The 50850-nt window shown below is 63.2% G+C and carries 81 protein-coding genes and 1 pseudogene (2 of these 82 running past the window's edge); 21 read left to right on the forward strand and 61 right to left on the reverse strand.

The features are described 5' to 3' along the window. The 18 genes and pseudogenes from WC683_02465 to WC683_02550 form a co-directional block, all read left to right on the forward strand. Positions 1-301: the 3' portion of a hypothetical protein gene (locus tag WC683_02465; GenBank protein MFA4971449.1), read on the forward strand. Its footprint begins 269 nt before the window's first position; only the last 301 of its 570 coding nucleotides appear in the window; its start codon lies off the left edge, out of view; it ends in the stop codon at positions 299-301. Continuing rightward, positions 298-660, forward strand: coding sequence for a hypothetical protein (locus WC683_02470; GenBank protein MFA4971450.1), 363 nt, complete (start codon positions 298-300; stop codon positions 658-660). The genes WC683_02465 and WC683_02470 overlap by 4 nt, the downstream gene beginning before the upstream one ends. Positions 661-818: 158 nt before the next feature. Next, positions 819-3251 (forward strand): hypothetical protein, encoded by a 2433-nt coding sequence (locus tag WC683_02475; GenBank protein ID MFA4971451.1) that lies wholly within the window; start codon positions 819-821, stop codon positions 3249-3251. 129 nt (positions 3252-3380) lie between these two features. Continuing rightward, on the forward strand, positions 3381-4145 hold the full coding sequence (locus WC683_02480) for a hypothetical protein (GenBank protein ID MFA4971452.1): 765 nt from the start codon (positions 3381-3383) through the stop codon (positions 4143-4145). A gap of 78 nt (positions 4146-4223) precedes the next feature. Then, positions 4224-5042: a hypothetical protein gene (locus tag WC683_02485; GenBank protein ID MFA4971453.1), complete on the forward strand. Its 819-nt coding sequence runs from the start codon at positions 4224-4226 to the stop codon at positions 5040-5042. Between the two features lie 102 nt (positions 5043-5144). Further along, the gene (locus WC683_02490) at positions 5145-6131 is read left to right on the forward strand and encodes a hypothetical protein (GenBank protein ID MFA4971454.1); all 987 of its coding nucleotides are present in this window, start codon (positions 5145-5147) and stop codon (positions 6129-6131) included. Position 6132: 1 nt separating this feature from the next. Next, positions 6133-6906, forward strand: coding sequence for a hypothetical protein (locus WC683_02495; protein MFA4971455.1), 774 nt, complete (start codon positions 6133-6135; stop codon positions 6904-6906). 97 nt (positions 6907-7003) lie between these two features. Then, on the forward strand, positions 7004-7951 hold the full coding sequence (locus tag WC683_02500; protein ID MFA4971456.1) for a hypothetical protein: 948 nt from the start codon (positions 7004-7006) through the stop codon (positions 7949-7951). Next, positions 7948-8373, forward strand: a complete 426-nt coding sequence (locus WC683_02505) for a glycine zipper 2TM domain-containing protein (protein ID MFA4971457.1) — start codon at positions 7948-7950, stop codon at positions 8371-8373. Before WC683_02500 ends, WC683_02505 begins: the two co-directional genes overlap by 4 nt. 14 nt (positions 8374-8387) lie before the next feature. Continuing rightward, positions 8388-9365: a hypothetical protein gene (locus WC683_02510; protein ID MFA4971458.1), complete on the forward strand. Its 978-nt coding sequence runs from the start codon at positions 8388-8390 to the stop codon at positions 9363-9365. After that, positions 9365-9565, forward strand: coding sequence for a hypothetical protein (locus tag WC683_02515; protein ID MFA4971459.1), 201 nt, complete (start codon positions 9365-9367; stop codon positions 9563-9565). The genes WC683_02510 and WC683_02515 overlap by 1 nt, the downstream gene beginning before the upstream one ends. Positions 9566-10074: 509 nt before the next feature. Then, a pseudogene (locus WC683_02520) lies at positions 10075-10248 on the forward strand (DnaJ domain-containing protein). A gap of 30 nt (positions 10249-10278) precedes the next feature. Beyond that, positions 10279-10674: a hypothetical protein gene (locus tag WC683_02525; GenBank protein ID MFA4971460.1), complete on the forward strand. Its 396-nt coding sequence runs from the start codon at positions 10279-10281 to the stop codon at positions 10672-10674. Between the two features lie 33 nt (positions 10675-10707). Continuing rightward, entirely contained in the window at positions 10708-11406 is a 699-nt protein-coding gene (locus WC683_02530; protein MFA4971461.1) for a hypothetical protein, read from the forward strand. After that, entirely contained in the window at positions 11406-12752 is a 1347-nt protein-coding gene (locus tag WC683_02535) for a hypothetical protein (protein MFA4971462.1), read from the forward strand. The genes WC683_02530 and WC683_02535 overlap by 1 nt, the downstream gene beginning before the upstream one ends. Continuing rightward, the gene (locus WC683_02540; GenBank protein MFA4971463.1) at positions 12749-13066 is read left to right on the forward strand and encodes a hypothetical protein; all 318 of its coding nucleotides are present in this window, start codon (positions 12749-12751) and stop codon (positions 13064-13066) included. The genes WC683_02535 and WC683_02540 overlap by 4 nt, the downstream gene beginning before the upstream one ends. Continuing rightward, positions 13063-14223: a glycosyltransferase family 4 protein gene (locus WC683_02545; GenBank protein ID MFA4971464.1), complete on the forward strand. Its 1161-nt coding sequence runs from the start codon at positions 13063-13065 to the stop codon at positions 14221-14223. The genes WC683_02540 and WC683_02545 overlap by 4 nt, the downstream gene beginning before the upstream one ends. After that, positions 14216-14557 carry a hypothetical protein gene (locus WC683_02550; protein MFA4971465.1) on the forward strand — a complete coding sequence of 114 codons (342 nt, stop codon included), beginning with the start codon at positions 14216-14218 and terminating at the stop codon, positions 14555-14557. Before WC683_02545 ends, WC683_02550 begins: the two co-directional genes overlap by 8 nt. Here the strand turns inward: WC683_02550 and WC683_02555 are convergent. Beyond that, on the reverse strand, positions 14517-15077 hold the full coding sequence (locus WC683_02555; GenBank protein MFA4971466.1) for a hypothetical protein: 561 nt from the start codon (positions 15075-15077) through the stop codon (positions 14517-14519). The two genes, WC683_02550 and WC683_02555, sit on opposite strands and share 41 nt — an antisense overlap. Between WC683_02555 and WC683_02560 the strand changes: the two genes are divergently transcribed. Continuing rightward, positions 15076-15288: a hypothetical protein gene (locus WC683_02560; protein ID MFA4971467.1), complete on the forward strand. Its 213-nt coding sequence runs from the start codon at positions 15076-15078 to the stop codon at positions 15286-15288. The genes WC683_02555 and WC683_02560 overlap by 2 nt on opposite strands. Before the next feature lie 5 nt (positions 15289-15293). On the opposite strand, the gene WC683_02565 is transcribed toward WC683_02560, so the two are convergent. From WC683_02565 to WC683_02840, 56 genes are all read right to left on the reverse strand, one after another. Beyond that, entirely contained in the window at positions 15294-19199 is a 3906-nt protein-coding gene (locus WC683_02565) for a site-specific integrase (GenBank protein ID MFA4971468.1), read from the reverse strand. Beyond that, the gene (locus tag WC683_02570) at positions 19192-19929 is read right to left on the reverse strand and encodes a hypothetical protein (protein ID MFA4971469.1); all 738 of its coding nucleotides are present in this window, start codon (positions 19927-19929) and stop codon (positions 19192-19194) included. The genes WC683_02565 and WC683_02570 overlap by 8 nt, the downstream gene beginning before the upstream one ends. Before the next feature lie 66 nt (positions 19930-19995). Then, the gene (locus WC683_02575; protein ID MFA4971470.1) at positions 19996-20235 is read right to left on the reverse strand and encodes a hypothetical protein; all 240 of its coding nucleotides are present in this window, start codon (positions 20233-20235) and stop codon (positions 19996-19998) included. Further along, the gene (locus tag WC683_02580; protein MFA4971471.1) at positions 20232-20819 is read right to left on the reverse strand and encodes a hypothetical protein; all 588 of its coding nucleotides are present in this window, start codon (positions 20817-20819) and stop codon (positions 20232-20234) included. Before WC683_02580 ends, WC683_02575 begins: the two co-directional genes overlap by 4 nt. Beyond that, positions 20816-21448: a hypothetical protein gene (locus tag WC683_02585; GenBank protein MFA4971472.1), complete on the reverse strand. Its 633-nt coding sequence runs from the start codon at positions 21446-21448 to the stop codon at positions 20816-20818. The genes WC683_02580 and WC683_02585 overlap by 4 nt, the downstream gene beginning before the upstream one ends. Before the next feature lie 12 nt (positions 21449-21460). Further along, the gene (locus tag WC683_02590) at positions 21461-21643 is read right to left on the reverse strand and encodes a hypothetical protein (GenBank protein MFA4971473.1); all 183 of its coding nucleotides are present in this window, start codon (positions 21641-21643) and stop codon (positions 21461-21463) included. Beyond that, entirely contained in the window at positions 21640-21804 is a 165-nt protein-coding gene (locus WC683_02595) for a hypothetical protein (GenBank protein ID MFA4971474.1), read from the reverse strand. The genes WC683_02590 and WC683_02595 overlap by 4 nt, the downstream gene beginning before the upstream one ends. After that, positions 21804-23900: a DEAD/DEAH box helicase gene (locus tag WC683_02600; GenBank protein ID MFA4971475.1), complete on the reverse strand. Its 2097-nt coding sequence runs from the start codon at positions 23898-23900 to the stop codon at positions 21804-21806. Before WC683_02600 ends, WC683_02595 begins: the two co-directional genes overlap by 1 nt. 2 nt (positions 23901-23902) lie before the next feature. Continuing rightward, positions 23903-24568, reverse strand: coding sequence for a hypothetical protein (locus tag WC683_02605; protein MFA4971476.1), 666 nt, complete (start codon positions 24566-24568; stop codon positions 23903-23905). Positions 24569-24582: 14 nt separating this feature from the next. Beyond that, complete coding sequence (locus WC683_02610) at positions 24583-25140, reverse strand: hypothetical protein (GenBank protein MFA4971477.1); 558 nt, start codon at positions 25138-25140, stop codon at positions 24583-24585. Next, positions 25137-25523: a hypothetical protein gene (locus WC683_02615; protein ID MFA4971478.1), complete on the reverse strand. Its 387-nt coding sequence runs from the start codon at positions 25521-25523 to the stop codon at positions 25137-25139. The genes WC683_02610 and WC683_02615 overlap by 4 nt, the downstream gene beginning before the upstream one ends. Continuing rightward, entirely contained in the window at positions 25520-26560 is a 1041-nt protein-coding gene (locus WC683_02620; GenBank protein MFA4971479.1) for a hypothetical protein, read from the reverse strand. Before WC683_02620 ends, WC683_02615 begins: the two co-directional genes overlap by 4 nt. After that, positions 26560-27276, reverse strand: a complete 717-nt coding sequence (locus tag WC683_02625; GenBank protein ID MFA4971480.1) for a hypothetical protein — start codon at positions 27274-27276, stop codon at positions 26560-26562. The genes WC683_02620 and WC683_02625 overlap by 1 nt, the downstream gene beginning before the upstream one ends. 10 nt (positions 27277-27286) lie before the next feature. Next, positions 27287-27541: a hypothetical protein gene (locus WC683_02630; protein MFA4971481.1), complete on the reverse strand. Its 255-nt coding sequence runs from the start codon at positions 27539-27541 to the stop codon at positions 27287-27289. Between the two features lie 62 nt (positions 27542-27603). Then, on the reverse strand, positions 27604-27867 hold the full coding sequence (locus tag WC683_02635; GenBank protein ID MFA4971482.1) for a hypothetical protein: 264 nt from the start codon (positions 27865-27867) through the stop codon (positions 27604-27606). 39 nt (positions 27868-27906) lie between these two features. Continuing rightward, positions 27907-28659, reverse strand: coding sequence for a hypothetical protein (locus tag WC683_02640; GenBank protein MFA4971483.1), 753 nt, complete (start codon positions 28657-28659; stop codon positions 27907-27909). Further along, positions 28656-29540 (reverse strand): ParB/RepB/Spo0J family partition protein, encoded by an 885-nt coding sequence (locus tag WC683_02645; protein ID MFA4971484.1) that lies wholly within the window; start codon positions 29538-29540, stop codon positions 28656-28658. The genes WC683_02640 and WC683_02645 overlap by 4 nt, the downstream gene beginning before the upstream one ends. A 32-nt stretch (positions 29541-29572) precedes the next feature. Continuing rightward, the gene (locus WC683_02650; GenBank protein MFA4971485.1) at positions 29573-30280 is read right to left on the reverse strand and encodes a DUF2786 domain-containing protein; all 708 of its coding nucleotides are present in this window, start codon (positions 30278-30280) and stop codon (positions 29573-29575) included. 4 nt (positions 30281-30284) lie between these two features. After that, positions 30285-30536, reverse strand: coding sequence for a hypothetical protein (locus WC683_02655; protein MFA4971486.1), 252 nt, complete (start codon positions 30534-30536; stop codon positions 30285-30287). A gap of 47 nt (positions 30537-30583) precedes the next feature. Beyond that, on the reverse strand, positions 30584-31060 hold the full coding sequence (locus WC683_02660; protein ID MFA4971487.1) for a hypothetical protein: 477 nt from the start codon (positions 31058-31060) through the stop codon (positions 30584-30586). After that, on the reverse strand, positions 31057-31353 hold the full coding sequence (locus WC683_02665; GenBank protein ID MFA4971488.1) for a hypothetical protein: 297 nt from the start codon (positions 31351-31353) through the stop codon (positions 31057-31059). The genes WC683_02660 and WC683_02665 overlap by 4 nt, the downstream gene beginning before the upstream one ends. A gap of 31 nt (positions 31354-31384) precedes the next feature. After that, on the reverse strand, positions 31385-31744 hold the full coding sequence (locus WC683_02670; protein ID MFA4971489.1) for a hypothetical protein: 360 nt from the start codon (positions 31742-31744) through the stop codon (positions 31385-31387). 2 nt (positions 31745-31746) lie between these two features. After that, positions 31747-32139 (reverse strand): hypothetical protein, encoded by a 393-nt coding sequence (locus WC683_02675; protein ID MFA4971490.1) that lies wholly within the window; start codon positions 32137-32139, stop codon positions 31747-31749. Continuing rightward, the gene (locus tag WC683_02680; protein MFA4971491.1) at positions 32139-32561 is read right to left on the reverse strand and encodes a hypothetical protein; all 423 of its coding nucleotides are present in this window, start codon (positions 32559-32561) and stop codon (positions 32139-32141) included. Before WC683_02680 ends, WC683_02675 begins: the two co-directional genes overlap by 1 nt. Positions 32562-32615: 54 nt before the next feature. Further along, the gene (locus tag WC683_02685; protein MFA4971492.1) at positions 32616-33092 is read right to left on the reverse strand and encodes a hypothetical protein; all 477 of its coding nucleotides are present in this window, start codon (positions 33090-33092) and stop codon (positions 32616-32618) included. A gap of 54 nt (positions 33093-33146) precedes the next feature. Continuing rightward, positions 33147-33452 carry a hypothetical protein gene (locus WC683_02690; GenBank protein MFA4971493.1) on the reverse strand — a complete coding sequence of 102 codons (306 nt, stop codon included), beginning with the start codon at positions 33450-33452 and terminating at the stop codon, positions 33147-33149. 9 nt (positions 33453-33461) lie between these two features. Next, positions 33462-33731: a hypothetical protein gene (locus tag WC683_02695; GenBank protein ID MFA4971494.1), complete on the reverse strand. Its 270-nt coding sequence runs from the start codon at positions 33729-33731 to the stop codon at positions 33462-33464. Positions 33732-33778: 47 nt separating this feature from the next. Continuing rightward, on the reverse strand, positions 33779-34195 hold the full coding sequence (locus tag WC683_02700) for a hypothetical protein (protein ID MFA4971495.1): 417 nt from the start codon (positions 34193-34195) through the stop codon (positions 33779-33781). A gap of 62 nt (positions 34196-34257) precedes the next feature. Beyond that, positions 34258-34566 carry a hypothetical protein gene (locus WC683_02705; protein ID MFA4971496.1) on the reverse strand — a complete coding sequence of 103 codons (309 nt, stop codon included), beginning with the start codon at positions 34564-34566 and terminating at the stop codon, positions 34258-34260. A 66-nt stretch (positions 34567-34632) separates the two neighbouring features. After that, positions 34633-35034: a hypothetical protein gene (locus tag WC683_02710; protein ID MFA4971497.1), complete on the reverse strand. Its 402-nt coding sequence runs from the start codon at positions 35032-35034 to the stop codon at positions 34633-34635. A 65-nt stretch (positions 35035-35099) separates the two neighbouring features. Further along, positions 35100-35306 (reverse strand): hypothetical protein, encoded by a 207-nt coding sequence (locus WC683_02715; protein MFA4971498.1) that lies wholly within the window; start codon positions 35304-35306, stop codon positions 35100-35102. 75 nt (positions 35307-35381) lie between these two features. Continuing rightward, positions 35382-35792, reverse strand: a complete 411-nt coding sequence (locus tag WC683_02720; GenBank protein MFA4971499.1) for a hypothetical protein — start codon at positions 35790-35792, stop codon at positions 35382-35384. 60 nt (positions 35793-35852) lie between these two features. Continuing rightward, positions 35853-36080 carry a hypothetical protein gene (locus tag WC683_02725; protein MFA4971500.1) on the reverse strand — a complete coding sequence of 76 codons (228 nt, stop codon included), beginning with the start codon at positions 36078-36080 and terminating at the stop codon, positions 35853-35855. A 62-nt stretch (positions 36081-36142) separates the two neighbouring features. Then, on the reverse strand, positions 36143-37006 hold the full coding sequence (locus tag WC683_02730) for a hypothetical protein (protein MFA4971501.1): 864 nt from the start codon (positions 37004-37006) through the stop codon (positions 36143-36145). An 80-nt stretch (positions 37007-37086) separates the two neighbouring features. Beyond that, positions 37087-37752, reverse strand: a complete 666-nt coding sequence (locus tag WC683_02735) for a hypothetical protein (GenBank protein ID MFA4971502.1) — start codon at positions 37750-37752, stop codon at positions 37087-37089. Positions 37753-37822: 70 nt separating this feature from the next. Continuing rightward, the gene (locus tag WC683_02740) at positions 37823-38332 is read right to left on the reverse strand and encodes a hypothetical protein (GenBank protein ID MFA4971503.1); all 510 of its coding nucleotides are present in this window, start codon (positions 38330-38332) and stop codon (positions 37823-37825) included. A 71-nt stretch (positions 38333-38403) separates the two neighbouring features. Beyond that, a complete protein-coding gene (locus tag WC683_02745) occupies positions 38404-38826 on the reverse strand; it encodes a hypothetical protein (GenBank protein MFA4971504.1) in 423 nt (140 codons plus the stop codon). 77 nt (positions 38827-38903) lie between these two features. Further along, positions 38904-39281 carry a hypothetical protein gene (locus WC683_02750; GenBank protein MFA4971505.1) on the reverse strand — a complete coding sequence of 126 codons (378 nt, stop codon included), beginning with the start codon at positions 39279-39281 and terminating at the stop codon, positions 38904-38906. A gap of 75 nt (positions 39282-39356) precedes the next feature. Further along, a complete protein-coding gene (locus tag WC683_02755) occupies positions 39357-39491 on the reverse strand; it encodes a hypothetical protein (GenBank protein MFA4971506.1) in 135 nt (44 codons plus the stop codon). 96 nt (positions 39492-39587) lie between these two features. Continuing rightward, positions 39588-40748 (reverse strand): hypothetical protein, encoded by a 1161-nt coding sequence (locus WC683_02760; GenBank protein ID MFA4971507.1) that lies wholly within the window; start codon positions 40746-40748, stop codon positions 39588-39590. Between the two features lie 102 nt (positions 40749-40850). Beyond that, complete coding sequence (locus WC683_02765; GenBank protein MFA4971508.1) at positions 40851-41234, reverse strand: hypothetical protein; 384 nt, start codon at positions 41232-41234, stop codon at positions 40851-40853. Positions 41235-41309: 75 nt separating this feature from the next. Then, positions 41310-41606, reverse strand: coding sequence for a hypothetical protein (locus tag WC683_02770; GenBank protein MFA4971509.1), 297 nt, complete (start codon positions 41604-41606; stop codon positions 41310-41312). A gap of 71 nt (positions 41607-41677) precedes the next feature. After that, entirely contained in the window at positions 41678-42025 is a 348-nt protein-coding gene (locus WC683_02775; GenBank protein MFA4971510.1) for a hypothetical protein, read from the reverse strand. A 1291-nt stretch (positions 42026-43316) separates the two neighbouring features. Further along, positions 43317-43769, reverse strand: coding sequence for a hypothetical protein (locus WC683_02780; protein ID MFA4971511.1), 453 nt, complete (start codon positions 43767-43769; stop codon positions 43317-43319). Positions 43770-43810: 41 nt separating this feature from the next. Then, positions 43811-44260, reverse strand: coding sequence for a hypothetical protein (locus WC683_02785; protein MFA4971512.1), 450 nt, complete (start codon positions 44258-44260; stop codon positions 43811-43813). Beyond that, positions 44257-44703: a hypothetical protein gene (locus WC683_02790; GenBank protein ID MFA4971513.1), complete on the reverse strand. Its 447-nt coding sequence runs from the start codon at positions 44701-44703 to the stop codon at positions 44257-44259. Before WC683_02790 ends, WC683_02785 begins: the two co-directional genes overlap by 4 nt. After that, positions 44690-45391: a DUF433 domain-containing protein gene (locus tag WC683_02795; GenBank protein MFA4971514.1), complete on the reverse strand. Its 702-nt coding sequence runs from the start codon at positions 45389-45391 to the stop codon at positions 44690-44692. Before WC683_02795 ends, WC683_02790 begins: the two co-directional genes overlap by 14 nt. 24 nt (positions 45392-45415) lie before the next feature. Then, on the reverse strand, positions 45416-46345 hold the full coding sequence (locus tag WC683_02800) for a hypothetical protein (GenBank protein MFA4971515.1): 930 nt from the start codon (positions 46343-46345) through the stop codon (positions 45416-45418). 14 nt (positions 46346-46359) lie between these two features. Continuing rightward, on the reverse strand, positions 46360-46677 hold the full coding sequence (locus WC683_02805) for a hypothetical protein (protein MFA4971516.1): 318 nt from the start codon (positions 46675-46677) through the stop codon (positions 46360-46362). Further along, positions 46674-46865 (reverse strand): hypothetical protein, encoded by a 192-nt coding sequence (locus WC683_02810; GenBank protein MFA4971517.1) that lies wholly within the window; start codon positions 46863-46865, stop codon positions 46674-46676. The genes WC683_02805 and WC683_02810 overlap by 4 nt, the downstream gene beginning before the upstream one ends. Continuing rightward, the gene (locus tag WC683_02815; protein MFA4971518.1) at positions 46862-47161 is read right to left on the reverse strand and encodes a hypothetical protein; all 300 of its coding nucleotides are present in this window, start codon (positions 47159-47161) and stop codon (positions 46862-46864) included. Before WC683_02815 ends, WC683_02810 begins: the two co-directional genes overlap by 4 nt. Positions 47162-47215: 54 nt before the next feature. Then, entirely contained in the window at positions 47216-47359 is a 144-nt protein-coding gene (locus WC683_02820; protein MFA4971519.1) for a hypothetical protein, read from the reverse strand. Beyond that, entirely contained in the window at positions 47353-47589 is a 237-nt protein-coding gene (locus WC683_02825) for a hypothetical protein (GenBank protein ID MFA4971520.1), read from the reverse strand. The genes WC683_02820 and WC683_02825 overlap by 7 nt, the downstream gene beginning before the upstream one ends. Positions 47590-47597: 8 nt before the next feature. Beyond that, the gene (locus WC683_02830) at positions 47598-47918 is read right to left on the reverse strand and encodes a hypothetical protein (protein ID MFA4971521.1); all 321 of its coding nucleotides are present in this window, start codon (positions 47916-47918) and stop codon (positions 47598-47600) included. A gap of 34 nt (positions 47919-47952) precedes the next feature. Beyond that, the gene (locus tag WC683_02835; GenBank protein MFA4971522.1) at positions 47953-48279 is read right to left on the reverse strand and encodes a hypothetical protein; all 327 of its coding nucleotides are present in this window, start codon (positions 48277-48279) and stop codon (positions 47953-47955) included. A gap of 8 nt (positions 48280-48287) precedes the next feature. After that, positions 48288-48533, reverse strand: coding sequence for a hypothetical protein (locus tag WC683_02840; protein ID MFA4971523.1), 246 nt, complete (start codon positions 48531-48533; stop codon positions 48288-48290). Positions 48534-48736: 203 nt separating this feature from the next. On the opposite strand from WC683_02840, the gene WC683_02845 reads away from it, so the two are divergent. Together WC683_02845 and WC683_02850 are read left to right on the forward strand one after the other, a co-directional pair. Then, positions 48737-49483 carry a hypothetical protein gene (locus WC683_02845; protein ID MFA4971524.1) on the forward strand — a complete coding sequence of 249 codons (747 nt, stop codon included), beginning with the start codon at positions 48737-48739 and terminating at the stop codon, positions 49481-49483. Continuing rightward, on the forward strand, positions 49459-49746 hold the full coding sequence (locus WC683_02850) for a hypothetical protein (protein MFA4971525.1): 288 nt from the start codon (positions 49459-49461) through the stop codon (positions 49744-49746). The genes WC683_02845 and WC683_02850 overlap by 25 nt, the downstream gene beginning before the upstream one ends. A 1-nt stretch (position 49747) precedes the next feature. Here the strand turns inward: WC683_02850 and WC683_02855 are convergent, their stop codons facing one another. The 4 genes from WC683_02855 to WC683_02870 all read right to left on the reverse strand — a co-directional run. Beyond that, positions 49748-49963: a hypothetical protein gene (locus WC683_02855; GenBank protein MFA4971526.1), complete on the reverse strand. Its 216-nt coding sequence runs from the start codon at positions 49961-49963 to the stop codon at positions 49748-49750. A gap of 200 nt (positions 49964-50163) precedes the next feature. Further along, entirely contained in the window at positions 50164-50490 is a 327-nt protein-coding gene (locus tag WC683_02860; GenBank protein MFA4971527.1) for a hypothetical protein, read from the reverse strand. 4 nt (positions 50491-50494) lie between these two features. Then, complete coding sequence (locus WC683_02865) at positions 50495-50716, reverse strand: hypothetical protein (protein MFA4971528.1); 222 nt, start codon at positions 50714-50716, stop codon at positions 50495-50497. After that, on the reverse strand, positions 50713-50850 hold the final stretch of the coding sequence (locus tag WC683_02870) for a hypothetical protein (protein ID MFA4971529.1). The gene runs 564 nt beyond the window's last position; the window shows 138 of its 702 coding nt (coding positions 565-702); its start codon lies beyond the right edge, outside the window; it ends in the stop codon at positions 50713-50715. The genes WC683_02865 and WC683_02870 overlap by 4 nt, the downstream gene beginning before the upstream one ends.

The raw sequence follows: 50850 nt of genomic DNA on the forward strand, positions 1-50850 counted from the left end.
CAATCCGAAGATCACGACGCTCATCAAGGATGACGGGCGCAAGATGCAGTACCGCGGCGACCGCTTCTGTCTGGAGGGCGCGATGCCGAAGGACATCGCCGTGCTCGCAGAGAACAGGGGCGTGCAGGTTGTGACGAAGAGCGGCGAATACTACGAGATTCGCATGCCGCACTCCACAACGGCGGCAGCGGTGCACCCCGAGACGGGCGAGACGTTCCTGCTTGTCTACTCGAAGGAAGGTGTGCATTTCATCATCACGGGCGACGAGCTGACGATTGGGAAGGACGGCATTGCCGGATGAGAGCCAACGACGCGCAGGTGCTTCAGGTGTGGACCGCCGCGTGGTCCTGGAAGGATGCTGCGGAGCCCTGCGAGTACGTGTTCGCCAGGACGGAGTCGGAGTGCCTGGGTCTTCTCGGGCGCAGACTTCACAAGGCCAAGAATGTGCTCGTGAGGCTCAAGATCGTGCGCAACGGGAAGCTGGCGTCCACATACTTGAAGGACGCGAAGCCCAGGGTTGTGGACATCTTCGACCCCGAGCTTCGGGATTTCGCCAAGGACTTGCTGCCCGACTTCAACAGGGCGGGTGCGGCGGTCCGAAGTTCGGACGAATACGCCGATCTCGTCGAGTGCGCCGACCTCAGTCTCGGCGACCTCTGAGCGCGCCCTCGGGAACTTGACACCGTTGCGGATCTTGCCGTAGACTGCCTCTCACGTAGCAAGAGCCTCGTTGGCCCAGGGTGACGAGTTCAGCTCCCGCGAACTGAGCGGAGTTGTATTCCAACGGCGTGCAGGCCGATATCTGCAATCATCACCCGATGGCACGAGGAAGGATTTTCCGGATCACGAAGGCCCAGGCAAAGGCCTACGAAATCCTGGATCCGCCCTCGACGCGCTCGGCCCGCCCGAACCCAGGCGTCACGGCCATCATGGGGATCACCAACGGTCGCGGAGCTGCGAAGCGCGGGGCTCGCAAGGGCAAGGCTCGCAAGTCGGTCCGCATGCTCGGCGGCATCAGCTGCCCCAAGACGGCTCCGAAGAAGCACCGCATGGCAGGGGCGACGAAGCGCTCAGACTACGCGCTGCCGCAGTGCTTCCACTACCCGGTGCGCACGCGCGGCAAGGCTTCCGTCTTGAAGATCCGGCGAGCCCTGACCCGCTACGGCACGCACAAGAGCAGGTACTCGCCCGCCGTCCGCAGGCAGATCGAGCGCGGGATCGCGAAGGCTGCGAAAGAAGCCGGGATGACGAGTCCCGTGGCGATGAAGTACCGCAAGAAGTTCGCACTGGCGAATGCAAAAGGAGAAAGCCCCATGTTCGTCGTCCCCAATGCCGCGCGCAAGCGCGCAAGGCGCAAGTCCAAGTCGCGCAAGCTGTCCCCGGCTCATGCCTTCTTCTTGTACCCGACCACCAAGGGCAAGATCGGCGCGTCGGCGTCCCCGAACCGCAAGCGCAAGGCGCGCAAGGCCCGGAAGGGTGCTCGCAAGCTGAAGTTTGGCTCGCCCGCATGGCAGAAGAAGTTCAACCCGCTGTACGGCGGCAAGGGCAAGACGCGCAAGGGCAAGAAGTCGACTGCCAAGCGTCGGACCGCGCGTCGGATGGTTACGTCGGGCGTTCGTCGCGTGACCGTTCGTCGTGGCAAGGGCAAGCGCCGCAGCGGTCTGAGCGTCGCTCTGCGCAACATGTCGATCCTTCCTGCGGTGCCGAACAAGCGTCGCCGCTCGACCAAGAAGTACAGCGCCGCGTGGCATCGCAAGATGACGCATGCGGTCGCGAACCGCTATCGTCGGCGCGCTCGGCGCAACGCAGAGGGCGAGGGGATCTTCTTCCCGGGCGAGGGCGGAGGTTCGTTCATGGACGAGCCCTCCACCATCATGTCCGAGGCGCAGGAGAAGAAGCTCGCTGCTGCCGCCACTGCCGAAGGCATCGCTCAAGACATGTTCAAGACTCAGGCGGATTTCGACGCGTGGTTCGCGAACATGTACAAGAGCAAGACGTTCCGCAAGTTCTACATGTCATTCAGACGAAGGCGCACTGCGCTCTCCAAGCGAGGTAGGAAGATGGCAACCAGGAAGAAGGGCAAGAAGGCTGCGGGCCGCAAGCCTCGCAAGGGCAAGAAGGCTCGCAAGGCACGCAAGGGAACCCGCAAGCTGAAGTTCGGCTCGCCCGCATGGCGCAAGAAGTACGCGCGCAAGATCGCGGCGGGTCGGCGCAAGGCGAAGCGGCACGGCACGCGCAAGGCTGCGAAGCGTCGCAAGAGCGGCTCGCGCAGCAAGCGCCGGGTCACGCGTCGTCGAGGCACCGCACGTCGTCGGAGCGCAGCGCGCCGCCGCACGGGTGGTCGTAGGCTCAAGTTCGGCTCGAAGGCGTACAACAAGAAGTACGCGGCCAAGCGCAAGCGCAACCTTCGGTCGGCGAAGCGTCACGGCAAGCGCAGGGCTCGCCGGAACTTCAGCTTCCGTGCCATCCCGAACCAGCTGCTCATGCGCGTCAAGGCCATGGCGATCCCTGGGCTCATCGCGCTCGGTGGCTACGCCATCCATCGCGTTGTGACCAAGGTTCTGTCCAAGGCCATCGGCGGCACGGTCACGAGCTACGCCGAACCCCTGAGCGGGCTCGTCGCGATCGCGGCTGGCACCTGGGCGGTTGGCAAGTTCCTGCCGCAGCACTCTCATGCTGCGATCATGGGCATGGCCGTCAGCTTCGGCGCGTTGCTCCTCAAGAGCTTCCTGCCCGACGTTGCGACCTACCTGGGCATGGGCTCGGTCGGATCGCAGAACCAGCGCGTGCGCTGGGGCATGCAGGGACCGGAGTTCATGCAGGCGGCTGCTGGCCCGGAGTTCATGCAGGCGGCTGCTGGCCCGGGGTTCCTCCAGGCGGCTGCTGACTACTACCAGCCCGCGAGCGGGATCGGCGAGTACGTCAGCGATGGTTCGCTCTCTCCCGTGAGCGACTTCGGCGAGTACGTCGCGAGCAATCTCGACGTGAGCGGCTGGGGTGACTACGAGGTGAGCACCCAGTACCAGACCGGCGCGGACGGCTACGGAGCCATCAACGACGGGATCCAGCCGGGCGGCAATCTCGATCAGCAGTTCAACATCATGGAAGCGGCGGCGGGGCTCGGTCTGAACAGCCCCGGCAGCTCGTCCACCTACGTCCCGCACGAGGGCATGCGCAACGTGGCCTCTGCGGAATCGAGCGACAGCTCGGGCGTGTTCGATGTCGGCGGAGGCAACGGCGTCCTGGGCTGAGCCAGGGCGAAGTGATCGGATCCGGATAGTGGCAGGAGCAAGCTAGGAAACGTCAGTCTGGAGAGCCAGCGGCATAGAGGAACCAGCCTCTCAAATCATGGTACCGCTGGCAGAAAGAGAAACGCAGTCATGGCAAAGATTCTCAACATCCGCGAACGTGTTCATCAACCCTTTCGTGACGCGCTGTGTCGGACAGCCGGTCTGTTTCAGGGTGCCCTGAATCAGACGACCGACTTGTTCATCACGCAGGGGCGTGACGAGGGCTTCACGAACCTCAAGACGAGCGCCGTGCTTCCGAACGACTCGTCCATGATCATCCTCGCGGCGAGGGTGCTTCAGTGGTTCCGCGCTCCGGTGCGCCGCAACTTCAATCCGGATGGCACCGTTCTGACGAACGGCGACTACGGTCCCATCGGCCTCGCGGCGTGGGTGTGGCCGAACGGTGCGGGCGCAGTCGCGCTCGGCAACGCCCCGGCGAACTACGAGGACGTGTACCGCATGCACTGGCAGTGCGCCGAGGGTCTGTTCTGGACGATCGGCGCTGGCGAGAAGGACTCGCTGCGCAGCATGCCGACGATGTACTTCCCCATGGGCGGCGGTCTGCACGGGGACATCGGCGGGGCGACGGACCTCATCCACTTCAACAACGGCTCACCGAGCCACACGTCGATCCTTCGGATCGCGCGCGCTATCACCATCACCCCGCGCCAGCTGATCAAGGCGCAGGTGACCGCCGTGTCGTACCCGGCTGGTGGAAACCAGACGATCTTCGGCACTTCGACGGCGCAGGGGCGCGACATGCTGAACCCGATCAGCAACCTGAACTGCGTCGATGCGATGGGCAAGGTCGTTGCCCTCGTGATCGACGGGTTGCTGAGCCGCGACGTTCAGTAACCAGAACAGGGCAGCCGCCCCGGAGACCCGATCTCGCGCTCCGGGGCGTCGGTCCATCACTGGAAAGGAAGGCTCCTCGTGGCCAAGATTCTGAACATTCGAGAGAGGGTTCACCAGCCCTTTCGCGACGCGCTGTGCCGCACGGCGGGCCTCTCGCGAGGCAACCTGAACCAGACAACCGACCTGTTCATCGCGCAGGGCCGGGACGAAGGTTTCACGAACCTCAAGACGAGCGCCGTACTTCCGAACGACGCGTCCATGATCATCCTCGCGGCCCGCGTCATGCAGTGGTTCCGCAGGCCGGTCCCTCGCGATATGGCCGATGCCACCAACGTCACCCTGAACGGTGACTACGGGATGATCGACGGAACGGTCCCGTTCGCGTGGCCGAATGCGGTCGGTGGCGTAGCAGAGGGAAACGCTCCTGGGCTACACAACGATGTGTACCGGTTGCACTGGCAGTGCGCCGAAGGTCTGTTCTGGACGATCGGCGCTGGCGAGAAGGACTCGCTGCGCAGCATGCCGACGATGTACTTCCCGGCAGGTGGCGGGCTTCACGGCAAGATCGGCGCAAGAACAGGCATCATCTGGTGGTTCGACAGGCAGGGGCAGTACGTCCACTTCCATGCCCCGCTGATCCACTACAACAACGGCTGTCCGACGCACACCGCGATTTTGCGGCTCGCGCGCGCCATCACCATCACCCCGCGCCAGCTGATCAAGGCGCAGGTGACGGCGGTCCGCTATCCCGATGGCGGCAACGCCACGCTTTTCGGGACAACGACCGCCAATGGCCGGGACATGCTCAACCCGATCGACAACCTCAACGCCGTCGATGCGTGCGGCAAGGTCGTGTCCCTGATCCTGGACGGCCTCCTGAGCCGTGACGTGCAGTAGCCGGATGCGGGCAGACGCGCCCGTAAACGGTCCTCAAGTCTGATTGGTCTCGCGCCGGGCGGCAGCGTCGGCCACCCGGCGCTCCGCAAGGAGCGAACCAAAGTGATCAACGAAGCGGCACTTCAGCAATTTCTCAACCAGATCCAATCCGCCGCCAACGGGGCAGCGAAGATGGCCCGAGACGGCCTCGCCGCTGCGCAGGACGCGCGGGCCACGGCTGCGCAGCTCCGTGGTGAGCACGCGGAAGCACAGAAGAAGATGCAGGAGTGGGACTCCAAGGTTGGGGGTCTCAAGATCCGGTCTTCGGTCGGCGCGGGCATGGGGCGACCCGACCTCCTGATGATCGAGGACATCCCCGGTCGCCGGATCCCGTTCGACGTGATCGTTCCGCTCGGCATCCCCGCGAACCTGACAACGTCGGTGCCGGGGACCTATCAGGTCTCGATGGACGGGCCGTTCGTGGCGACGAGTCGGTTCGCCATCTTCGTGTCGAGCTACACGTTCCAGGTCACGGTCCAGTCTTCGACGACGCGGTTCGTGGGCCGGTCGTTCGGCAGGCAGAGGCCGATCAGCTCCGTGAACGACATCATGGACGCGATGAGCGGCTGGGCCAACACGAACTTCGACGCGGACACCTGGGCATGCCCGGCAACGCTTCCTCAAGAGGCGTCGATGGCGATCCCGGTCAACAAGTCCGGGTTCCGCACCATGGAAGGTGACTTCTACATCCAGGTGCGCGATCAGGCATACCCCCGACAGAACCAAGCCGTTCCGTCTGGCGTGTGGGCTCCTGGCTTCAAGCAGTCGATGGGCCTGTCGGTGCTCGACTACTGGGAGAAGGGCACGACGATCCAGATCGATGTCGAGCCCGCTCACGTCAACAACCCGCCCAACGGCAACATCGCATCGCTGTTCGGTACCTATCCGTACCTGGACTCGCAGTACGACGTGCACGAGGGCATCATGTACCCGCCGTATGCGTGCACTGGCGTGACGAGCGATTCGGTCACGCGTAACCCGATCGGGACACTGATCTGCGGCTACCACGGCTTCCGGATCCTGCATCCCGCAGGCGTTGCGGTGAGGTAACATGGCCCAGTATCCCCCGGCCAACGTGTGCCCGGCCACCCCGGTCGGCCCGACTTCTGCGATGCCCGGCGGCGGGATCGCACCCGGAGACATCAAGCGAACGCTGGAGCTTGCGGGGCCGTTCTCTGCGTACACGCGGCACCCTGAGCTTGAAGACTTCGAGCAGATGTTCCGCGTCGAGCCAGACGACAGCTGGTTCTCGGTCGATAGGTCACCGAACAGCCCGATCCAGTTCGAGATCGCGGCGGTGACGACGGGCGACAACCAGATGCTCTTCATCTACGACTACTCGGTGCAGGTGTTCGGCTTCTCCGGGATCAACGCTCACGACTTCGAGCCGTTGGAGGACGGGCGGCACTCGGGCGCGTTCGGCTACGTGCTCAGAATCAACGGACGGTCCCCCGGGGCCCTTCACTACCGGCTCGACCCGGTCTCCCCGAACCTTCGCCCGATCGCTATCCAGCTTCAGGGTGCGTGGCCGAACCCTACGGCCATCCCCGGGCCCGACCCGTACGCGCGGGCCCTCGCGGACCAGTTCGCGTCCTCTGCTGGCTTCGGCGCATCCATCCATCCCCAGAGCCCGGGGAGGTTCGGCGCGCACAACGCGAAGTTCACGCTGTTCGTACAGCCGAATCAGGCCCTGGACGTGACAGGCGTGATCTTCAACATGATCGAGAGCCCCATCGCATTCATCCAGGCGAGACTCAGCGGCTACGTGTGCTCGGTCAACCTTGGCAACAAGATTCTGGCTGACATGCGATCCTGCCTGCGCTAGTTTGGGATCTTCCGGCCCTGGTGTAGAATCGAGACTCCTGCGGAGGCAGCGCAAAAGCCCGAGCAGACCCTGGATCGATCTACATCGGGGCCACTTCATGCAAACACCCGCATCGTCAGGATTCAATCTCACGCGCTGGTACTTCTACGCAGACGCGGAGAGTACGAAGCAGGCCGCGTGGTCCGTGGACAGGGACGCGCTGTACGTCGTGCGCTTCTTCGTCAAGAACTGGAGCCGGGAGTCGCAGCTCTCAACGAGCGGGGGAGCAAGCGGCAGCAGCTGGAAGCTGTTCAAGAACCTGTGCGGCGTTCTCGCGCGAAGCATCGAGCGGTACACGGTGCGCGGCGTGACGATGCTGCATGTCGCGAAGATGACCGATCAGATCGGCGTGCTCGCCCCCCTCTGGAGCCTTGATCGTCTTGGATGGATGGACACGGACGAAGGCTCGTGGATCATCGATCTGGTGATCAGGGCAGATGACGACCAGACCATCTTCAAGCCAGAACTCGGGGTATGGACCGCCGAAGTTGCAAAAGCGCTTGCGGGAGCAGGGTACCAAAGCCCTTCTGTCCACGTCATGGGCATCGTTACGCTTCATTGCGGACCGAGCACTTCGGTATGCAGGCTCAACACCCCACAGGACTCCACTCCGGAAATCACAGCCGAGGTCGAGTCGTACTGGATGGGGATGCCAGACCTGATACGCGTCACGCTTCCGAAGGCGGAGCTGGATGCCGGGAAGACCGAGCCCCATACCGAGCTTCTCGACCCGTACGTGGACTGGTCAACGAAAAGGAGCTGCATCGGCTACGGCGGCGCGCAGTACGCTATCGGGCTTCACGACCACATCGGCCTGTACGGCGAGCTGAAGCCCATCTTCGAGTGCTCTGGGACGAAAGAGACGATCCTGGACGACATCGCGAAGGCGGTGCCGAAGGCCGCTGCCACCGTGGCTGGCTTTTCGACGAGCCAGAAGATCGTGGTCGGGATTTTTGTCCTCGCGGGCTTCGTGATTGGAGTGAAATGGCGTAGAATGCGCGTATGAGTTGCCCATCCTGCATCATGGCCCTATCCGGGACGGACGGTTTCGACCCCTCCCCTACCAAGAACACCGCCCTGGGCGCAGTGGTTGGCGCTGCGGCAGGCTTCCTGCTGGCCGGAAGGCGATACCGCTGGGCTGGCCTCGCCGCCGGGGCAGTTGCGGGCTATCTGCTGGCCCCAACCGTCGTGCAGAGGGTCGCCAGCGCCTCCAGCCGCCCCGCTGCGGCCCCCGCTGCCCAGCCCCCGCCTCCTGAGCTGCTGCCGCCAGGAGGACGGCCTCCAGCCGCCAAGCTGACATCTCAGGCGATCCGCATCATGCCCGCCACAGCCTTGCAGCCTCCGCCCGAAATCACGCAGCAGACCGAGACGGACTCGTTTCTGGATGAGTGGATGCGGGGGCCTGACTCGGGGCCGCTTTCGTACTGATCGGAGAATCGACCATGGACCTGAAGTGCGTTGCAATCAACGTCGGTGCGGTAGCTCTCGGGGCGTATGCGGGGTACAGGTTCGTGCCCGGCCACAAGAAGGTTGGCGCTGCGGCGGGTGCTGCGGGAGGATTCGCGATTGCGTCCTTCTTGCTCGGCTGCAAGCTCTGGGATGAAACCCCGGTCATGGTCGCACTGCCTGCGACGCCTGAAGGTGTCCCGACGACGCCTCCGATCCTTCAAGCGATCAGCCCGGACGGAGCGCCGATGCTCACTCCCAAGCCGCTGATCGTTCCGGCGAAGACGTTCAAGCTGCCGTTGACGTTCAGCAAGACTGTCATGCCCACCCAGATTGCCCCGAGCGGGTCCGGGCTCTCCACACTCGTCGCGAGGTTGCAGGCCGGGATCGCAAGCGCGATGCCGGGGGCGAAAAAGGTCGCCGTCATCAAGCAGACGCAGCCCGTCAGCATCAAGCCCGCGGGAGTCATCACGCAAGAGCAGCTGTACAAGACTTGCTACGACGGGTGCATCGTCGAGCACAAGGGCCAGTGGAGCCCGAACATGTGGCTCTACTGCGAGAGGACATGCAAGGAGCAGACTGGCCTGCCTCAACCGGTCAGCCAAGTGCAAGGGGCGCAGATGAAAGACCCCGCGTGCATGAAGGCGTGCAGCGACAATAACCCAGCCGACTTCATTGCCTCGGGCATGTGCAAAGACCGCTGTCCCGTGATCACCGTCTCGTCAGGGACGCTCTCCAATCTACTTGCGCGCGCCTCCGCGGTCCTGACGCCATCGAAGACTACGGCTTCCCCGGCGGCTGTGCCCGCGTACGCCCCGAAGCAGACTCCTTCGGCGGTATCCACCACAAGCTCTGTGGTGGCTCCGTCCTCGACGGGCGTGTTCCGTCTGGTTGCTGCCCCCACGACGAACACGTCGAAGACGAGCATCCCAGCTGGGACTTCGGCTGGGGTGCAGCCGGTGCCGGTGACCTGATGCTGGGCGCTCTTCTCATGAACGGGCGGGTACAGAAGTACGCCAAGTTCGCGTTCGGTCTGAGAGGCAGCGACGTGCGCGACCTGGACAGCTACGGCATCCCCGTCTGGTCGGTCGTGCTCGCATCGTTCGTCATCGGCGGCTACGTGACCCTGCGGTTCGCACCGAACTTTCTGGTGGGATGGGTGCGACCGAAGTGAGAGGATAGGGGATGCCCGGACTTCTGGAGTTCTTCCGATCGGCTATCAAGGGCGGCAACGGTGCCGGTGGCCCAGAGGACTTTCGTGCAGCTGCGAACCTCATCGACGGCGCAACGTTCGTGCAGCAGACCGTGAGTGCGCTGTCTGGCGAGCGCGCGCAGGCGCTGCTGTTCGAGGTGCTGCTTCCGTGGGCGGGGCAGGTTGCGGGCTTGGCCGTGAACAGATGGACCTCGATGCGATCGGGTCGGCGATCGCACTGCCGCCTTCAGGTGAAGGGTGAGCCGTGCCGCAGAGCGAGCGCCTCAACCTGCTTCGGTTGCGGCAAGCCCGTGTGTCTCGAACACGCGTTCGTCGGATCGGACTCGACGCTGGTGTGTTGGGAGTGCATGCGCGTCGGGGTGAACACCGCCGTCAAGGGGCGCAAGCATTCGGAGCATCAGCCGCCGCCCGAGAACTGGAACTGGGACAACTCCGCCGCTCCGTCTCCGGAGGAGCAGCAGAAGAAGGACATCGGCTGGGCATACGCAACCATCGGCGTGGCCGAAACAGCGACCGATGACGAGATCAAGTCCGCGTACCGCAAGGCGAGCGCGAAGTGGCACCCGGACCGCGCGAAGGACCCGCAGGAAGCCAAGAGCCACGCGGAGATGTTCAAGTCGATTCAGCTCGCGATGCAGACCATCAGGCAGCAGCGCAACGTCTAGGAGATCGCGATGTTCTACAAACACCAAGCAATCCAGCCGACCCCAGGCCTCGCGTTCGAGGCCTTCGATCGCCGGTATCGCAACCCGATGATGCCCCAGCAGGCATACAGGCCGCGCGCGGCGGGCCCGGAGTTCCTGGCCACAGACGGGACCGACCACGCGTACATGACCGCGTTCCGGAGCCGCAACCCGGTGAACCTTCGAGGCTTCGGGCTCGACGTGAACCAGCTGCTCGGGGATCAGGTGGGTCAGGTCATCGACGCGGCGATCGAGCGTAGCTGGCCCAAGATCCAGGTGAAGCTCAACGAGAGCCTCAAGCCCGTCATGTACATGCTCGGAGCCGCCGTCCTGCTTTCTGCCGCGGGCGCGACGCTGTCCTACCTCACGTACTCGAAAAGGGCTTGACGGTTGCCCTAGCGACGTGAGACCTTTCGGCTCATGTCGCAGCCCCCGCCGAAGGTCGAAACGCCTACCCCTTCCGCCGATACCTTGAACGATAGCCCAGCCGAAACAATTCCCGCTCCTTCGCCTGCGGAAGCGCCGAAAGATGAGCTTGAGGCAATGGCCGAAGGGTGCGAGGCCAACCTCTCGATCATGGTGCGTGGGGGGACGAGCACCTACGCCCACGACATGGCCGAAAAGAAGCGCTGGGCGGAAGCCGAAGCGCGCCGCGACATGCTGGAGCGCTATCAGCAGATCGCCAACACGCCCATCGAAAAGGGCGGCGGCGTCATGTACTCGAAGCAGTTCGCCGATCCGCTTTCGTCTCCGCGTGTGCTTCTTCGATACGTCAACTCGAAGAAGGAAACGCTTTGCGAGATGCTCTGCGAGCTGATCGAAAGCGACACGACGGGCGATCTCATCCTTCAGTTCGTGTGCCCGGAGTGCGTGAAGCGCGGCGTACACATGGATGCGGCGCAGTGCACGGTGCGAGACACGCACCGCAAGTGGTTCGTCGATACGAAGTGCACCGGGGAGATGCGCAAGGCAGAGACCGTGGACATGCGCGGGAACAAGATCCTGGAGCCGTATCTGCACGCCGGGGACATCGTGGACACGGAGATGCTCACCTGCGACAGGTGCGCGACGGCGTACAAGATCCACAAGAACATGCTTTACCGCGTATGGGGCAAGTGATGGGTCTCGAAGAGTTCATCATCGACGAGCAGTGCGAAGGCTCTATCGAGCAGCAGCTCGCAGAGCACGGCGACATGTGGAAGGAAGGGCGGGCCGCGAAGCACGAGCGAGGCATCGTCTACAAGGCCCCGTGGGAGACGCAGCACGACGGCGTGTGCATCGCGGCGCGTCGGCATGCGCGCGCGCTCCGGATGACGGGCGTGCCGGTGTTCCTGCAATCGGACAGCTTCACCCACTCGAACCTGGGCGTTGTGTCGGAGGTCGAGTATTTCAGCCTCCCCGGGCTGGTGCGCGCGGAGGTGGATGGCATCACGCAGGTGGATCACGGACAGTCGCTTCTGCTCATCCGGCACTGCGTGCCGACGCGCGGGGCTCTTGAAGCTCTCGTCTATCCTCCCGTGATGCGGCTTCTGAACCATGAGCAGCTCACAGTGGTCCGCAAGGCGATGATCTTGTTCAGCGCGTTCGAGACCGACAAGCTCGACGAAGACGCCGTGCGGTACATGAACATGCTCGGGCGCGTCTGGGTAACGTGCGACAAGAACAAGCAGTGGCTCTCGGCAGCAGGCGTGGACGAGGCCCACATCGTTGTGGTGCCCCACCCCTTCTACGGCAAGGACCCGATGGCGCAGCCCAGGACTGGCAAGCGCACGGGACTCTTCAGGTTTCTCAACGTCTCGAAGTGGGAGCCCCGCAAAGCGCAGCACGACCTTATCGGCGGATTCCTGCTGGCTTTCGGCCCAGCCGATGACGCAGAGCTGGTCCTGAAGTGCAACCCGTTCGCACGCGTCGAGGGCTACCCCGCGGACTGGCAGGCCTCCATCGAGCAGTGGGCCGCGAACGAGAAGGTTTCCGCACGTTGGACCAAGGAGAAGATATACGAACGCGTAAAGGTGCTATGGAAAGCCCACATGACGCGTGCAGAGCTGGCGCAGCTCTACCGTGAGTGCGACGTGTACGTGAGCACTGGGCGGGCCGAAGGCTTCGATTTGCCCGCATTCGACGCGAAGCTCTCGGGGATGAGAATGATCCATGCAGCGAGCGGCGGGCCTGAGATGTTTCACCAGCCGGGCGTGGATGTGCTGATCGATCCGACTGCGGAGACGCAGCCGTTCCACCCGATCTACAACGCCGCCCCGGATGCGAGGTGGTGTGGGTTCGACGCGACGCACGTGAGCCACGCGCTGATGGCTGCGTACGCGTGCTTCCGCGATCCGATCCCTGCGTTCGACCGGAGCAGGTACACGATGAAGGCAGTCGGGGCCGTGATGCGCCAGTCGTGCAACGAGCTTCTGAAGGAGCACGGTACGGACATCTCGAACGTGAACGTGGACGCCTCGCCATGAAGCAAGTCTTCCCCCACAGGTTCTCAGCAGCGTTGGGGCTGAAGGTGCTCAGGCTTGCCGAAGCGCAGCTGCGAGAGCAGCATCCGGCTCTCGGGCTGACGACGATATGGGAAGAGCAGAAGAGCCGCGTGGGGTTCGGGTTCACCGCTTTGACGACACGGTTTGCTGGGGTGATCACGTCGAAGGATCGAGGTCTGCACCTGGAGATGGACGTGCCGACGATCTTCAAAGCGTGGATCCCTCTCGCCAAGCAGGTGATCGAACGCGAGGTCGGCAAGTGGATCGCGCGTGTCGAGAAGGGGGAACTCGGATGAGCAAGGAGATTGGCCTCGCGTACCCCGGATGCTCCTATGCAGTTCGAGACCACGGAGTACAACCCATGAGTCTCTGCGTCTACGGTCCCAAGATCGGCTACTCCAGCCTGGAAGTCGTCACGCGCGGCATGATCGAGGCCGGGATCGAGCACGGCGTGTTCTCGGGGCACGTTCCGACCGGGCGGTCCTACGACGATCACGATCTGTATCGGGGCAGGGACGCGAGCTGTGCCGTGCTGTGCGGCGGGTACCCAGAGATGCCGATCCTCGAATACGGCGTCCACCGCTACCGATCGTTCATGCTCGCCGCGAACAGCACGTGGGTTCCGGATGCGTTCTGGGCTCACTCAAGATCGCAACTGACGGAGATCCTGACGCCTTCGGAGTGGAGCAAGCAGCAGATCGAGTCAGCTCGCCCCAGCAGCGTCGGCCTTCCCGTGCGCGTTGTGCCTCACGGCGTGCTCGCTGGCTTCAAGCCGGTGGAGCCAGGGGAGAGTCCGAAGGTCAACGTGTGCGGACCGCCGGGGAAGTTCGTTGTGACGCACTTCGCTGGCTCAAGCGACGAGCGCAAGGGAAGCCTGGAGCTGGTCAAGGCGTTCATGGCGTGGCCGAAGCGCGACGATGCGTTCCTGTTTCTCTGCATGAACAGCATGCAGGTGCACGTGTTCACGATGAAGGTGCTCGACTTGTTTGGCGAAGAGGCGCAGAAGCACATGGCGATTGTCCCGCAGCTCAACGCGGAGCCCGAGACAATGCGCTGGGTCTACGCCGCCTCCGATCTGGTCTGCCAGCCTTCACGGGCGGAGGGCTTCGGCCTCGTTCCTCTTGAGGCGCTCTGTTGCGGGACTCCGATCGCGGCCACAAAATCGACTGGCCATCTGCAATGGATGCTCGGCGCGAGGGGCGAGGTTGGGGCTGGTATTGTGCCGATCGAGGTAGAAGCGCCGCGCAAGATTGACTACGATCCGGGCGGCATGGCACCGCATGTGAGCGTGGACGCGATCGCCGCTGCGCTGGACTTCGCATTCACGCACATCGAGGTGCTGCGCAGGGAAGCGATGGAGTTTGCGAGCGATCGTCGCTCGTGTTGGTCGTGGGCGAATCAGACACGCGCGTGGGTGTCACAACTGAAGGAAAGGTATGTGAGCGATGGTTGATCTCGAACCCTATGTGGGAGAAGTCGTGCTTCTCATGCTGGCCAAGCCCCTGCCGTACGTCCTCAAGCAGGGCCTCCAGTTCGCGCCGGTAATGGTCAGCAAACAGCTTCAACCGAATGAGCCCCCGGTGCAAATCCCGGCCCTGACGGAGATGTTGCAGGGCAAGGTCGAGAAGCGCGGCAACAACTACGTGATGTCGTACTCCAACCCCACCAAGGACGGGACACGCATGTCCATTGCCATCGATCCCAACATGGTGGACGCCGTGTACTCGCACAGCGGGATCGCTGTCGTCAGTCCTCTGATGGAGATTCCGGGGTCTCCGGGACAGTAAGACGGATCCGGGCTACCGTTCCGTCGTCTCCATAGGAGATGACGGGCGAGATCCTCAAGTCCCTGTCCCCGAGCCGCGCGCACGCTCCGACCTGACCATTCGCACAACGGAACGACCCTCCGGGCCTGCTCTCCCTGCGGCACGCCTGGAGGGCCCGCTCGCGCTCTTCGTAGGATGACTCGTTGCCGTAGAAGAAGGACGGGTCGCCGACGAAGAGCATGGCGAGCGTGCCCCAGACGTGGCCCACCTGTAGGAACTCCGACTCCGGGTGGACGGCGGGCGGGCTCGGGTCAGGTCCGAGCGACAGCTCGATGACCCTGTGCTTCTTGGGCTTGGTCGGATGCTTGACGACATGGAGCCCCACGAACAGCTTGTCGCCGCCGAAGGGCAGGTACAGGCAAAACTCGTCCATCGGGTGGTGGAGCTTGCGGGCTACGGGGACGATGAGCAGCCTGCCCGACTCGACAGCCAGCTCGCCTCCCGTTGTGGGCTCAGAAGTGCTGGGGTATGATGAGGCCATGGCACGAACTCTCGTTGGGACAATCACACGGATGACGGCAAGCGTGTACGTGGCTGAGCGCGTGCCGCCCTACGGAACCGACTCGGTGATCAGGGGCTCGTTCCCGGAGGCCAAGCTGTGGCTCAAGGGGTGCGTGAACGACGATCTGACGGAGACTCGCAACGCGAACGCGCTGCCTCCCGAGATCGTCTACCTGTACACCCCCGGATGACGACATCAGGTGACCCACTGCTCCGCAAACACCAGCATCACAGGGTCAGGTAGCTCGTCGGTGAACGTCTCGGAGAAGTTGGGCTTGGCTCTGCGCCTCACGATCGGCTGCTTGAACTTGGCAGTCTCCTGCTTCGCCTCCTCTTTGCTCTGCCACGCCCGCGAGGTTTGCTCTTCGTAGCTGCGGCCCGCCGGTATGCCGCCGTGCGCTTCCTGCGATTCCTCGAACTCCGTCTCCACCTCGGCGTACCTTTCGGCCTTCTTGCCAACGGCCATTTGCAGGCGTCGAGCCACCTCAACGTCGCCGACTTTCTCCTCGGCAAGCTCGCCGCGGTCCTTGAGCATCTGCGTCACGGTCTGTCCCCAGGCCTCGGCGATGACATCTCGCATCCGCTCGGCGCTGTGCGCCGCCATGTCAGCAGGATGAAGCCGACGAAGTTCTTCTTCGATGGCGGCAGGGCAGGGCACGATGTACGCGAGCCATGCGTAGTAGTGCCTTCGGATCATGTCGTGATGCTCTTGAGCGTCGGGGCCACGCTTGCCCATGGCCTCCTTGTGACGCTCCCACAGGTTGCGAGCGATGCGCCGAAGGACGCACTCGGAATCGGTGCCGTGTCTGCGCCAGAACTCCTCCTTCGTCCGCATGTCGTGAACGATGGTGTTCTGCTCATTGAACGTGAGGTACCCCTCCTCGAACATCCGCGCACGGAGGACTCGTGACGGCTTGACGGCCCCTGGCGCACTGATGTCGATGCCGTGTTTGCTCTTCAGGTACATCGTGAGTCGCTCATCGTACTTGAGAGGAGCGTGGCGAGGCCTACCCTCTTTGTCGATCTCTTCCATCATCTCCGTAGGCTCTTCGAGCGTCGGGTGCTCTTCCCGCGCCTCTGCGATCGCTTCGTCCTGTTCCATCCCCTCTTGCATCTTGGCGTCGATGTCCTGCTGTATTCTGGCAAACGACGCGTCCGCGGCTTTGCCGACGATCTCGTAGATACTGATCGGAGGGATCTTCACCCCTGCCCCAAACCTGTCCTGCTTGCCGGTCTCCTCCTGGAATTTCTTGTCCAGTTCCGCCATTTGCTTCTTGGCGGTGTCTCGCGCGCTCGTGTCGAACTTGAACTCGTGGTAGTAGTCTCCCCACACCTGTAGCCAGTTCACGAGGTCGTCGATCGCAACCGTTGTGCGCATGACGCTGGGGCGGATGCCTTGGAGCTGCTCGATCCACTTACGCATCTGCGCGCGCTCTTCTTCTGGCAGTGAGAGCAGAGGGTCTCGATCGAAGAACCACTTCGGCAGATCGCGCATCGCGGCGAGAGCGGGGTAGCTCGTCTCCTTCATCTGCCCCCAGGTTGTGGCATCTGCCCACTCGATGGCTTGCAGGAACCCCTCGTCGATCTTGGCGCGGTGCTCCTGCCTGATCGCCACCATGCCGCCGGAATACATCCCCACCGTCGCATGCCGCCAGTCTGGTCTGCCTACGCCCTCACCCTTCTTCTTGGCGACGCCCATGAACTTGATCTCTCGACCGGGCTGGAAGATGACACGGTTCTTCTCCGTGTCGTCCACACGGAAGCTCCGCGTGTCGATGCGTGTGGCGCGCTCGGTGAACGGGATCCAGTTGTAGGGCCTGCGAATGAGCGGCTGCACGGCCATGTCGCCGTGGACCGCAAACCACTCCACGATCCTTTCGGCCATGTGTTCGCGAACGATCCCAAGCTCCCCGGGCGAGGCGCTAGCCTTGAAGTCAATCCACTTGTCCCCGCGCTTGACCATGATCGACTGGAACTGCTTGGACGCAACGGTCGTGATCTCCGTAATCCAGGCGACCAGCGCCAGCGCAGCCGTGGGGCCCTTCTCGTTCCAGAAGCGCTTGTAGAGGTTCTGGAGCCCCTTGAGTACGTCCCAGTTCGGTTCGGTCTCGGGCTGCGTCTGGAAGTGGCTCAGAATGGGAGCCATGTCCTGCTCGGCCCAGGTGTTCTTGCGGCCCGCCCACCACGGTAGCCTGGAGGTGTGTCCAATCCGGTAGGTGAGTACGGCTCCCTGTCCCTTGGGCACGTCATGGGGGTCCATGTGGACTTCCGGCAGGTAGAGCCTGAGCTTGTCCACGCCGGTCTGGTACGCCCACTCGGGGCTCTTGAGCGGCTTGTCGGAGACGGCGATTCGCTCGCGGCGCGGACGCTGTTCTTCCCCTGGCTGCTGCCCCACGAACGGCGTAGGCACTTTGCGCCCCTCGGGCTCGGAGGCGATGATGCGCTCGTCGTCGAGCGGGCTCCCGCGCCGCCTGTGCATCCGCTGCGCTTCCTCGGTGGACATCACATCGCCCTTCTCCGCCTTGGCGATGTACGCGCCGATGATCACAACGGAGTCGGGCTGGATGTGCACGTAGCCCTCGGTCGTCTTGATGCTCTCGTGCCCGAGCAGCGCTTGGATCTCGTCCAGGGGCATCCCCGCTTCCCTGGCGCAGGTGGCCCCGTAGTGCCGGAAGTTGTGGGCGTGGATCCGCTTGCGCTCGTCAGCGTTCAGACCCCGCTGCATCCCGCTCTTCACTTCCACAACGCGCGCTCGTTCCGCCAACGCGTAGAGCATGCGCCGAAGCCCGCTCGTATCCAGCGGCTCCAGGGCCGTCTGCTCCGGTTGCCCGTCGCGTTCGTTGGTGCCCCAGCGGACCAGCGACGGCACGATGGGCGCATTGGGGTTGGTCATCAGAGCTGCGCAGTACCTCGCCCAGTGCGACGGTTGAAGCTCGCCAGTCTCGGGATTGACTTCGTTTTCTTGCGCTCGCTGCCGAAGGCCTTGATCGAAGGCGACCATGGCATCGCGGATCTCGCTGGACAACGGGATCTCGCGCGTCTTGTCGCCTTTGCCGCTGCGGATGCTCAGGGTGAGCAAACCGTTCTTCTCGTACAGATCCTTTCGCAGGGCTCCGACAAGCTCCTCGGATCGAAGGCAGGCGTGTGTGAGAAGGTAGAGAGCAAGCGTGTCCCGGAGCGATTCGAGGTTGGGACCGGCGGCGGCGCGGAAGATGGACTTGCGGAGAGGGTGGGTGAGCATCACCTCGCGCGCCGCGCGCTTGCGCTCCTCGCGGGCTCCACGCAGAGCGATTCGGGCGGGTTCCTTCCACACGTTGACGCGAAGCGGTGCTTCTCCGTGCGGCCCTGCGTCCCCCTTGAGCATCTCGCTCCAGATGGCGCTCAGGCCCGACAGGTACGTCGCGATCGAGCCCATCTTGATCGAGGCTCGCTTCTCGGGCACCACGTAGCGGTAGACCATCGGGTCGCGCTCCTTGCGCGTCCAGATGCGTCCCTGCTCCTTGCGCACTTCGATGCTCCTCGGGAGTCGGTACATCCATCGGTAGTCCCGGATGAGCATGCCCAGGCGCTTGTGCAACTGGGACAGGTCGTCGGTCCCGTCAGGCTTCTTGGGAACGAACTTGGCGCGCGTGGCGGGCGTGAGCATCTCGTAGATTTCGAGGATGTTCACCTGTCTGCCTCCGCGGGATGCCTTCTCGACGGCGCTGTAGATCATCCACGAGTCCATGCCGCTGGCCCGCACGATCATGCCTCGGATGTCGGGCGGATCGGTGCTGCGCATCCACTCGTACAGCTCCATCGCGACCCGGCGCGTGACCTCGTCCGGGTCCAGCTCCCTGCCGAACTTCGCCCTCATCCAGTAGGTGAAAATCTCCAGCGACTTGAGGTACACGCGGATCGTGTTGGAAGCGTCCTGGGGCTTGTTGCGGAGCCTGCGCTTGCCTCGGAGATCCTCGCGCCGCACGCCCTTCGCGCTGTCCTTGAGACGAGAGACGAGCCGCTGGATCGCGTCCACGTACTTGGACTGCTGATCGACTTGGGAGTCCTCGAAGTACCCGAGTGCGTCGGGGCGGTTCGGGCGCGTGAGATCGAAGTCAGACACCGCTATGCTCCGCGTTCGGATCCGACGCGCTGAAATGCCGGATCTCGTCGTTGATCTTCGTGCAGAGCGTCTCGCCCTCGCCCATCGATCCGCGCAGCCACCGCAGGTGGACTTCTCCGTGTGTCGGATGCTTGCCCGTGACCTCTACCCTGCCATCGGACAGCTTGCACTTCGTTGCCGGGATGCCCTGGGCGATGCACTCGCGCACGAGCCCTTCGAGCCTGTCCTGCTGGTAGGACGAACGCGGCGTTCTCGCCCTCGGCTTGGTGTCGCGCTTGCGAGGGGCGTCTGACGGCTCGACGATGTCCTCGTCATCGTCTTCGTGCACAACGAGCGGGGAGGTGTCCAGCCCGAGCGACTGCGCGCGCATGTGCAGCGAGTGCGCTTCCTCACCGTCTGCCAGCTCGCAGGCGAACACGATGAGAAGCTCCAGCAGTTCCCGGAGCGATGTGCGCCAGGACTCCTCGATGCTGCTTCCCAGGGCCTCGAACAGCACCTCGAACTTGCGGAACTTGTCGGGGCCCATGTTCTGCTTGAGAGCCGGGCTCTGCACCGCCGTCTTGCACATCTGGATCAGCGCGACCGTGCCGCCTGCGATCATCATCGTGGCTGTGGCGCAGGCCTGGGCAGTGACGGCGACCTCCCGCGACTCCTTGTTCTCTTCGAGAACCGCGATGGCGTACGAAACGAGGCGAAGGTCGAGACTTCGGCGCAACTTGCCTTGCTGCATGGCGATGATAGTGCGCCTACGTTGCACTATGTGCAACTGCTTACAAGCGGCCCAGTTCCAGACTTTCTAGTATCTACGGCCTTTGATTGTTTTGGGGCGGGGCCTGGGGACCATCACGCGCTCGATCCTGCGGGCCGTTGTGGGCATGGCTTCGTACGCGTCGGACTGCACCTTCGAGCATGCCTCCAGCTCCGGGAGCCCGAGCTTGTTGACGGCTGGCGTGTACCACCAGTTGTGGGCCTTCAGGGCGATGATCTTGCCAGTCTCGTCGATGATGCCGCCGTCGTACTTGTGGAGCGTCGTCATCTCTTCCACCCTTGTTCGCGCAGGCATCCTTCGATGTCAGGCGGCTTCCAGCCCTCTGGCTTCATCTGTTTGAGATTCACGATCGGCCCCCCGAGCTTGGTCATGTTGGCTCGGTGCACCTCCTCCGCGATCGGCCCGCCGTCGATGCCGAAGGCGATGCGGGAGCCCTCGACGACGTAGTCGGTGTCCGCGAACCCGTCAGCTGCGGCAGGAAGATCGACATCGACTTTCAGGCTGTCCAGGCAGTCGAGAGTCGTGCGCTTGAGATGCCCGAGCACACCTGCCCCGTGATCCGGCCTCTTGTCGTAGCATGCTTCCGCAACCTCGAATGCCTCTTCCAGTACGAGTCGAACACGCAGCCTTACCGTCGCTTCGTCAGGGACCGTAGGCGTCGAGTTCTGGACTTGACCGACCGCCTCCATGAACTCCTTCACCTGACAGTGTACCTTGCTCACCGCGAAGTCCGCGATCTGGGCAAGGATGCCGTGTACTGCCTCGTGCCACGTGAGGCAGCCGGGCTCAGGATCCTCCAGCAGCATTGTCAGCTTCTTCGACAATCCCAACAGCTTCTCGATGTTGCTCACGTCTCACCATCCTTGTAGCCCTGCATCATCCTCGCCGCGACTTCCCCCGGTGTCTCCGGTTTGACGCTCCAGTCGATGCCCTTCTTCTCCTTCTGCTCCCCCGTAGGCTTCTCAGCCTCGACCTCGGATCGGTATTTCGGCTTTTCGGAGGCCATGCCATACACAATGATCGCGTCGCACTGCCCGCATGTCGCGTGGAGGTGAGACCCTTTGTGTTTCCACTTACAGGTGGCTTCCGTGTAGAAGCGAACCTCGGAGCACTTCACCCCGTTGCACACGTGGCAGAAGAACTCTTCCTTTCCCTTCCACCTCAAGCGCCCCAAATCGTCCGTTCTTGGATCGGCGGGGGCCGATTCGGACTTCTTCTCAGTATCGTCCCCCACCTTCTCGGCAGGCTCCCGATACGGATGCCCGTTTTTGTCCTTCGCATCCGGCGCATCCGTGGTCAGGCTCACGATGCGGTTCAGGTACTCCTGGGCCTTCGCCTCCGCGTCGTGCATCCTCTTGCGCAGATCGCGGATGATGCGGAAGCGATAGACCGCGAGGGCTGAGCCCGCGACGATACCGAGCAGGATCAGAGTTAGCGCTGCCCAAAGTGTCAGCGGATGCGTTACAAGGTAATCAGCCATCTCGGATCTCCTTCAATCAGCTCGCGGTCGCTTGTGCCGGTTGAGCCAGCCGACGACGTGCACCTTCCCGCAGTATGGGCACTCGTAGCCGAATAGCTCGCACAGGATGATAGGAAAGCAGACAAAGGCGGCAAGCACGAAGCTCAGCGCTACGATCAGCAGGAGCTTGCCGACGAATACCAGTACAACGATCACTTCTCCTCCCTCGCGCGCAACTTGCGTATGCGCTCAATCTGCTCGTTGTTCTCCCTGATGCCTGCGCTACACAGCATCATGATGCGCGTGCAGCCGATGACGACCGCGATGTCGCACAACACGGTGAGCGCTAGGAGCGTTATGTAGATGTAGTAGCCCATCACTCTTCCCTCAACACTTCCGCCAGCGTCCCCTGCTTCTCGGTCCCCATGAGCCTCGCCAGGATCTCCGCTGGCAACTGCTTGTGGTAGCGGGGCAGGATGCGCTTGGCGAGTGCGACCTCGCCGTCTGTCAGCTGCCTTCGCTTGGCGATCTCTGCGACGCGCCTGCCCATGTGAGCGTGCGCTCCGGAGAACCCCATGCCGTCCCTCTGGCGAGCCCCGTCGCACAGCGCCGAGACCGCCAGGAAGCCCGCAGAGGCCGCTCCGCGCTCTTCGTCCGTCGCCACGGGCCAGACGATCTTGGGAGGCTTCGGAGGCTCCACGGGGCCAATGCGAGCAGCCGCGGTGTGCTCCAAGGCAGCGTCCGCGATCTGTTGCTTGCGAATGACCTTGGCGAGCATTACAGCGTCCAGGCTCTCGTCCACGGCGAGATGCTGGATGAGCACGGCGTTCCGCTGGGAAATCCTATGAATGCGATCTTCTGCTTGGCTCAGGTCTCCGGGCACCCAGGAGCTTTCGACGAACGCCATGTAGTCGGCTGCGGTCAGGGTGAGCCCGACGCCCGCCGCTTGGATGCTTCCGATGAACACCCTGATTTTCGGGTCGGACTGGAAGCGGTCCACGATGGCGAGCCGATCGTTCTGCGGAGTCGGGCCGTAGACGCACACGGCTTCGCTGCCATAGTGGGCGACAAGCTGCTCGATGACCGCGTGGTGGTGCGCCATGACGACGATCTTGGGCCGCTCCTCCAGGACGAGATCGAGATGCTCGAACACGGACGGGAGCTTCGCCAGGGCGAGCTTTTGCCGCTCCACCGAGATCGTCTTGAAGTCGATGTCCGCAATGGTCTGGCAGAGCCGGTCGAGCGCCATCTCGTACGCGACCGTGTCCCCGCCCGCTTCGGCCAAGTCCACCTCGGCAGCGAGCACATCGATCTGCCCGCTCTGCTTCGTCCATGCGGCGTGCTCCGCCTTGACCGCGGCAGACGCGCCCGTGGGCGGGAGGAACACGATTTGTCTGGTTTTCTTCGGCAAAAAGGGCAAAACGTCGGACTTTGCGCGTCGGATCATTACCGTCGATCTCATGCGTTCTTGCAGTTCTTCGAGGCGGCTCGCGCCGTCCGTGTGCCACACCTCGCGCGTGAATCCGCCTCGGACTCGGATGGTCTCCTTCACAGCGCCGCAGTAGCGCATCAGGAACGGCCATTCCAGGTTCCAGGTGACCGGGTCCAGGGCGTGCAGCAGCGGCCATAGCTCCTTCGGGCGGTTGGGCAGCGGCGTGCCCGTCAGGAACAGCGCGCGCTTGGCTTGGTTGATCAGTCCAAGCTGGGCAGGCTCCGCGGGTCTGCCTCGCTTCTTGTCCTCGCGTTTGCCCTTCTTGCCCAGGATGACTTCGCTCCGTTGTGCGGTGCCCGTCTTCATGCGGTGAGCTTCGTCCACGATGAGAAGGCCCCAGGTCCGAGCCATCAGCGCTGCGCGGAGCTGGGCTGCACGCGGGCCGACAAGCCGCTCGTAGTTGACGATGACGAGATCGTTGCGAGGATGCGGAGGATCGTTCGACTCCACAACGTGGATGAGCCGTGGGCGCACGAGCCACTTCTCTGCCTCGCGCTTCCACAACAGGCGCAGGCTTGCCGGGCAGATGACGAGGATGCTGCCCATGTTGGGCACGGCATTGGCGACTCCGAGCGCCTCCACGGTTTTGCCAGTGCCACAAGAATCCGCCAGCAGCACATTCCTGCGCGCCAGCGCGTACTCGACGGCGGCAAGTTGGTACGGGTAGTATTCGCACCCGGGCGGCGCAGGCACTTCGAGCTTGCTGTCCGCGGCCTTGCTCGCCTCGACGGTGCGGTAGTGATCCGCCAGCGAGTAGATCGCGGACTCGGCGAGGTACTTCTCCGCTCGGGAGGCCACCGTCTTGTCGGCGGTGAACCAGATGCGCGGCTCCATGTGAGCCTTGCAGGCTTCGCAGGCGTGGTAGCAGCGCTCGTCGCCGAAGTGGAAGTGGAAGCCCAGGCTCTTGAGATACTCGCGCGCGGGAACGTCGTCGAAACGAATCTGCGCGTAGTAGATGCCGTGGCTGAACTCGATCTTCATGCCTATCCTCGCGCCCCGGCAACCGTCATCGCGTTGGCGAACTCGGTCATGTACGGCAGGCGAAGGATCCACGCGCAGACACCTTCCGGCCCCGACCACTCGGGCATGCGGTGGCTCCTGCGGTCGAAGTACATCTTGAGCGCGGTCTCGTAGTTGAACGAATAGGTGGCCTTCTGCAAGAAGCTCTCGGGCAAGTGCATCTTGAGAAGGTGAAGCCGCTCGGGGGTCTTGTCGGAGCGGTACATTGCTCCAAGCCCGTTCACGTACTCCAGTTGGGCTTGCGTGATGCAGCCACCCTCAAAGTCGGACCGCTCCAGGTCGCGGCTTCCGAGCTTGTGCATCGTCGAGCACGAGTTGCGGACCGTCGAAACCTTGTACGTGTCGAGTTCCTGCCAGATCGCCCGCGGGATCGTGATGTCCCACCACACCTGGATCTGCCTCAAGAACTTCCGGTGCGCACCACCGCCGCGGATCAGCGACAGGGCAAGCTTCATGTCGTCGGGGCCGATGGCGGGTTTTTCTGAGGACTTGATCCCGTAGTCATTGAGCGTCCAGCGATCGGAGTCATCCTCGAACCGACTGTCTGACTTCGCCCACGACTCCATGGGGTTCCTCATCCCACGCAAAGCCGCCCTCCAGCCGTAGACCTCAACGTTCTCGATTTTCATGTTGCTTCCTTCCGTCACGGCTTCCCGTACAGGCGTTCCATTTCGGTCCGGTGCTCAGCTTCGCGGCACTCGTGCTCTCGCCTGAGAACGGCAACGAGTGCTTTGAGCCCCCGGGGCGTGTCAACGTGATAGCCGGTCACATCGCGGCTTGGGGCTGGGCAAGCGCACGATCCTTCTGTGCGCACTTCCTTGCCGTGCGTCGTGAAGAGTTCGGCTGCTGCCGACAGCGGGAGAGGGTTGTACTTCGTGAAGCACACCCAGTAGTACCAGTTGCGGCGGAAAGACCAACCGTACGCTTCGGCTGTCACATCGTGCACATTGATCCACGTCGTTCCCGATCGTGCACACGCGTCGGGAGAAACAATGCCGCAGCGCCCCAGTTGCGCAGCCTCGGAGCCGGGCTTGTAGACTTCGGCTTCCCTTGTAGTGAACGTCACTACGCCTCGCGGTATTCCGGCCTCTGACAACTCGGCCAGCGCCGTGTCCTTGGCCTTTGCAGGGAACGGCGGATCGCCCAGGTTGGGGAAACCCACGAGTTCACCATCAAGATTACAGCTTGGATTCAGACTCATCGTTTTTCCTTCCTCCGCTCGCTCGGCTTGATGAACACGATCTTGATCTCACAGACGCGCTTGCCCCACCTCCCTATCTTCTCCACGCGGGCCATCACGTCGTAGCAGCCGTCGCCGAACCCGGAGGAGACGCAGACTCCCAGGCCCTCGTGCCCCATGTCGTACGAGAAGGACTTCATGGCCGGGCCACCGTGCATCCGCTCGAAGAGCCCGAGCTTGTTGCAGAAGTCTTCCCAGTCCTTGCCGATCGATTTCGGCTTGTCCTCGCCCTGGCGGTGCAACACGTAGCAGGGGTCGCCGATCCACACGAGCCCCGCATCCACACCGATCTCCCCGACCTTCACCCAGCTCGACTTTGTCCGTACCTTCTTCGTCGTCTTCATGTGTCTTCCTTCCCCAGCACGTGCTCTCGCACGTTGATCGGCGCATCTTCTGCCCCGCGCCAGTATGGCTCGATCTGGATTGCCTTGCGCAGCGCCCGGTTCACCCCATGCGGCTGCATCTTCCAGTGTCCGCGCACCAGCACCTGTACCTGCGGGATGCCAGCCTTGCGCTTGCCCTCCATGTATTGCCGGATGGCGGGTCGGCAGTCGATCTTGATCGGCTTGCCGACTTGGTACGTCGCGATTGTGGGAGGACCGTCCCGCAGCTTCGCAGACCTGTGCCCCGCGTCGATCTTGTTCTGCTTGGGAGGCCTGATGTTGGACGGGTCGCTCATGGCGAGGCACGTTCCGCACACGAGCCTGCCCAACAGCGCCGCCGCCCGTTCGTCCACCTCCTCGAACGGGTGCACGAAGCTGCACTCGTCCCAGTGCGCGCTGTTTTCCTTCACGTCCAGCAGACACGTCACGTCGGGTCCGTACCTCCAGATGAGCACTGAGGAGTCGGAGAACGCCACCATGGCCCAGCCGTACGTCCGCTTGTCGCGCCAGCGAAGTGATGTGACGAGCACGTGGCGGATGTCGCTCAGCCGCCCGGTCGTGTCGTTCTTGATCTGGATGAGCCCCTCCGGGACAACGATGTCGAACGCGGGCCACGGCATCAGGATGTGCTCGCGCATCTCGTCGGTGACGCACGTTGCCATGAGCGCGGCGGCGTACTTGTGCCCCATGGTGACCTGTGGGAAGCCGCCTTGTGCCCAGCGGTGCGAGCCAATGAGGATGAGTTGGTCCCCTGGCTTTGCCGCCATGGTCGCGATGGCGAGCCCCTGCGCAGGATCGAAGTCCAGCTGGTGTTCGCTCAAGGCGTCCAGCAAGTCCTCGTCGGAGTTCATCGGCCCCACCGTGGAGAACACGACTTTGCCGATGCCAGCCACCATCTCGCGGCTCATGCCTGTGTGGGGATCGACTCCCCAGACTCGCTGCGCAGCGTCCGCGGACTCGGCGAGCGCCTTCATCTGCGCCCAGTCTTCCGGCTGCATCACGTGCCTCGCTTCTTCCTCTCCTGCTCCGCTTCCTCAGTCGTGCACCAACACCCGTAGTCCTCGCAGCTGACGAGCTGGCAGAGCGCGCCGTGGATTCTGTACAGGATCTCGGGCTCTCGGATGAGGTGGACGGCGAGCTTGACGGAGTAGCCGAACGTGTTGCCGCTGTGATCCGAAAGGTCGGCCAGCACCTTGCGCTGCTCGTCGTTCGAGGCGTCATTGAACGCTTTGACGGCCTCGACCGTCTTGCACGCTGCTGCGATCTTCGCTGCCGTCTCGCAGCAGAACATCTCGTAGGGCCCGAACTCTGGTCCCCACCCCGGCTTGTGCATGAAGAACAAGATGCGAAGGCGCATGTGAGTAGGCAGAGCTTCGACCCTGGCGTTCCACTCGGGGAGCTTGTCCGCGAACTCCTTCTCCTTCCTCGCCTTGCTCTCAGCGATCTCTCGCAGCCGCTCCACCTCGTACTCCTGCTGCGTCTGGTAGTAGTACACCCGGTCGCCACAGGCGACGCCTCGCACCGGATAGCCGAAGCCCTTGCCGTAGAAGCGAACCATCTCGCCCCTCTTCGGCAGCGGCAACTTCTCCGGATTGCTCACGCGCAGAAAGCCGCTGTCTTTCACGCGCAGCTCGAAATGGCCTGCGTCCTGCTGCGATGTGGACGCGCACTCCACGTCGTAGAACTGCGTGTCGTCATCGGTCGGGTGTTTCATGGACTTCCTTTCAGAGCTTCGCTTCCCAGGTCTTCAGCTCGGGCCAGTACGCCACGATGCCGCTCCCCAAGTTGTCGATGTGCGGGGTACCGAGCAGGAGCCCGTTCTCTCCCAGGCAGAGGCCCAGCCGGTACAGGTCACTCCAAGCCTTGAGCCTGACAGCTACGCAGCAGGCTCCGCGCATGCCCCGTCCTGAGTAGCCAACATCAGCTTCCCAGCCCAGCTCGTGGAGCTGAGCAACAACATCGGCGGGGACAACAAGCATGGGCTTCTCCTACCGTCAAAACCCCGCTCCCATGAGCGAGGTGAGGACGGGGCAGCGTGATGTCATTCGTCGGTCAAGAAACCGTCGATCGCTTCGGCTAACGCCATCATCTCGGCGCGATTCAGAGATGCCGTCGCGATCATGAACACCGCTCCATCCTGTCCGTTGGATTTTGTGAGCGGGCTCCTGATCTGCAAGTTCCATGCTGCGCCGTGCTGGGTCGAGTACAGCCGGATTGCCTTCTCTCGTTGCGCATCGCGGTTCGACGCCACTTCCGCATAATTGATCGGTCGGTAGAACTCGTCCTGCGTTCCTATCTTTCTCATTTCGCGCTCCAATGCCTCGCCGTGGGCAAAGCTGGTGTCTCAGTCCCTCGTCTCCTCCGCAGAGTGCGTCATCGCCCTTCGCGCAACGATGACTCGCTCACCGTGCCCAGGCAGACGAATCGGCGGGTGCGTGGCGTGCTCAATGGCCCCTGGCCCCAGGCGCACGACATGCCCCGAAGGCAAGTTCGGCATCTTCGGCCCAAGGCCTCGAATGACCGCGATGTCACCCTGGCGTCGCACGATCTGGTTGGAGCACGACCGCCAGATCCAGTCGATGGCAGAGCGTACAGAGGCGAGCCCGGACGGTACCGCATGGGCGAAGAACGTCCCGCTCTCGTTGCGGCCCACCACGAACCGACTGCTCGTCTCCTTCGGGTACCACTTGGAGGACTTGGCGTAGACCCGCTTGCGCGTGACCTCGATGAGAGCGAGCCCCGCGTGGCCTGAGTCGCAGTACGGCACCTGAGCCGCCAGCCCCGGGCCCACATAGTCGACCACGTTCGTGCTGCGGTAGTCGCCCCGTGTCGAACCATGCTCGTCGAAGTACAGCTGAGCCATGCGGGCGAGCCCGCGCCCCTGCCGCTGCATCTTCTGCGCCTCCCATCCGGACGCAGTCGGCGCGTACGGTTCGGCGAGGCCCAGCAGAGCCACGATGGCAACGTGCCGGGCGTTGACGAACATGCGTTTGGAAGGAGCCCCGCGCTTGCCAGCGATGGCTCGCTCCGCGGCCTTCTCCAGCTGGTCAAGCTGCGTCGTCTTGTCGTAGCTTCGGATGGCCTGTTTGAGGCTCACTTGCCGCTCTCCGTATCGATGCAGGCGTCCAGGGCCTTGTCGTCTCCGAACATCCATCGCATGGCCGCGAGGACTCCCTTGCCCATGGGCGAAAGGGTCTTCTCGCGCGCCGCCAGCGCTTCCATCTGCGGGGCCACTGCCTTGGCAGGGCGCAGCCGGAACTTGGGAGCCTTGCGCTTGCGCCCGCGGCCTCCCCTGGCTTCCTTCGCTTCCTTCGCCGCCTTGGGCGACCTCACGCTCAGGAGCCCCGCCGCCTCGAACTCCAGGATCTTGGCGTCCTGCTCGGCCTCGGGCAGCGTGGACAGGTCTCGGGCCACGCTCACGGCTAGCCGTTCCTGCTCCAGGAGCTTCTGCACGACGGCGCTGCACGACAGCAGCATCAGGGCGCTGCGCATGCCCCTGGCGTCGAAACCGAACCGAATCCTGGCCTGCTTCTCGTCGTGCCCCGCGTCGAGGTACCGGCGCAGCTTGAGCGCTTCGACCATGGGCGTGTCGTCCGTTCGGATTGAGTTGCGGGTGATCATGTAGCCCATGCTCTCCTCGCCGTTCGCGCGGCGGGAGGTGGCGGGCACCAGCCAGTGTTTGTCGCTGCCAGCTTCCTTCAGGCGACGGTTGGCCTCGATGCAGCACCGCACCCTCTGCCGTCCGTCGATGACCTCGACGATGGGGTTGCCGTGCTTGTCCTCGCCGTTCTTCCGGACCATGACCGGATCGAGCACGCCGTCTGCCATGATGGACAACACCAGCGATTCGTCCAGCGGGAGGTGAACCCGCTCGTCGTACAGCGGGTGACTCTTGTCCGTGACAATCGTCAGCGCCTCGGGTTCGTAGTTGTATCCGTTCAGGCGCGCTACCGCGCCGAACTCTTCCGCTCTGCTCATCTGCTTGCCCCTGTCTGCCGCCTATGGCGGCACTACGATGTCAATGCCTTGGCGCTGCCGCCTGTGAGCCCGGGTCTGCCCAGGTTCAGACTGCGGCCTGCCTCCAGGCCACGGTTGTAGGCGCAGGCGTCGCTGATCGACGACCGGACCGCCACGGTCTTCGTCCCGTTGGTAAGCGCCTCCCGAAACGCTTGCGCCTCGCCCTGCCGCTTGTCGATCACGGCCAGCGCGCTGGTAGATGCCGTTGCCCGGACTTCCTGCTTCGCCGCTTCGAGCTTCTCGCGGATGCCCGCGACGGCCCCCAGGTACCAGGAGGCGAAGGCGCTGCGCCCCATGCCCCGGCACTGCGCCTCCGCGAGCCTGCCCAGCTCATTCAGAGCATAGGCCAGCAGGTACTTGACCGACTCCACGTCGGACTTGCGCCCAACGAACTGGTAGGTGGTCACGCGCGTGTAGCGAGGCCGTGAAAACCACATCGAACAGCCGTTCGCTTTGACCAGGGCGAGCATCAGCCGCACCTTCCAGGTCGCCACGCGGCTGCCCTCCATCAGGACTTCCCCCGCCTCGACCATGGGCTCGGACGGCTCCTGCCCGCTGGCCTCCAGCTCAGCCACGCTCAGCCGGTGCTCGTCAATGAGCCGCTGGGCCGCGCCCATAGCTGCCGCGGCTTCGTTCTCGTTGCTGCTCTGCGCGAGCCGCAGGAGCTTGCGAACCTTGTCCAGGACGGGAGATAGATCCATCGGGTTACGCCGCCTTTTTCTGCTCGGGGACGATCTCCCAGTATTGGAATCCGCCGCACTTGGTGCAGCAGCACGTCACGTCCTGCTTCTCGGTCCCCATCACGACAAGCTCGCCGCCGCACTTGCAGGCTGCCAGCACGCCCCCTGAGCGAGCCCGCGAGGCCCGTTCGACGGTGTTCTCCGACGTGGCCTTGCCCTTGCCCCACACGGGCTTGTCCTTGGCATCATCCCACCGACCGATCCGTCTGTACTTCATCTGCTTGCTCCTTCCGCTGTCTGACCATAACCACCACGCTGGCGGTGTCAACGACTTTTACGCGATCGTATACTCCCCAACAAGTACGGCACGATACCGCTCTCGCATGAAAGCAGCTCTTCGGCGCGCTCCGTCAGCCCGGCCTTGTCCCGCACGTCCACCCAACAGCGCTCGGTGTAGTTCCAGGGCGACCACACGCCGATGACCGCGCCGCCGCAGGCGTTCGCCTCCAACCTGAAGGTCACGCCGTCCGTGGTCCCCTCGTGCGCCAACGACTCGGCCAGCTCAACGTTGAGGTCGATGTCCGTGTCGTCCACGGGCTCGCCCGTCTTCGATGCGAGCCGAATGACGGTGCCCCACTTGTAGTCGTCGCAGGACATGTCCTCCGGGGCGTCCACCGTCAGCCCCTTGTCCCGCAGCCCCGTCGCGAGCCGTTCCAGGAACGCCAGTATCTTGGGGCCGTAGCTCTTGGCGATCCGCTCGGTCGCCTTGGAGTACTTCTCCTCAGTCATGGGGCGTGTCATTCGCCCAGCCTCCACACCTCGTGTGCACCAGCCATCAGCAGAGCCCGGTGGACGCAGGCATAGGACCAGTCTGCCAGTGCTGACGCGCTCCACACGGGGCACCGCTGACAAACGACGTTGGTGTCACGAAGGTGGCGGTAGATGTCCCCGATCGCCATCCCTGGTGCCACAGAAAGCAGCGACCGGACGGCTTTCGTCAGCGCTACCCGTTCCTCCTCGGGCAGCCCCTTCGGCCAGCCGTGTCCGTCGCGCTCCACGTCCGTCAGGTACTTTTCCACATAGGTGAGATTCATCGGCTTGCTCCTGCCATACGTGTATGGCGACTCAATCCTCCCAGATCAGGGTGCCGCCCCGCGGGAGCTTCTGTGGCAACTGCTCGACGGGCAGACCAAACGCCTCCGCAATCTTGGGCAACCAGGACTTCCACTTCTCATGGCCGATCCTTCCCTCGCCAGCGTCACCATAGCGGCTCAGGTGGTCCTGCTCGCGGGAGTCTTTCGAGCCCAGCATCCAACATGGCCCGTAGTAGGACTGGCACCCGACACCACTCCAGCCGACATGCCCGCGCGTCTTGCAGACACAAACCTTGCCCCTGCGCAGCACCACGTCCCGCTCGGTTCCGTAGTCGGTCCCCAGCGAATGCCTCGAAAGCGTTTCCCTACTGGCTCGCTTCACCCACGGCATGGCTACTCGGCCTCCACCAGCTTGTAGAGCTTCTCTCCGACCTTCACGCGCACCTCGAACGAATCGGGGAACCTACGCGCAAGCTCCAGCGCACCCTCGGCAGTCTCGAACGTGCAGGTGGGCTTGTTGTCATACCGCTCCTGAAGCAGCGGCACCCTGGCACGAAGCGCTGTACTGTCCGGGCTCAGGGTATCCAGCAGGAGCACCGTCTTCTCCCTCATGTCCAGCCACAGCGTCCCGTCCTCGCAGCGTGGAGGGATCCCTCCGCTATCATCTCCGATGGCGAAGCGCCCGCTCGGCACGTGCAGCCACAGCTTGTGGCCTCGCGCACAGAGCCTTCCCATGTACCGCCACGACACGTGCCTCTCCGGTCCAACCGCGGTTGTCGTTGCCATCACACCATCTCCTCGAATCCGCTCGCTGACATCTCGTCCGCAAGCTCGCCCTCGAACGTCTTGCCGCAGGTGCACGTCACCGTGTAGCTGGCGTGGACTCCGTAGTACGTCGTGCGGTAGCGCATCGGAGTCGTCGGCTTCAGCCCCCGCGAGTCCTCGGTGGACTCGTACTCGCCTTCGATGGACAGCTCGTGCTCGCCCTCCGGAGCATCCTTGTGCTCCTCCATGTGCTCACGCACGGCGTCATCCTGGCCCTCCAGCTCGAACTCTGCCGACTTGAGTCCCTGACTGCACTCGCCGCAGCGCTTCTCCAGCGTCACCTGGATGTTGATGTTGCCCTCGTCGTCCACTTCGCAGGACTGCTCTTCGGGCTCTTCGTCACCCTCGTACGATACGAACTTGTTGCAATCAGGACACCGCATCGCTTGCTCCCTTCAACGAACCTGACATAACCATCGCACCGGGCGGCGCAAGGGCTAGTCGTCGGAATCATCCTGGCCGGGCTTCCAGGTGCCGCTTGCGCCGGTCGCGTGCACCATCTCCAGGAAGCGCTGTGCTGCCTCGGGAGAGATACGCAGCCAGCCGCCATCCCTGTAGCTGTCCGCGTACGCCTCGAACCCACGATCGCGCAGCCCGTCACGCAGCCCGTCTACGCGCCGCTTGAGTGCCTCGTACTCGGCTTGCTCCTTGGCGTCCTCTGCCCGCTCCTCTTGCGGGTAGAACCGGACCTCGCCCCTGCGCCCCAGAGCAACCTCCCCAGCCGCAGCGAGTCGCTTGATCGAGCCGCGCACCTGGGCAAGGCTCAGGGCTGTAGAGTGTGTCAGCCACCGGGCGCTAGTGCGCCCCAGCCTGCCGCCTTGGGGGCACTTCGCCTTGTCCTCTTCGTACTCCTTGACCAGCGAGCGCAGCACAGCTGCGTCCACTTGCTTCAACCACTCTTTGGTCTTCGCCATAGCTTGCTCCTTCGACCAGCCTGACATAACCATCGCACCGGGCGGCGCAAGGGGCTACGTCGTCAAACCCAAACGCTTCGCCGCGTCGTCGAGCGACTCGATCGTGAGGTTGCTGGGCAGCGCCGAATAGATGTTCCACCCGTTGCGGTTGCCCCGGACCGTGATGATCGCGACGTGGCCTGTGCTGAACTGCCACGCCTCGACGTAGGCGGAAGGCGACTCGGGATCGCCCATCGGCAGTTGCCACTGGCAGCGCGCATCGTGGTCGTCAAGCCACCGTTGCAGCTCCGGGTAGTTGCTTACCCACGGCTTGTCGCTGTTGTCCTTGTCTCTGGTTGTTCTGGATCTCGGTCGTGACATGTTGCCTCCTCATCCGCAGTGCGACAGCTCGCACCACTCGTTTGGGTTCTCGGGCACCGCGTCGCCGCAGGCCTTCAAGAACGCCTCGATCTGTCCCTGCTCTTGCACCGTGTACGTGTACCACCAGCCAGGACAGCCCAGCCAGAGCCACTCGCCACGGTGCTCCGTCATGATGTCTGCCGGTTGCTGCCCAGGCCGCATCGCGTAGGGAATACCCCACAGCGAAAGTGTGTCCGCTTGCCTGAACAGCACCCGGATTCTCGCTAGCTTCTCTAGCATCTTACCCTCCTGTGTCGCGGGGATGACATTGCTCCTGCTCCCAGTGTTCACAGCAGCGCGGGGATAGTTCCTGCCTTCGCTGCTGCGAGAACCGTGTCGATCACTTGCTGCGCCCATCCGCCCGGGTAGCCGCGCATGACTTTGATGACGGGCTCGCTGTGGATGAAACGCCAGCCGTCCCAATCGGGCGACCAGAACTTGTCCCATCCGACCTTGACGTTGAAAGCATGGACCGGCGACCACCCCTCACGGGCGGCGTTGAGAATCGCGGTGCCCAGGTTCAGGTAGAACCCGAATGAGCCACCGTAGTCGCCGCACTGGAGCGTGACGCGCCAGCATGCGATCGGCACCTCCGCCTCGGGCGGGTAGTTTTTCAGCAGCGTGTCAAAATCCTGCCTTGTGAGGCGCGGCAGCTTCGGCACCTCGTCCAGCCTCTTGAACTTCTTACTGTCCACTCGAATCATTGACTTGCTCCTGCTTGTGGCGGGATGATTCCCGCAACGGTGCCGCCGGGTGGCGGCTGTGCTCAGCGGAAGAACTTCGCCTTCGGGTACATCGCCAGCACCTGATTTCTGGCGTCCTCCCGACTCTTGGCTCGCAGCGTACCGTCGATCGTGCAGTCGTCGTTGGCAAACCAGTAGATCGGCGTGCCAAACCCGAAGTACGTGCCGTTTTCGTCGTAGGCACCGTCTGCACTCATGCGCACCTTGCGCAGCGTGATCTTGCCCGAGAAGGTAGGAGGCCCCTCCCATGTTCCGCGGCCCATTGCTGCGCCGCGTTTGGGGTCTCCGCACCATCCCTTGGGGTCGTGCGTCTTGTAGCTCGGTCTCGACATGACTTGCTCCTGCGTTGTGGGGCATCGTAGCCCCGTTGGTGCCGCAGGCGAACCTGCGGCTTCGGTTCAGATGTCCCTGGCGGGAAGGTCTGCGATCACGTAGTCGGCCATGCGGTCGTCACCGATGACGCCCGCTACGCGACGGATCGCTCGGATTGTTGCCTCCTCATCGGGCTTGCCATGCGTAGCCCCGTTCGCAGGCGGGATGAGGTATCCAGCCTGCGAACCGCGCCAGCCAGCGGGGACGCCCCTCGGTCCGCTCTCCAGCATGCCGTAGACGAGCCTGCGCCCGTCTCCGGGCTGCCGCACCTTGATCCACCAAACGCGATTGGCTTGGCACTCGTGCTCACCATTGTAGTCGTGAGCGCTCGCGATCACAGGCCAATCCTTGGCGACGATACGCACAGGGTTTTCGTCCGAAAGCGCGACGACGATCTTCTTTTCCGTGGTGGTGGTCTTTTCTGACATGACGTACTCCTGCTTTAGCGTGGCTTGATTGCCACGGTAGTGCCTGGGCCATCCCAGGCTGCTAGCTACTCCACCTCGGTGTAGACGGTGCGTTTTGTCGCCAGCACCATCGGCTCACCGCAGCACGTGAACACGTGGTCCTTGGGAGCGTCCCAGTAGTCCCCTGCGTTCGCGCTGTTTTCCGCACCGCACACATTACAGAGAAGGAAGGGGTGCGGGCCGGGCACACCGATCTGGTTCTTCAGATCCGCGACTGTGACTTTGTTGCTCATTGACTTGCTCCTGCTACTCGCGGCGACATTGCCGCAATGGTGCTACCCGGCCACGACGGGGCTGGTAGCGGTAGGTCAGCGGTGGAACTCCTCGAAGGGGCAGCGTCCGCTGGGAACGGGAGTGTAGCCTGTGCTCACGGCATCGTCCCAGGTGAGCCCGCAGGTGCCGCACGTCATGGGATCCTTGGCTTCGTCCCCGGGCTTGACCGGCTGCACCGGGAAGTCTGGAGGGACCACCACGGTGTGTGTGGCGGGCACTGGCTCTTCGTCCATCTCATCCACGACGGAGATGTCTCGCCCGTCGTTGTCGGTCGGGTAGCTCGGGTAGCAGCGCCCGTTGAGCGTCTTGCCCCACGTAGTGGGAACGTCGAAGCCCTCTTCGTTCTCGTCCATGAGATCGTTGGCGAGCTTCATCGCCTGCTCTTCTGTCTCGGCTGCCACGTCGAAACAGAGCCATGCCTTGGCTTGGCATCGGTATGTTTTCACGTTGTTGCTCCTGCTTTGTGCGGGTCTCCCCGCGTTGGTGCCGCCGTGTGGCGGCTCGACTCATGCCCCTTGCACTCGCTTGGCGAAGTCCTTGAGCGCTTCCTCGTACTTGCTGAAGTAGTGCCCCCACACGTACTCGCTGTGCTCCATTTCGTGGGTGAGCACTTCGACGTGCGTGACGTACGGCTCGATGCCGTTGCCGATCTTGCGCAGCACGACGCGCGAAGGAAGTTGCTGCCCCTTGATACCGGGACTTATGGGGCCTTCGGCCAGATGCCTTTGTTCCATGACGATTGCTCCTGCTTGGTGCGGGTCTCCCCGCGTTGGTGCCGCCGTGTGGCGGCTGGCAGCTACGCTGCCGCGCTGTTGAGGTGCCCGGGTAGCATCCCCGCAGCGAAGCCCAGGCGGCGGTAGATGTACGCCGTGAGGAGCTTGGTGAGCCGCTCGCGTCCGTACTTCGCCCAGTACCCATCCGCTGCCACGCCCTGTTCCCAGAGCGCGTGCAGCACGCTGTGAACCGGCCTCGGCATGTGCCCAGGCCCGCCAGCTTCGTTGATCGCGTTCATCAGCATGCTGGGCACGTAGTAGGGTTCCTCCATGTGGCCCAGGATGTGGCTCTTGGGGTCACCGTCGAGCACGGGCTTGCCGCTCTTGTCCTTCATGAGGCAGGCCCAGCAGTCCGCACCCGAAGGCTTGGGAACCTTCAGAGCGAACAGCGCGTCCATGTAGTCGGAGACGAACTTGCGAGCCCGCTTCTTGAGCTTGATGTCGCTCCGGGTCTTCTTGTCAGTCGCCAGCGGCGCACCCTTGACCTTGCCGGATTCCGTGACGGTCATGCCGTCCGTGAACACGTAGGCCTTGCCAGGAGACGCCCAGGGGTATTCCCCCGGCTTGTACATCTTGACGTACCAGATCCCGGCATCCGTGTAGATGGCGAGCCCTGCGGGCATCAGCGCGTTCAGACGACCCTTTGTCGTGGCCGTCTTGAAGCCGCATGACGAGATGATCATGCCGCCCGACTTGCGGAACACGGCGATCTTGCTGCCGAACAAGTGCAACTCGATGTTGCCCGCGTTCAGGCAGACCGACGTGTTCTCGCTCAGCTTGCGAGTCGTGACCGGCTTGCCGCGACTCATCAGCAGTGTCCCGCCGATGACGCGGAAGAAGGTCTCGCCTCGCTTGTACTTCCTTCCTCCGAAATTCAACTTGTCCATGACTTTGCTCCTGCTTGGTGAGGGGACATCCCCTCGTTGGTGCCAGCCTAACCATGAACGGTCAGGTGGCAAGAGGCGGGTCAGTCGCGAGCCCAGCAACCGGGCAGCGTGACCGTTTCGGGCAGGGACTTCAGGAAGGCGATCACGTCCTCCGGGACTTCCTCGTACAGCCATTGGCTGCCGTACTTGTATCCACACTCCGGGCACGGCTTGTTCAGCAAGCCCTTGGGATGCTCTTCTGGGCGCACCCATCCCGTGGCCTTGGTTTCCCTCTTGTGTACCCGGTAAAAGGAAACGTCCAAAGGATGAAGCGTGCTCAAGGGCAGTGACAGAAGGAACCGCTGTCGCTCTGTCACGGCGGTCGAGCCGTTCTTGACCAGCTCCGCGACGCCGGATTCCACCAGATTGTTCCGCGCAGTGTAATGCTCAGTCTTGAGCATGTACTCGATCACTTCTACCTTTTCGGTCACATCCCAATCCTTGCGCTGGTGCTCGCAACCGGCTCGCATGTCGTTCAGGTGCCAGCGGTTCCACACCTCTGCCAGCTTGGCGACATCAATCCCCGGGAACGGCTGGGTGACGTTGACCAGATCGATCTGACCGCAGCCACCCTTCGCATCACCATTACTCAGCGGTCCTTCAACGCCGGTCAGAGAGAGGCGCTTTCCGTCCCACTTGATGGTCACGAAGACCTTGCCGCAGTCACCTGTGCCCACCAGCACATGCTTTGTGAATGGTTCGATCATTGACTTGCTCCTGCTTGTGGCGGGATGATTCCCGCAACGGTGAGCACGCCGGGGAGGCGCGCTCGTAAGGTCAAACGGCTGCGCGCTCGCTGCGAAGCTCATTGACCAGCGCTCGACGGTGAAGATCGGCTTTGTAGTACCGATCACAGTTGTACGTGTTCAGCATGGCTTCGCGGATCCGGTACCACGCTTGCTCTTCGCTGGCCTCGGAGCGACCCTGCCACGTCCGCTCGACTTCAGGAATCGGCGTGACGTAGGCGTTGACGATCGCCCAGTTGTCTTCTGGCCTGCCGTTGAACGAGATCGCGGGCGCGAGGCCGAATCCGCAGCCGGGTGCGCCGAGCGATCCCATGGTCTCACACGTGTCAGCGTCCAGGCCGCACTGCTCGACGAACTTGTCGAACTGCTTGCGGGTGAGGATGGCGCAATACTTGCGATGCTTCCCGTGAGGGAATACCTCGCTGTAGTCCGCGCTCTCATCGCCCTCTGTGCATTGCCACTGCCGAATGCACGGTGGCCTGTACTCCGAGACGCTAGCTCCGCGCGCTATGTCAAACGAGTAGATGACTGAGAACTTCATTGTGACTTGCTCCTGCTTGTGCGTGGCACCATGCCACGTTGGCGCGTGCGCTTGCGGCGCACGCTTGGATGCTACGGAAGCAGCATCGCGCAGATGTACAGGTAGCCGTAGCTCGCGTTCGGAGTCGCCACGAGGCGAACGCCGTTCTCTTCGATCTCAATCAGATCGCGACTGTCAGGGCTCACGTACTTGCTCGCCACGCGCTTGTGCAGCTTGTCCAGCAGCCCGGAGTCCCCGTTGAGCCTCTTCTGAAGATCCGGCCACCGGGACTGGTCGCCATCGGCCCCTTGCCGATTCGGCACGAGGTCCACGGACTGAACCAGCTTCTTGTCCTCGATGATGCGCGTGCGCCCGCCGACACGTTTGCGAATGCGCTGCGTTTGGTAGCTCGACTGAAGGATCGCTCGCGCGCCCCAGGCGACTGCGCAGTCACGGTCAACGAGCCAGCCGCACCATGCGGGCTTGGGCCTGCTTGCGTTCTTCTCTTCTTCCATTGACTTTGCTCCTGCTTGTGGTGCGGGCACCATACCCGCCCTAGTGCCTCGCCGCTTCCTCACGGCGAGGCAGGCTTCTACTTGCTCCCTTCTCCCTGGCCGACATGTGCCCGCAAGCGCAGGAGCGTCCACCCTGCGGACTTGCGGCCTGAGTATCGGCGACCATCGATCATGGTCGCAAAGCACTGCACCACGACGGGGCAGTACGCGCCCGGAGGGTGAATGCGGTAGCGCCCAGTCAGAGCCAGCGGCGCAATGATCTTGTCGCCAGCCCAGTTCTTGAGCACAAACCGCCCGCCCTCCTCGCAGACGTGGCCGATGACCACGCCTTGGGTATGATCCACAACCGGGCCGATAGAGGAGAACTGCGTCCCGTTGTGTTCAACGAAACCGATCTCCACCTGCGCTCCGGTCGCGGTCACACCGCTTTCGGAATGAAAGGTTGTCTTGTCCATTCGACTTGCTCCTGCTTGTGCGTGGCACCATGCCACGTTAGCGCCATCGTAGCGAGCTGGCTAGATGGCGGGCGGTCAAATCTCCGTGTATGCCACAGACACTTGACGCCCCGGGTATTTTGCCTGGGCCTTCCTCTCCGCGTCGTTGTGCGACTTGGCTCTGATCATTCCCACCTCTTCCCCGTCCACGTATACGATATATACCTTCATTCGACTTTTGCTCCTGCTATGGTGCGGGACCATGCCCGCCCTGGTGCATGCGCGCGCGAACGCGCATGCGAGGGATTGTGCTGCTGTGGTGGGATACTAGGCGGCGAGCGCTTGGGAGAAAATCTTGCCCGCGAACCGTTCCAGGTCGAGCACGTCGTCGCCGATCTGCGCCGAGCGTGCCTTGCGGGGCGCACCAGCGAGTGCCTTCGCCTCGATGTCCTGGCTGAGAGCCGACACGGCCTGCGCCGCATCGAGCCAGGAGATGCCCTTGCCGAGCGTGTGAGGCACGCGCGGGTCGGCGCTCTGCACCATTTCGACGACGCGCTTCGCCATGTCCTGGGAGACCTGACCCTTGAGGATCGTGTTCAAGCGGTCCACGGTCAGTTCCTTCTCACCCGCCGCGTTCAGCGAGTCGAACATCGACTGCCGCCGCTCGGGCAGAAGGAACTGCGATGTGCTGTCCTTGATCATGCTGATGGTGGCCTCGTGGTCGAGCTTGCGCGTGTCTTGCGACCAGTCCACGTCACGGTCGAGCCGCTGCCCGAGATGCACGCGGCGGAAGATCCGCTCAGTCGTCATCCCGTTCATGCAGGCCAACCGCAGGAAGAACGCCGTGATGCCCGCTGCCGTGCCGCCCCAGTCCGAATTGCGATACTCGATTCCCAGGACGTAGGGGTCGCCGCCGACCATCTGCACCTGCGGAATGACCATCTTGATCGCGAACTGGAGATCCGTGCCGGTCGCTGAGAACGGGACCGCGCCCGACTTGTCAGAGACTTCCAGCACGGTTTCGAGCAAGGGGCGGGTGTCGATCGTGTTGTAGCTGGCGGAGAGAACCGCCATGCCCAGTTCCACGTCGGGCTTCTTGCGCGCGCGCACGAGGTGAGCCGGGGGCCTGCCGTCCTTGCCGACAAGGTGCGCCCAGTCCGTGTTCAGCACGTTCTGCAAGAGGTCGCGCGCCCAGTCCGTGTCAGCGTCCAGGCAGGCGTTCGCGAAGTTCGCGTTCACTACCTGACCGATGCCGTACACGTGGCTGAGAGCGTGGTCGTGCAGCACGAGCGTATCGTGCTTGTCGAGCACCATCTGGACGTTGTTGTCCTGCGTGACCGCGAACTCCACAAGCTCCGCGGGCGCTTTGCGGTCCACCGGCATCTCGCTGAACACGCGCGCGACTTGCGCCTTCGCGTTCGGGAGGTTCCGATGGATCACTTCGTCCAGGCGTGCCGCCGCCTGTTCTGCCGAAACATTCTGCATCATTTGACTTGCTCCTGCTTTAGTCGGGCCGCGACATGCGACCCGCTTGGTGCCATCCTAACCATTGCTGGCCGGGTGGCAAGGGAGGGCGTGACAGGCAATGTCCTAGTCCACGATCTCAGTGAGCGAGCACTGGAAAATCTCGTGGATGTAGTCCTTGATCTCGCGGCGGTCGCGTCCGGTGATGCGCAGGACGATTCCGTGCACGAGCGAAGCCTTGACGATCACGGTGTGCTCGGTCCAGCCATCGTACATGCCAACATCGTTCATGTGGTGGTAGCTGGTATGGATCACCAGCTTCTCGCCAGTGGACGCATCGAAGTCGAACGTGCATCCGTTGTCGAACCCGGAGCCGTGCGGCAACCTGTTCAGAACGAGCTGCTCAATCGTCTCGCGGTGCTTGACTCGCCATTCCGCATTGCCCTTCTCGGCACAACGCGCGTAGGCGTCAACGGATGACGCCAGCCTCTTGTAAACTGGCTCTTTCATTGACTTGTGCTCCTGCTTTGTGCGGCGGGATTGCCGCATCAGTGCGCGTACCCGTGCGGGCGTACGCGCGTGGGGTCAACCGACCCGCTTGGACGCGCCAGCGGTTTCCATCTCCGCCACCAGTGCGCGCACCGCAGCGTCGCCACCCTTGTCGCTGTAGACGTGGTGCGGACGCCCGATGCGCCCCTCGAAGTCCCACCCTTCGTAGCCGTCGCGGCGCGCGAAATCGATCCGCGTTCCGTCTGCGCGTTCCAGGTAGAACTCTCCGAAGCCCATGTGATGCAGGGTTCCGAAGCGGTTGCAAGCGTTCAGGAAGTCGGAATCCCCGACAACCTTCTCGCTTCCATCAATCTGCTTGATCGTGTGAGGCATTGACTTGTGCTCCTGCTTTGAGAGGCGGCACCATACCGCCTTCAGTGCGTACGCGGGCGCGTACGCGAGGCTCAGTCCTCTGCGGTCTCTGGACGGGAGAACGGAAGCTGGTGACAGCCGCAACCGTGCGGGCAGCACCATGCTTCCTTGAAGTCGTTTGTGCAGTTTCGGAGGCGTTCCGCTAGCTCGTAGATTTTGTTCGCCAGGGTTTCGTTGCACAAGCAATCGGCCCCGCAGAGCGCACGCTGGTAGCGGCGTTCGTCAAAATCAGTCCGAGCGTTCCACCTCGGATGGAAGTAGCCACCGGAGCTTGCTTTCCATTCCGCGTACACCACAAGCAACCACTCGCGCGGCTGATCGTGAATGTTCTCGTACAGGTCAGCGTATGCCTCCGGTGCGTGAGACCATTCGCATGTCATGGTTTGCTCCTGCGCTGTGCTGACGGAATTGTCAGCGGTCGGTACCCGGGAATCGAACCCGGATCTCGCGGCACCAGTTACGGTGTCGCGTGACAGCTTGCTCCTAGGCGCGTCAAACGCACCATGCCCGGCGGTCAGATGCCCCGTCAGGCCTTTTGGCTATACCGATTTTGAGGTTGCTGGCGACAGGTTGACTATTGTCGCCAGAGAGCCCCTGCCCACGTCTTAGCGTGAGCGGCAGGAGCAGGAGCGGGATCTACTTCCCCCACCACGCTGGTATGCCCAGTCACGGGCGCGTGATGGTTTCGGAACCTGCCTGGAAGCCGTACGGTCAAAAGCCCCGGGCTATCATGCGGCAGGCTCGCGCAGCTTGGAGCAGCGCGACGATCCAAAATGTCATCCCCGTTGAATTCGATTCACGTTGCCGGTTCACCTCAGTAGCAGCGGTCCGATTTGGCATGCGTCCCCATGGACAGCCGCGGACTTGCTTGCCCCCCGTCAAAGACAAGGGGCTGAGTTTACCCGGTACGCGGGATAGTAGCTCTAGCCGGAACGGAATCTCTCCCGTGGCCCGCGGGTATCAGCCGCAGCGCCCTGCGCGTAGGACGGCTCAGGCGATCTGAGGGACGGAGCCCAGAGGCGCAGTCACGCCGCACGGTACGCCGTGCGGTTAGGCGAGCACCGCTTGTCCGTTCGCTTGTCGGTTCCGCTTGCTAGTCTTGCTTCAGGCGTTCACGGATCCAGGAGTCCACGCGAGACCTTGAGCCTTACCGAGCCGCCAAAAGCGACCCCTATACGCGCCGGTCCGAACGGAAACCTGCCCGGTTCCCTGGTGAGGGGAGGACTTGCGCGCCCCAAATGCTGGCGCAGCAGCGGTCACATGGGCCGGGTAGACCCGTGGCAGCCATCCGCTCGACTAGCGCGCGTTGCCGCGTCGCAATCGGGGCAGATGTTGCCCTATTGCTTGCAGGGTACGCCCCGCAAGGCTGGCGTGGTCCGGTCAAGGGCACCGGCTAGGCTCACCCCACAACAGGCAGGCTCGCCAGGGGAGCCGCCCCGCCAACCGGGGCCGCGCTCCACCCTGTTGTTGTCCTGCACCCCACCCCCTCCCCTCCTATACGTGGCGATAGTGTTTCGCTATCAGCGCGTACAGGGGGTACATCGTGGCGATAGTGCACTGGTATAGTGTATCGTATTGCAGCGTCACGCGGTGTATTGTGAGGTGGTGTGATGTATCGCTGGAGCTTGCTGTCCAGCTTGGGAACGGAGCGCGCAGGGAGCGCGTGCGACGCTACCGCGTGCGGCGACGGTGCGAACGGCTACGGTTTGGCGTGGCCTTGCGCCGGGCGGCGAACCAGATGCCTGCTACGGCCAGCGCGACGGCTACCGCAACGTAGACCTTGCCGTACGGTTCGCAGCCGGAACCGTAAAGAGCGGGCAGGGCCAGCAGGGCGGGGCACTGCTTGCCGTGCGATGGCGCAGGTTGCGCGGGCTTCGGGGGCTGCACAGACCCCCACGGCACGCATCTGCTCAGCTTTGGATCCCACCTCTGATCTGGTGCGAGGCAACCTCCCTTGCCGCCGTTCGCACCGCACGCGTCCATGAAGGCGTTCAGCGCAGAGCCCTTTGTCATGTCGAAGGGGATGCTCAGCGCCTGGGCCTGCTGCGCGCAGTCAACAGCCATCGTCGTGGCGGCATCCGCTGGAAGCGCGGCCATCTGCTTGTAGAAGTCTTCGTAGGTCATGCCCCATTATCCACGACCCCCCGGAATCTCCAAGCGCGCGGCTACCTCTTGCGTTTGACCGGCGCAGCCGTCTCGCGCTCCTGTCTCACGTCGCACAGCAGTGCTTCCACCGTGCGCAGCTCGCGCGCAAGTGTCAGCTTGCGCACCTCCAGCCACTTCTCACCTTGAAGCAGCATGCGCTTCGCGGCCCCCAGCGGACCCCACCAGGAGAGCCCGGAGCGCTTTATCCTGTCCGCGCGCCGCTGCGCTGCCTCGAACGTTGGGAAGACGCCTACGAGCCGGAAGTGAGGGAAAGGTTGCCGCGCTTCGACGAGGACGGCGTAACGACTGCTCGCGGACCTTTTGGGCGGGACAAACACCGTCTTCTCCCGTAGGATGTTTCCGTCCCCGTCTATAGTGGTAACGCGGAGACGCCTTCCGGGCATCAGCTTACGATCTCTGACATTCAACAACGTCAGCGACGACATCGGATGAGGGTTGGGCTTCTTCATCTCCCCTTCACCACATCCAGCGCAACCTTGTACAACTGCGCCAGCGCCATCGGTAGCCCAGGCTTATGGTCGCCACGCCCGCAGCACCTGCACCCGCCGTTCGTTGCCATGCCGTGCGGCGTGATGAACATGCAGCTGTTGTCCCCACAACCGGCACGAGCCGTGACCGCTGCGACGGCCTCCACCAAGCGCGCATCCTCTCCACGAACAGGCGCGTCCTTCGCCAAAGTCGCGGCCAGCGTCCAACCCAAACGCCAAGCCGTTCCCTCTCTCCCTTCGTACGGCGTCGGATTCTTCTCAGTGCTCCGCAGGGCGATGTAGCTCAGCGCGCCCTCCAGGACGTAGTACACCCCGCTGAGCGGGCCGATCCCCGGCCTGTTCACCGCTTCGTTCACCTTGTGCAGGATTTCCTCCTGCTCTGGTGTGTGTCTACCCACTGTCATGAACTCCCTCCTTCTTCTCCGTATCCTGTACGGGGGCGGCAGCTCGGCGGTTGAAATCATCTGCCAGTGCCCGGAGCACTTCACGAACCGTTTCTCCGTCAAGATCCATATCGGCAGCCAACTCGTGCAACGTTCTTCCCTCGGCTAACTCGGCGAGCACCCGGGCCAGTGGAAAACGTGTTCCGCGAACTACGGGGAGGCCTCCGCGCATATTTGGGTCCACGTCGATGAACGCAGCAGGACCCCGCTCCTGCTTGGCCGCGGCGGGCGGCGAAGAAGAATCGGCAACCGCTCTCTGCCAAAGCCGTTCCGCCGTCTGCTGGTGCAGGTAGATGGCCGGCGGCTGCTCTGCACTGACCCCGTTGTCGCCCCTCTCGACGAGCCCCGTGTACGTGACCCGAAGAACCAACGGTCCCTCCGCACCCATCACCCAGAGACAGCACACCTTCTCGAACCGAAGCTCCGGATTGGCTGGCCACCCTTCCTTCAGATGTCTGAGGGACGCGCGCGGCCAACACGCCTTGACGAACTCCCACAGGGGCTCGTTTGGGCGCACGACGAAGGTCAGCGCTCTGCCCTCGTTCACCCAGGGCAGCGGGTCTTTCTCGTGCTGCTCACGCGACCACGTCTGCTGCTCGTTGAAGTTCTTGTTCGCCTCGTCTACCAGAAAGTCCATCAATGTAGTCACATCTGCCTCCGGGTTGCCGTAACACTAGATCATGTCGTCGCTCGGCAGGCCCCCAAGCCAGTCAGGCAGCTTGCAGGCATGGGCAACGCAGTAATCGTACGTGAGATCGCGCTGGATCTGCGTCGGTGCCTTGTCCCCGCAGAACACGAACTGTGCGTTGTCCAGCAGCATGCTCGTGCAGAATTTCAGCCAGCCATCCGCCGCAAGCCCATCTTCCGTGCTCCCCAGAGCCCCGGCCAGGGCGATGTGCTCGTGATAGCGGCAGCGGTAGAATTTTCCCTCCGGGGAGAGCCAGCCCGTGTCCGAAGTCACCGCGTTCTCTGCGGGCGGGAGGGGGAAGCTAGGGGGATCGTCTTCTTTCTCGACCGGCTCTGCGGGCAACTCCGCCGCAGACGCGCCTTTCGGCCCTTGTGCAGGACTGCCGCTCCGCGCGTCGAAAGGCGGCGGGCACTGTTGCCAGTAGGGCAGCGTATCGTAGTCGTAGGGCTCCTTGATTATCGGATGGTGCACTAAGGAGCCTCCGCTCCCCGCTTTTCTTTGTGGGATCTTGCGCTTCCCTGTAGGGCTTGCGACGTACTCCACGTCTCCGATCAGAAGCTGAATCAGGTCTGCTTCGCCGTCTCTCGCCTTGTCCCGCTCCTTCATGAGTCTGGCGAGCACCGCGGAGAGCTTGGGCAGCGGCTGCCCGTGCACGGTGGTCGTCGCATCGTCGGGCACCATCTCGATGCTGTTTTCGCGGCTGTCCCCAACGAGCTTCGCTTTGCCTTCAAGGATCTCGATGGCCTGCGCCAACGTGATCCCCTGGAGCCCGTCCATGAGCGTGCGGAGCGCGTGATCGGGGCGATCCTCTTCGGCCCACAGATTTCGGACATGCTGCGTGAGCCATTCCCCGTCGATGGAAAAGCACAGCGTGTATGTCTCAGCTCGTGCTGCGTTATCGCTCTTGCCTCCCACAACTGCCCCCTCCTCTACCAGAACATCGCCCGCACGAGATACACGATCCCGCCCAGCAGCCCCGTAGCGACGAACAGGCAGACGGCTGCCAGAATGCCGAGACTTCTCCTGGTCACGCGCCGATCAAGCTCGGGGTCCATCCCCTCGAACACCCTATCGAAGAGCCTGATCGCGAGCATCGGCTCGTTCCGCATCGCACGGAACATCGTGTCGCGCAGGACTTCCTTGTTGACCAGAATGCCGCGCCGGTCCACCCACGACTCCAACGCCACGATGTTGCCCGCGCGCACCAGGGCTCGTCCCTCTTCCAGCTCTGCTTCGGTCAGCTTCATGGCTCTCCCTCTCCCTGCATCCCATGCACTTGCACCACGTCCACGATCTCGACGGACATGAAGCACCTCTGCATCTCTTCGCTGTTGTCCAAAGCGTTCTGCACGCACTCCTGCACGAAGCTCAACGTGCTCTCCGTCATCCTGGGCACCCGAATGTTCACGGTCACTTCCACGAGAGGATCGCTCACTTCTTCACCGCCCCGCTCGTAGCCTTGTCTGCCAGACGGATCGCCTTGTCCAACAACCGGAGGGCATCGTCGCGTTCCTTCCTGAGCACATCGACCATTTTCTCGTGGATGTCGTTGAGCGCAACGACGCGGGCCTGCTCTGTGGCAAGCTGGGCGCGAAGTGCGTCGATCCGCTCTTGGTCCAACTCTCTCACCAAACACACGGAGCAGCGTCCTCCGTTCGGCTGATCCATCCTATGTAGGGTCGCGACGGTGTGCCCGCAGCCGTGGCAGAAGTATTGCGCCTGGGTGATCATGCGCCCAGCATAACCACGCGAGCGCCCCGCCGTCAATACGAACGTGTAAAAGAATCAGGATCTCTTCGCCGCCCGCCACGCAGCGAATGCGGCGAGGCCAGCCAGCGCTGCGATCAGCATCTCATCCCACCAAACAGCCAGGAAGACCAGCGCGGCATCACCGCCACGGTTGCGCGCGAGCTTGCGTTGCCTCACCACGCCGTTTTCTCCCAGTCCTCACGCGGCTTCTCGGGCGCTCCCGTGAACAGCACCGACACGAGAAATCCAGCCACCAAGATCCCGCCCACAACGAGCAGGGCGACCGGCATGTCGCCGAAGTCGGGCCTGACGGGAACGAGGTCGCCCATCCACCCAGCGGTTGCGCGCGAAGGGAGAGGTCCACCCTTGCCGCACGGGCAGGGCTGCTTGTAGGGAGGAAGCTGGCTCATGATCGCTCCTACAGGTCTTGCCAGTAGATTTTGCCAACATCGTCGGCATAAATCTCACGCAGAGCCACTTCCTCCTGCTCCATTTTTGTCACGACGATGAGGTGGGTGACAGGGATGAGATACGTGAGAATGCCGATTGCTGCATCCTGGGCCTCGTTGAAGCTGCTGAACTTCTTGGACTCCCAGCCGGTTTCCTTCATGGTTCTCTCGTTGATCGCAACGAGCCAACACGACCCGGTCCCGGGGAAGTCGTAGGTGGGTGCCCGGTGAGCCCACTTCCATCCTGAAGGCAGGCTGGCGACGTTTCTTCGGGCGGCTCCATGTCTCATGGATCCGGATCCTACATCCAGATCCCGGGTTCTGTCACGGATCTCGATGCCCGCAGTACCGACAGCGCATCTTCGCGGCGTAGGTGACCGCTGAGTAGAACCGGGTGCGGTACAGGCCCTTCTTCCCGCACTTCGGGCACACCTCGAACCGCTCGCCCTTCTTCACCCGCACGCAGTCGGTGACGATCGGTCGTGCATCTCCACGATCGCATCGTGAGCAGTGGGCGACCTCCCCTACAACGGGTCTTCGAGCCATCAGGTGTCCGACCTCGTGTCCGCACTCCAGCACCAGCCTACCGAGCCCGACCTTGCGCCCGTGGTTGTACACGCGGTTCTTCCTTGCAACGATCTTGCGCAGCATCGGCACCTTCAGGAAGGGAGGGTGAACTTCCCCATGGACTTGAAGTCTCCATTGGTCTGGATCACGCCCATCAGCACGTCCCCGTGCCCCTGGTGCTCGGAGACAAAGGCCGCGAGCTGGTCGCACTCCTGCATCGTGTCCGGGATCAACATCACGTTGCAGATCGTGCAGAGCATGGCCGCGTCCTTCTCCTCATCGTCCAGTCCGTCGTCTTCGGCGGGACCAGGGCACTCCTGAACGTCAGCGGTCTTCATTTTACTCGGCTCTGGTGCCGCCCTCGGGCATGGAATCACAACGGTATCAGGCCGCTTGGCGCATCGCAAGGGGAAGGGCGAACCACAAAAGACGAACGCCCCACCGGACCATCCGGCAGGGCGCACGCCTTTCGCGTAACTCAGCTCGGCCAAGATGCCCACTGCGCTACCCGATGTCAACGGCCACGGTGTAGAATGCTCCCATGCGCAACGGGACCGGCTGCATCCACGACCCGCCCACCGTCCGCGGCTCGCACTCGAAAGAGCAGGTGTTCGGGACAGCCCTGCTCAACGAGCCCCCGGACATCCTGGACCTGACCCTCCTGATCGACAGCATCCGGCAGCAGAACCGGCAGCCTACTTGCGTTGGCTTCGGCACAGGTCAAGCCATCCAGGTGGTGGCCAAGCAGAACGGATGCCCGCACATCGCCGTGCCCTCCGCTCGGCACCTGTTTGCCCAAGCCTGCGGCATCGCTCACGACCCGGGGCTGGACGGCACGACCATCGGGGCCTGCATCGAGGGAGCGCAGCTGGGCGGCATCATCGACGAGAATCTCCTGCCGTACGACCCGGCGAAGGTCTACGACGAGATCGACCTGGACGTGCTCCAGATGGGGCTCGTGCGCATCGGCCTGAAGGCGCACCGGCTCATCGAGTTCGGCGAAGACGTGGACAGGGCTGTGAAGCTCGCCGTAGCGTCAGGCAAGGGCGTCGTGGGCGGCATCGACGTGGACGATCTGTTCTTGGAGTGGCCCGCGGGAGAGGTCTACCCGGGCATCACGGGCGAGTACGCGGGCGGGCACGCCATGAACTTGCTCGATTTTCCGCTGGGACTGCCCCGCTGGGTTGGCAGCTACGGCGCGAATTGGGCAGAGGGCGGGCTCATCACAACGGCGTGGGATGTCGTGAGGAAGGCGAGGTCGCTGTGGATCATCGACTACGTGCCGTAGCGGCACTTCTGCTGCTCACCGATTGCGGCACCTGCGAGCCGCCGCCGCCGAAGCCCCCGGGCGAGCCCAGTGTGCAAGCGGCATGCGACACGTTGTGTCGCTTCAAGTGCCCGGAGTGCACACCGAAGGCCATGTCGTGTCAGGATTCGCTCAGTAGGCTCCTGGAAGTCGGCACGGTCACGCCAGAGAGGCTGTCGTGCATCTCGGGAGCGGACGGGGTTGAGCAGCTTGCGACGTGCAAGGTGAAGTGCGCCGGGCAGTGATTCAGTCGCTCTTGCCGATCAGCTGTTGAACCATTTTGGTCAGGCAGTGGTCCGAGCGAAAGCTCTTCACCCGACGCCAGCTCTGCTCGCCCATGGCATCCAAGCCTCCCTCTTCAATCGAAAGGTAGCCCGATTCCTCTAGCACGACACGACACAGCGTTTCCACCTCGTGGTTCACCTTCGACGCGTACCCATGAAAGAGAAGTTTTCCAGTCATTTTGTATCACCTTTTGCACCCGGCTCCTCGGGGTAGGACCCACACACCGTCCCGCCTACGCACGAGAAACACTTCCTTCATCACACGCCAAGCACGCCCACACCACCGACTCTGCTCTGGCGTCATTTGCGAGTCTGTTATCCTTGGGTCAGTGAGCGCCAACAGGATCTGCTGGCATCGCTTCAAGTCGTTCGGTGGTTTCATCGTGGATTCTCCTTGTGCTGCCGCCACGCCCTCTCGAACTCTGCCTTCTCGCGCTCGGCCCGCTTCTGCTTCTCGCGGTCCTCTGCCACCGTGCGAGCCAGTGACTCTACCCGCTCCAGATTCTTCAGCACGATCTCGTTAGCTGCTTTCGTCACCGCGTCACGAAGAATCTTCGCACACCCCTCGCAGGTGTCGTTGATAACGGGCCACTTGCGCGTCTCGGGTATGTCCCAGCCCTCGAAGTTGGGGCTCGTCTGGAACGAGCCGTAGTTTTCCGTCGCGTCACTGAGCCGCCTAGCGCACACGCCACAATAGCAAGCCATCACGTCACCTCGGCAGTCCGAATACCTCCAGCGATCCTTCGTAGTCGCGCCCGGTCAGGTACCTGAGCGACTCCTTGGAGACCGGGCACCCCATCTTCCAGTCCCACACCCGCTGCGTCCTCGGACCCCAGATGCCATCGACAGCAATCTGCTCGTCGGCGTGCCACGAGGTGTCGAACTCCATGCGGTTGAGGATGCCCTGAATCTCCTCTACGATGGCGATCATGGTCCGAACCCATCCAATCTCGGCCTGATCCCGGCCTTCCGCAGCTGATCGAACGCTGTTTGCGCGCACCTGTGCAGAGTGCCGATCCGTTCATCCGCAATCCGCAGCTGGTTCCGCAGCGCCTGATTCTCCGC

It is taken from the genome of bacterium (assembly GCA_041648665.1).
Classification (GTDB): Bacteria; UBA10199; UBA10199; order 2-02-FULL-44-16; family JAAZCA01; genus JAFGMW01.

Coding starts and splice junctions, on each gene's coding strand:
- WC683_02540 (MFA4971463.1), top strand. CDS start 12,749: ATGAAGCAAGTCTTCCCCCACAGGTTCTCAGCAGCGTTGGGGCTGAAG.
- WC683_02535 (MFA4971462.1), top strand. CDS start 11,406: ATGGGTCTCGAAGAGTTCATCATCGACGAGCAGTGCGAAGGCTCTATC.
- WC683_02470 (MFA4971450.1), top strand. CDS start 298: ATGAGAGCCAACGACGCGCAGGTGCTTCAGGTGTGGACCGCCGCGTGG.
- WC683_02815 (MFA4971518.1), bottom strand. CDS start 47,161: ATGATCACCCAGGCGCAATACTTCTGCCACGGCTGCGGGCACACCGTC.
- WC683_02710 (MFA4971497.1), bottom strand. CDS start 35,034: ATGTCAGAAAAGACCACCACCACGGAAAAGAAGATCGTCGTCGCGCTT.
- WC683_02760 (MFA4971507.1), bottom strand. CDS start 40,748: ATGATGCAGAATGTTTCGGCAGAACAGGCGGCGGCACGCCTGGACGAA.
- WC683_02835 (MFA4971522.1), bottom strand. CDS start 48,279: ATGCTGCGCAAGATCGTTGCAAGGAAGAACCGCGTGTACAACCACGGG.
- WC683_02785 (MFA4971512.1), bottom strand. CDS start 44,260: ATGAAGAAGCCCAACCCTCATCCGATGTCGTCGCTGACGTTGTTGAAT.
- WC683_02660 (MFA4971487.1), bottom strand. CDS start 31,060: ATGACACGCCCCATGACTGAGGAGAAGTACTCCAAGGCGACCGAGCGG.
- WC683_02765 (MFA4971508.1), bottom strand. CDS start 41,234: ATGAAAGAGCCAGTTTACAAGAGGCTGGCGTCATCCGTTGACGCCTAC.
- WC683_02595 (MFA4971474.1), bottom strand. CDS start 21,804: ATGGGCTACTACATCTACATAACGCTCCTAGCGCTCACCGTGTTGTGC.
- WC683_02745 (MFA4971504.1), bottom strand. CDS start 38,826: ATGGAAGAAGAGAAGAACGCAAGCAGGCCCAAGCCCGCATGGTGCGGC.
- WC683_02775 (MFA4971510.1), bottom strand. CDS start 42,025: ATGACATGCGAATGGTCTCACGCACCGGAGGCATACGCTGACCTGTAC.
- WC683_02675 (MFA4971490.1), bottom strand. CDS start 32,139: ATGGCAACGACAACCGCGGTTGGACCGGAGAGGCACGTGTCGTGGCGG.
- WC683_02755 (MFA4971506.1), bottom strand. CDS start 39,491: ATGAAGGTATATATCGTATACGTGGACGGGGAAGAGGTGGGAATGATC.
- WC683_02550 (MFA4971465.1), top strand. CDS start 14,216: ATGGTTGATCTCGAACCCTATGTGGGAGAAGTCGTGCTTCTCATGCTG.
- WC683_02515 (MFA4971459.1), top strand. CDS start 9,365: ATGCTGGGCGCTCTTCTCATGAACGGGCGGGTACAGAAGTACGCCAAG.
- WC683_02740 (MFA4971503.1), bottom strand. CDS start 38,332: ATGAAGTTCTCAGTCATCTACTCGTTTGACATAGCGCGCGGAGCTAGC.
- WC683_02625 (MFA4971480.1), bottom strand. CDS start 27,276: ATGAAACACCCGACCGATGACGACACGCAGTTCTACGACGTGGAGTGC.
- WC683_02495 (MFA4971455.1), top strand. CDS start 6,133: ATGGCCCAGTATCCCCCGGCCAACGTGTGCCCGGCCACCCCGGTCGGC.
- WC683_02560 (MFA4971467.1), top strand. CDS start 15,076: ATGGCACGAACTCTCGTTGGGACAATCACACGGATGACGGCAAGCGTG.
- WC683_02770 (MFA4971509.1), bottom strand. CDS start 41,606: ATGCCTCACACGATCAAGCAGATTGATGGAAGCGAGAAGGTTGTCGGG.
- WC683_02725 (MFA4971500.1), bottom strand. CDS start 36,080: ATGGAACAAAGGCATCTGGCCGAAGGCCCCATAAGTCCCGGTATCAAG.
- WC683_02855 (MFA4971526.1), bottom strand. CDS start 49,963: ATGACTGGAAAACTTCTCTTTCATGGGTACGCGTCGAAGGTGAACCAC.
- WC683_02505 (MFA4971457.1), top strand. CDS start 7,948: ATGAGTTGCCCATCCTGCATCATGGCCCTATCCGGGACGGACGGTTTC.
- WC683_02750 (MFA4971505.1), bottom strand. CDS start 39,281: ATGGACAAGACAACCTTTCATTCCGAAAGCGGTGTGACCGCGACCGGA.
- WC683_02525 (MFA4971460.1), top strand. CDS start 10,279: ATGTTCTACAAACACCAAGCAATCCAGCCGACCCCAGGCCTCGCGTTC.
- WC683_02840 (MFA4971523.1), bottom strand. CDS start 48,533: ATGAAGACCGCTGACGTTCAGGAGTGCCCTGGTCCCGCCGAAGACGAC.
- WC683_02730 (MFA4971501.1), bottom strand. CDS start 37,006: ATGGACAAGTTGAATTTCGGAGGAAGGAAGTACAAGCGAGGCGAGACC.
- WC683_02845 (MFA4971524.1), top strand. CDS start 48,737: ATGCGCAACGGGACCGGCTGCATCCACGACCCGCCCACCGTCCGCGGC.
- WC683_02830 (MFA4971521.1), bottom strand. CDS start 47,918: ATGAGACATGGAGCCGCCCGAAGAAACGTCGCCAGCCTGCCTTCAGGA.
- WC683_02735 (MFA4971502.1), bottom strand. CDS start 37,752: ATGATCGAACCATTCACAAAGCATGTGCTGGTGGGCACAGGTGACTGC.
- WC683_02500 (MFA4971456.1), top strand. CDS start 7,004: ATGCAAACACCCGCATCGTCAGGATTCAATCTCACGCGCTGGTACTTC.
- WC683_02615 (MFA4971478.1), bottom strand. CDS start 25,523: ATGAAGACGACGAAGAAGGTACGGACAAAGTCGAGCTGGGTGAAGGTC.
- WC683_02695 (MFA4971494.1), bottom strand. CDS start 33,731: ATGCTAGAGAAGCTAGCGAGAATCCGGGTGCTGTTCAGGCAAGCGGAC.
- WC683_02475 (MFA4971451.1), top strand. CDS start 819: ATGGCACGAGGAAGGATTTTCCGGATCACGAAGGCCCAGGCAAAGGCC.
- WC683_02685 (MFA4971492.1), bottom strand. CDS start 33,092: ATGGCGAAGACCAAAGAGTGGTTGAAGCAAGTGGACGCAGCTGTGCTG.
- WC683_02645 (MFA4971484.1), bottom strand. CDS start 29,540: ATGAGCAGAGCGGAAGAGTTCGGCGCGGTAGCGCGCCTGAACGGATAC.
- WC683_02630 (MFA4971481.1), bottom strand. CDS start 27,541: ATGCTTGTTGTCCCCGCCGATGTTGTTGCTCAGCTCCACGAGCTGGGC.
- WC683_02570 (MFA4971469.1), bottom strand. CDS start 19,929: ATGCAGCAAGGCAAGTTGCGCCGAAGTCTCGACCTTCGCCTCGTTTCG.
- WC683_02700 (MFA4971495.1), bottom strand. CDS start 34,195: ATGATTCGAGTGGACAGTAAGAAGTTCAAGAGGCTGGACGAGGTGCCG.
- WC683_02860 (MFA4971527.1), bottom strand. CDS start 50,490: ATGGCTTGCTATTGTGGCGTGTGCGCTAGGCGGCTCAGTGACGCGACG.
- WC683_02610 (MFA4971477.1), bottom strand. CDS start 25,140: ATGAGTCTGAATCCAAGCTGTAATCTTGATGGTGAACTCGTGGGTTTC.
- WC683_02715 (MFA4971498.1), bottom strand. CDS start 35,306: ATGAGCAACAAAGTCACAGTCGCGGATCTGAAGAACCAGATCGGTGTG.
- WC683_02650 (MFA4971485.1), bottom strand. CDS start 30,280: ATGGATCTATCTCCCGTCCTGGACAAGGTTCGCAAGCTCCTGCGGCTC.
- WC683_02620 (MFA4971479.1), bottom strand. CDS start 26,560: ATGCAGCCGGAAGACTGGGCGCAGATGAAGGCGCTCGCCGAGTCCGCG.
- WC683_02680 (MFA4971491.1), bottom strand. CDS start 32,561: ATGCGGTGTCCTGATTGCAACAAGTTCGTATCGTACGAGGGTGACGAA.
- WC683_02790 (MFA4971513.1), bottom strand. CDS start 44,703: ATGACAGTGGGTAGACACACACCAGAGCAGGAGGAAATCCTGCACAAG.
- WC683_02670 (MFA4971489.1), bottom strand. CDS start 31,744: ATGCCGTGGGTGAAGCGAGCCAGTAGGGAAACGCTTTCGAGGCATTCG.
- WC683_02480 (MFA4971452.1), top strand. CDS start 3,381: ATGGCAAAGATTCTCAACATCCGCGAACGTGTTCATCAACCCTTTCGT.
- WC683_02585 (MFA4971472.1), bottom strand. CDS start 21,448: ATGGCTGATTACCTTGTAACGCATCCGCTGACACTTTGGGCAGCGCTA.
- WC683_02690 (MFA4971493.1), bottom strand. CDS start 33,452: ATGTCACGACCGAGATCCAGAACAACCAGAGACAAGGACAACAGCGAC.
- WC683_02825 (MFA4971520.1), bottom strand. CDS start 47,589: ATGAGCCAGCTTCCTCCCTACAAGCAGCCCTGCCCGTGCGGCAAGGGT.
- WC683_02510 (MFA4971458.1), top strand. CDS start 8,388: ATGGACCTGAAGTGCGTTGCAATCAACGTCGGTGCGGTAGCTCTCGGG.
- WC683_02705 (MFA4971496.1), bottom strand. CDS start 34,566: ATGTCGAGACCGAGCTACAAGACGCACGACCCCAAGGGATGGTGCGGA.
- WC683_02605 (MFA4971476.1), bottom strand. CDS start 24,568: ATGAAAATCGAGAACGTTGAGGTCTACGGCTGGAGGGCGGCTTTGCGT.
- WC683_02530 (MFA4971461.1), top strand. CDS start 10,708: ATGTCGCAGCCCCCGCCGAAGGTCGAAACGCCTACCCCTTCCGCCGAT.
- WC683_02575 (MFA4971470.1), bottom strand. CDS start 20,235: ATGACGACGCTCCACAAGTACGACGGCGGCATCATCGACGAGACTGGC.
- WC683_02780 (MFA4971511.1), bottom strand. CDS start 43,769: ATGACCTACGAAGACTTCTACAAGCAGATGGCCGCGCTTCCAGCGGAT.
- WC683_02545 (MFA4971464.1), top strand. CDS start 13,063: ATGAGCAAGGAGATTGGCCTCGCGTACCCCGGATGCTCCTATGCAGTT.
- WC683_02665 (MFA4971488.1), bottom strand. CDS start 31,353: ATGAATCTCACCTATGTGGAAAAGTACCTGACGGACGTGGAGCGCGAC.
- WC683_02555 (MFA4971466.1), bottom strand. CDS start 15,077: ATGGCCTCATCATACCCCAGCACTTCTGAGCCCACAACGGGAGGCGAG.
- WC683_02805 (MFA4971516.1), bottom strand. CDS start 46,677: ATGAAGCTGACCGAAGCAGAGCTGGAAGAGGGACGAGCCCTGGTGCGC.
- WC683_02635 (MFA4971482.1), bottom strand. CDS start 27,867: ATGAGAAAGATAGGAACGCAGGACGAGTTCTACCGACCGATCAATTAT.
- WC683_02600 (MFA4971475.1), bottom strand. CDS start 23,900: ATGAAGATCGAGTTCAGCCACGGCATCTACTACGCGCAGATTCGTTTC.
- WC683_02655 (MFA4971486.1), bottom strand. CDS start 30,536: ATGAAGTACAGACGGATCGGTCGGTGGGATGATGCCAAGGACAAGCCC.
- WC683_02865 (MFA4971528.1), bottom strand. CDS start 50,716: ATGATCGCCATCGTAGAGGAGATTCAGGGCATCCTCAACCGCATGGAG.